We start from the raw sequence: 41,915 nt of genomic DNA on the forward strand, positions 1-41,915 counted from the left end.
ACGGGCTGCGCGGGCTGTACGAGCGCAAAGAGCATTTTCTCAAAAGCATTCCCTTCGCCCTCGACAACGTACAGGAACTCTTCAGTCAGGGCCGCATAGCGGTGGAACTGCCGGAACTGAAAAAAGCCATCGAACAGGTGGTGGCTTCCGGTCAGTTTGAGCCTTTTGATACCGAGCGGGGCGCGCAGAGCCTGCTCACGGTGCGTATCCACAGCTTTTCCTACAAGAAAGGTGGCATCCCTCCTGACCCTTCCGGCAACGGCGGTGGATTCACTTTCGACTGCCGCTTCCTGCACAATCCCGGGCGCTACGAGCCTTACAAACAGCTCACGGGCCGGGACGAGCCGGTGATCAACTTCCTGCAGCACCATAGTAAGATGGGGGAATTTCTGAACGATGTCTTCCGAATTGTGGACGAAGCTGTGGAGAACTACATAGAGCGCAGTTTCACCAACCTAATGGTCAGCTTTGGGTGCACCGGCGGGCAGCACCGCTCTGTCTACGCAGCCGACGCCCTGGCTAAGCATCTGAAAGAAAAGTACGGTGTGGCGCTGGAATTGGAGCACATTGAGCAGGAGAAGAAAAACTGGATTAATAAGTAGGCGGTTTCCAAGCAGGGTCTTGAAGTGAGGTTGAGGCTAAGGTTGAGGCCAGGTTTGGGCTGCAGGGGGTAGGAATAGCAAGCTATTCCCGCAAGGCAGCCATCGCAAAGCCACCCAACCTCAACCTCAACCTCAGCCTGACTCTCCCCTAGCTCAGCACCCCCTGCATCAGCTCTCCAAACTCAGCAGGGGCTTTGAAGAGGCTATCGTTGTAAGTGGTCGCCCGGAAGCGCAGGTTGTGCACCCGGTCGTTGCGGTGCTCCAGCTCAATCATGATATTGCCAAAGTGCTGTACGAAGCGCCCATCCTCTTCCTGATTGCTGCGGATGCTCAGCCCCGGCTTCAGGTAGTGGCGCTCGATGGTTTCCACCCAGTTGGCGCGCTGATAGCTGCGGCGGTCAGAAATCTGCGTACGGTACTTCAGCGCCAGTACCTGCTCTTTGAGGAAATCAAAAAAGTGCTGCACATCCCGCTGACTGTAGCCCGTCTGACTGAAGTGGACCACAAACCCCTTAGAGGAAGGCGTATTGAGAAAGTCCAGCGCCTCGTCAATATCATCGGGCCGGATGCGGTAGATGGCATACTGTTCGTTGAGCCAGTTGAGCAGGCGGCGCAGCACCAGCGTTTCCTTCCAGAACTGGTAGTCTTCCCGTTCTTCCGCACTGCGCTCAATCATCTCATGGATAAGCGGCTGGGAAGGCGAGCTTTCCTCCGCTTGCTGGAACAGGTTCTTGAAATATGACCACAGCTTATCCATCGTGCTTTTTGGAATGTTCAACAGCGGGGCGGGCAGTTTGTTTTGGGAGGTTTTGCCCGGCGCACTCTCCGTCCGACGTAGTTAAAAACGGAGTCGGCCCTTTCGCCGGGCGTACCAAACATACAGAGCGCACCGGGTGAATCCCCCGGCAACGGCTGGGCGTAGTACACCCGGTGAGGCAGTCTCGCCCGGCGCTCTCTCCGTCTTACGCTGTTTGAGACTCCAATATCTATCCGTATGGACTGGCTCATCCATACGGACAAATTATGGGAAGTCGGTCCCTTCGCTGGGCGTACTGGCCTTGCCTAACAAAGCGCACCGGGTGAATGCCCTGGCAGTGGCTTGGCTTAGTACACCCGGTGAGGCTGCCGCGCCGAGCGCTCTCTCCGTCCGACGTAGTTTGGAAACGAGGTCGGTCCTCTCGCCCGGCGCACTCCCTTCGCTGGGCGTACTGGCCTTGCCTAACAAAGCGCACCGGGTGAATCCCCCGGCAATGGCTTGGCTTAGTGCACCCGGTGAGGCTGCCTCGCCGGGCGCTCTCCTTTCGCCCGGCGTGCTGATCCCTGGTAAAGCAAAAAACACCGGGTGAATGCCCCGGCAGTGGCTCGGCTTAGTACACCCGGTGAGGCGCGCGCAAAACCTGACTTTAATCACCCGCGCCCAATGACCCCCATCACCCAAAAGTAGGTGAGCCTGCCCTAAGTTTGCCCCATTGAATTGACCTCACAAACAAGACACACATGACCGCGCAGCAATTGCTCGACAAGTACAACGTCGCCGTTCCCCGCTACACGTCTTACCCTACTGTACCTTACTGGGATGCTTCCTGCCCCTCCACCGGGGACTGGAAAGGCAGTGTACTGCAGGCTTTTGGCGAAAGCCGCGAAATCAGCCTTTACCTTCACCTGCCATTTTGCGAAGCACTTTGCACCTACTGTGGCTGCAATAAACGCATCACCAAAAACCACGCTGTGGAGTCGCCTTACATCGAGGCAGTGCTTAAAGAGTGGGCCCTGTACCGCGACTTGCTGCCGGGCCGCCCTATCCTCCGGGAACTGCACCTGGGCGGGGGCACACCGACGTTCTTTGCGCCGGATAACCTGCACTACCTGCTTTCCAATATCCTGAAGGATGTGGACCTGGCGGAGGACTATGAGTTTGGCTTCGAAGCCCATCCGGGCACGACCTCTGCCGAACACTTGTCCACCCTGCGCGACCTCGGCTTCACCCGCCTGAGCATCGGCATTCAGGACTTTGCACCGGAGATTCTGGAAATCATCAACCGCAAGCAGACCTTTGAGGATGTCCGTTTCGTGACCGAAAAGGCACGGGAACTGGGCTATGAATCCATCAACTACGACCTCATCTTCGGGCTGCCCCTGCAAACCCCAGCCCACATCACGGAGACCATCCGTAAGACCAAAGCCCTGGCACCGGAGCGCATTGCCTTCTACAGCTACGCCCATGTGCCCTGGATCAGCCCTGCCCAAAGAGCCTACTCCGAGGATGATTTGCCGAAAGGCAAAGACAAACGGGCACTCTACGAGCTGGGGCGGGAACTGCTGGAAGAAGCGGGCTATGTGGAAATCGGCATGGACCACTTCGCACTGCCCAAAGACAGCCTCTATCAGGCTATGCAGGAGGGCTCCCTGCACCGGAGCTTTATGGGCTACACCCCATTCACCACCCACCTCAACCTGGCACTGGGCGCTTCCTCCATTAGCGACAGCTGGGGCGCTTTTGTGCAGAATGAGAAAAAGATCGAGCGCTATCAGGAGCTGGTCAATGCCGGGGAGCTGCCTATAGTAAAGGGGCACCTGCTGACGGAAGAAGACCGCACCCTGCGGCAACACATCCTCAATATCATGTGCCGCTACCGGACGAAATGGGCGGATGCCGGGCTGCAATGCGAGGCGCTCTACGCCGGGCTGGACCGCATGGACGAGCTGGAAGCCGACGGGCTTATCATCCGGCGCCCCTTTGAACTCGAAGTGACCGATATCGGCAAGCCATTCATCCGCAATATTTGCATGGCGCTTGATGCCCGCTACTGGCGTAAAAAACCCGAGGGGCAGCTCTTTAGTCAGGCGGTTTAGGCCTTACCAAAGTCAAGCTTTGCAAATGAATCCCCTTTTCCCCATCAAGATTGGAGATTAAGTTGTTACTTTTGATGAACTTTTAACCACAACCCGGTTGATTATGCATTGGAAAGTTGGATTGTACCTCATTGTACTGGCGGCCATCACCTGGTCCTGCCAACCGACAAACCCCAATTATCAGGAGGACATCAATGACGCGGCTTACTTCCATGAGTCTATGAAGAAGCTGAGCGACGTGATTGTGTACGATATTTTTTCGCCCCCGGTCGCGAGCCGCATCTATGCTTACGCGAGCATTGCGGGCTACGAGGCCCTGCAGCCGGACTATCCGGAACAGAACACACTGTCCGGGCAGATCAGTGGGCTGGAGCCCCTGCCGCAGCCGGAGGAAGGGCAGGTCTACTGCCACCCACTGGCTTCTCTGCACGCCTTTCTGAAAGTGGGAAAAGCCCTCACCTTTTCCGAAGATAAAATGGATGCCTACCAGGAAGAACTGTATCAGCGCCTCGACAGCATACACGTGCCAGAGGATGTTTGGGACCGCTCCCTGCTATACGGAGAAGCCGTGGCCGACCACATCCTGGCCTGGGCAGACAAGGATATGTACAAGCAAACGCGGACATATCCCAAGTTTTCCATCAACGATGACCCCGCCCGCTGGCAGCCCACGCCTCCTGACTACATGGACGGCATTGAGCCCCACTGGCGGGAAATCCGGACGCTGGTGCTGGAATCTCCACAGCAATTCACCCCACCACCGCCCACCGAGTTCAGCACGGAGAAAGACAGCAAGTTCATGCAGGAGACTATGGAGGTCTACAATGCCCTGGCCGTAGCGGATACTGCGGAGCAAAAAGAGCGCAAAAACGTCGCCAAATTCTGGGACTGCAATCCTTACGTGTCCCACCATACGGGCCATGTGATGTTTGCTACTAAAAAGATCACCCCCGGTGGCCACTGGATTGGCATCACCGAGATTGTCTGTAAGCAGGACGATGCCAGCCTGGTCAAGAGTGTGGAAGCTTATACGCTCACGTCTATTGCCCTATTCGATGCCTTCATCAGCTGCTGGGACGAAAAGTACCGGAGCAACCTCATCCGCCCCGAAACGGTCATCAATAAGTATATTGACGAAGACTGGGTACCGGCATTGCAAACCCCACCTTTCCCGGAGCACACGAGCGGGCATAGCGTCATTTCCCGCGCCGCCGCTGTCGCGCTGACGTCTATTTTTGGCGATAATTTTGCCTTTAATGACACCACCGAAGAAGAATATGGCCTGCCCGCCCGGCAGTTCAGGTCTTTTTACCATGCCTCCGATGAAGCAGCCGTGAGCCGCCTGTACGGTGGGATACACTACCGGCCGGCTATTGAGTACGGCGTGGCACAGGGCGAAAAAGTGGGCAAATATATCGTGGAAGAACTACAGCTCAAGCAGCAGCTGAGCTCGAAGTAAGAGCGTGCTGGGGCTGAGCATGTCGGCTTACCGCTTTTTCCGCCACAAATAGCCTGGCAAACTGGGCTACCGCGCCCGAAATCCCTATTTTAGTGGTAAATACGATTGACATGAATGCCATCAACACAGCAACCACCCTAAAGGAAAAAGTACAGCAACTCGCTAAAGATATCCACGCCGATGTCATTGCAGTGCGCCGGCACCTGCACGAAAACCCGGAACTCTCCTACAAGGAAGAAGAAACCGGTCGCTACATTGCCGATCAACTAGAAGCAATGGGCATCCCCTATGAACATGGCATTGCCGATAATGGCGTGGTAGGGCTCATCCGCGGGCGCGATGGTGGTGGCAAAGTAATAGCTTTACGGGCTGATATCGACGCCCTGCCTATCACCGAGGCCAACGAAGTGCCTTACAAATCAAAAAACGAAGGGATCATGCATGCCTGCGGGCACGATGTGCACACCGCTTCCCTGTTGGGCGCTGCACGCATCCTCAATACCCTGAAGGACGAGTTCGGGGGCACCATCAAGCTCATTTTCCAGCCTGCTGAGGAACAGCTGCCCGGCGGAGCGTCTATCATGATCAAAGAGGGCGTGCTGGAAAATCCCAAGCCGGAGAATATCATCGGGCAGCATGTCCACCCACCGTTGGAGGTAGGTAAAATTGGTATGAAAGCCGGTCAGTACATGGCTTCTGCTGATGAGCTCTACGTCACCGTCAAAGGCAAAGGCGGTCACGGTGCCCTGCCAATGGACTGCATCGATCCGGTGGTCATCACCGCGCACATCATCACTGCCCTGCAGCAAATTGTGAGCCGCAATGCTAACCCCGGCACTCCCTGCGTGCTGACCTTCGGCCACATTGCTTCCACCGGCGGCGCCACGAATGTCATCCCTAATGAAGTAAAACTCAAGGGTACGTTCCGGACCATGGACGAAACCTGGCGCTTCGATGCCCATCAGCGCATGAAAAAGATGGCTGAGAGTATAGCCGAGGGCATGGGCGGCAGTTGTGATTTTGATATCCAAGTCGGCTATCCGGTGCTGTACAATCATGAGGAGCTGACGCAGAAGGTCCGGTCCCGCGCCGAAGCTTATCTGGGCAAAGAGAATGTCGTTGAACTGCCTATCCGTATGACTGCCGAGGACTTTGCGTACTATTCACAGGAGATGCCGGCCTGCTTTTACCGTCTGGGGACCGGCAACCCGGCTAAAGGCATCATCTCCCCTATTCATACCAACCGCTTTGATGTGGATGAGGACTGCCTGGCGCTGAGTACCGGGCTCATGGCCTGGCTGGCTTTACAGGAACTGGAGGAAGCCTAAAATGGCCCGCCACAACGATATCGGCCATGCCGGGGAAGCCATTGCCAGGCGCTACCTGGAGGAGCGCGGCTACCGCACCCTCGAAACCAACTGGCGCTACCGCCGCGCAGAAGTTGACCTCATTGTGATGGACGGCCGTACTCTGGTTTTTGTGGAAGTCAAAACCCGCAATACCACCGCCTTCGGGGAAATCGAAGACTTCGTGACCCGCAAAAAAGAGGCCATGCTGATCGCTGCTGCCCATGCTTACATGGAACATATTGACCACGACTGGGAAGTGCGGTTTGATATCATTGCCATCCTGTATCTTGATGAAAAATCTTACAGCGTTAAACACATCGAAGACGCCTTCTTCCCCGGACTGGAATAATTTTTACAGCACGCTGTCCCAGAATTGGTACAGCTCGTGCCCCATGCCACTGGGCAGCAAAGCTGAAAGTTCAGCCAGCAAGACGGCTTTCCGTGGAGCAAGCTGCTGCTGCCGTTCCTCCAAAAAGAAGTCCGTCGCGGCCCGCCGGCCTTCTGCCGTCAAACTCCGGTCTTCAGTAATGCTTTCCCGCAGGAAATCGATGCCTTTAGCCCAAGTTTTCAAACCGGTCAGTTGCACCAGTACGAGATAGGTTTCCATTTCGGTACTTATCCCGGCAGCAGGCTCTAATTGCTGCAGGCGGTTGAGGGCGCCCTCCAAATTTGCAGCTGCCCCGTCAGCATTATTAAATACCTGCTCCTGATACTGTTGCTTAGCTGCTTCGAAGTTGACGGCACCCTGATGAAAAGCAAACAGGTCGCTGCGTACCTGATCCAGCACCAGGATATCAGGCAGGGCTTTCATCAGGGTTTCGTCCCGGGACATGCGGACGCCCGCTTCGTTTTCCATAATTTTGAGGGCCTGCAACGCGCTTCGGGCAGAACCCTTTGAGGCTTCGTAATCGTTCAGTTTCCACTCACAGAGCGCCTTGAGGGCCAAAGCACTGCCCAGTAGGTTGTTTTTTTGAAGCTTACTCCGCTTTTTCGCAGCTTTGCTGATGTGTCGGTAGGCGGTGGCATAAGACAAAGTTGGCGAAACAAACACGTCAGTCTGAGGCGAAAAACGCTGCTGGTTTTCCGTAGCAGCGCCCTCATTAAAAGCTTTCTGTGCTAAGTCAAGGTGCCGCATGGCGCAGGCAGGCAACAGCAAGGCGGCGGTAATCCATAATAAAATCAAACGGGCCATAGGTCGCATAGGTATTGGTTTTTTGAGTTTCTAGGGTTGTGCGTCTCCGTTAATATCCCCGATTTTTATAGCAATCATATCCGGTAACGGTACGGGCTGTGCAGGCAGGTTGTCGATAGACAGATTGTCAGGAATAGGCGTTGCCCAGGGATCTTCCGGATTGGAAAAATCATGATCTGCGGGCACCAACCGCCAACTGTCCTGATTGGGCAGCTCATCATCAAGGCTGAGGATGAGCTTTTGCAGCTGAATCAGGTCCAGGGTGGTGATGGATTGTGAGTTGTTGGCATCCGCAGCGATGCGCAGGTAGGGGCTGTCTAAGGGGTTGATGCCCAAAATATGCTGGCTAATCAGAATGAGGTCAAAGTTAGATACGCCATTGGTATCATCTCCGTCTTTAGCAAAGTTGAGGGTCACGCTTTGCCCAAACGGCAGGCCGATGATGCTGTATGCGCCGTTTTGGGCTTCGATAACCGTACCGGTCTCCTCAATGGTGACGGTGGCATTCGCAGGCTCGTCAAAAGCCGTCCGGACAGCGCCGGTAATAGCACCGCCCACTTGTGGCAAGTCTTCCAGGTTGATGCTGTACATGGACCGGCCATAAGTACCGGCGTAGAGGGTTTGTGTAGGCAGGTGCAGGCTCAGGTCACCAATCACAACCGGAGGCAAACCGAAGCCCAGCGGCTGCCAGGTGAGCCCTTCGTTGTAACTGATATAAACGCCCACATCATTGCCCAGGTACAGGCGCTCAGGGTGGTCGGGGTCAATAATAATCTCATTGACCGGTACTTCGGGCAGGCCCGATGAGATATCCTGCCAGGTCTGCCCGCCGTCCTCTGTTCTGAATACATGCGGCAGGTATTCATCAAACCGGTAACCGGAAAAGGTCACGTATGCAACCTGGCTGTCTACAGGGCTCGTGGCTACGCGCGTCACCCATCGGTTAGGCAGGTTGGTGGAGACCTCCTCGAAGGTAATGCCGCCATCGGTGCTCTTTTGCACAAAGCCATTGTCGGTACCCACGTAAATAATATTGGTGTCCACAGGAGAAATGGAGATGTCCGTTAGTGTGCCGTAGACCAGGTTGCCGGGCTCTTCCGGCCCTGTCAGGTTTTCGCTCAGGATATTCCAGAATATGGCCCGGTTGGTGGATTTGTAGAGGCGGTAGGTGCCATAATAAAGGCTGTTGGGATTGACCGGGTTCAGGGCCACTGGCGTGCTCCAGTTGCGCCGGTCACCACTCATGATGCCATTCAGCGCAGCAAAGGAAGGCATGCCCCCGGCAATGGAGCGCCGCAATCGCCCACGCTGGGACTCCAGGTAGACAAAGTTGCTGTTGGTGGGGTCGACCAGGCAGCGGAAGCCGTCGCCACTCCAGATCAAGCCCCAGTCGTCCAACCCGGCGGTAGTGGTTCGGATGGTACCATTGTCTTGGGTGCCCCCAAATCGCCGGTTGGGGTTCAGGTTGTCGATATCGCAGGTGTAAAACTGGGTGATCGGCAGGCTGGGCTTATGCGACCAGGTTGCTCCATCGTCTTCTGAAATGTACAGCCCGCCATCGTTGCCCAAGACCATGTAATCCGGGTTATTGGGGTCAATGTAAAGATCGTGCTGGTCTACATGTACCAGATTGCCCGTAATATTGGACCAGCTGTGCCCACCGTTATCGGTCCGGTAGAGCCTGAGGCTGGGCAGGAAAACGGTCTCCGGCAGATTCGGGTGGGGAAATAAACGTCCAAACCACCACATGAAGTCGGGCCCGTTCACGCCGCTTGTGCCGGCATCGTACCAGCTATCCCCCCCATCGTCACTCCGGTACACCGCTTGCAGGAACCCGATGGTATCAATCAGCTGAGCGTAGATGATTTGCGGGTTCGCCGGGGACAGGGCCAGCCCAATGCGCCCGGTCGCCCCACCCGGCAACCCGTTGGTGAGGTGCTCCCAGGTATCGCCACCATCGTAAGAGCGGTAGATGCCCGAACTCAGGCCACCGTAGCGGTAATAGCCAGGCGTGCGCACCCGTTCCCAGGTAGCCGCATAGATCGTATCCGGATGCTGAGGGTGCAAAACCAGGTCGATGGCTCCGGTGGAGTCATTCACGTACAATACCTGCTCCCAAGTCGCACCGCCATCTCCGGTACGGTATACGCCCCGCTCGGGGTTATCACCATACAACCGGCCCATTGCTGCTACATAGACCCGGTCCGGATCGTTCGGATGGACCTCCAGGCGGCCGATACTACCGCTTTCCTCCAACCCAATGGGCTCAAAGGTAGCGCCGCCATCAGTACTTTTGTACATCCCCACGCCATCGTAGGCTATGGAGCCGCCACCGGCATTGGCCTCGCCCGTGCCTACATAAATCGTGGAGGGGTCAGAAGGGGCAATGTCCAAATCGCCAACCGAGAGGCTAATCTGGTCATCAAATACGGGCTCGAAGGTGTCGCCCCGGTCGTAGGAGCGGAAGACGCCTCCGGAGGCAGCGCCCACCCAGATGGTATCAGGGAAATCCGGGTGTACATCAAGGGCTGTAATCCGGCCGCCGATATTCATGGGGCCTTCAAAGTTCCAGCTTGCGTTTTGTGGGCTGCGGGACAGCTGCTGAGCGACGGCTTTTTGGTGCTGCTGTGCGCCGCGCTTGTACACGGCGTGGTTGATGCCATCGGGGTAAGCTCGTTGCCGGAACAGCCAGTCACTGGGCTCTTCTTCCTCGTAGGCTTCTTCGTGCGCTACGGGTGACGACTGGGGTTGGCAAGCCTGCCCAAGCAGGATGAATAAGGGCAGAACGAGGAGTGGGTTTAAATTTCTCATAGGGATTACAATTATGATACCAACGAGGGCATAATAGCTATACCAAGGGCTCTGTCGTAAAATAGTGTGAGGCTATCAGGAGTACTCAGTTAGTCCATGATCTCCGAATCAACTTAACGACTCCTGCCACAAGATAAGAAATGACTTTTTATGAGGTGCTGGAATATAGGAAGAACTTGAGAGGGAGGGGCACGCGGAGGGGCTTTCGCCACGCTTTGCGAGCTTTACGTGAAATTGGGAGACTGCTCCGTAAACGAAGTGGCGGGACTGTTAAAAATGTGTGTGTCAAAAAACCACGAGATTAGCAGCATGAAAAACGCAAAAGAAAAAGAAGATTTCGGGCACTCGCCCTCGACCCCTGGACAGCCAACCTCACCGGACTTTGCGCAGCAGTCTGCAGACTTTGCGTGAAACCCCAAAAAAGTACACTTGCCTGCATAAAAACTCTCCGGCAGGCTTTTCAAACTAAGCCCCCAGTACCTCCAATACTTCTTCGAAAGTACGTCGGAAGTCTTGTTTCCATAAGGCTACCACTTCCTGAACCCGAGCTTTGGCACGGGCGACAGCCTCCAGGTTGCCGCCTTCTTCTGAAACCAGAAGCAGGAAGTAGCCCGTCAGGGCTTCAATGACCGGGCGTTGGGACAAGTGCCAGCGGGTCGCCTTATTGTTTTCCGGATCGTAGAGCAGTATGAACAAGTCTTCCAAAGCAAAGCGCATCAATATGTGGTAATGCCCGAATTCCGTAGCCTGTACTCTAATGAGGAAACGCCAGTCGCTGCGGGCGGCTTCCAGCAAAGATTGCAGAAGCATGCGCAGTAAAAGGTAGGGCAAAGGCTGCCGCACGGGTACAGATTCCAACGCCCGGAAGAAGGCTTCCAGCACCTCGTAAATCAATGGCTCCGGACCCACCCACTGCGGGTGCTCCAGTACGGCTTCGTAGACCACCTCCAGAATATCCAGAATTTGTTCCTGGCTCAGGCGGGGCTTCCACTTACCGGAGCGGGGCGGGGCGGCAATCGTTTTGAGGGTTTGCTCCAAAGCAACCACCAGTATGCTAACCGGCTCTTCTTCGTCGATATCCAGTACCAGGTGCAGGTTGTGAGCGGTACGCTCAATCGTTAAGCGCAGCAGCTCGGGTAACAGCTCGGGCTTTCCCAAACCACTATCGCGGAGTGCTCCTGCAACATCTGAAACCAACAACTGCAGTACCCGGTCACGGGCCACCAGTTCCGGGTACTGATCCAGCGCCATCAGGGCAGATTCTATCAGTTGGTCCGCCTGTGCCTCATCAAAACCTTCACTGAAATCCAAACCGTTTTGGCCAAACAGCACCAGGTCGATCAGAATGAGGCCGCGCTCGTTGGGGTAGCGCAGGAGAAGACCATCCAGGATATAGGCCAGGAGTTCTTCCAACAGGTGCAAACGGTAGGTAGGCGTACTATTGACCCCGGTGGGAAACACGAAGCTGAAGACCATCCGCAGGGCATGCTCCAGAATACTGCGTTCCAGTGTGTTTGTGGCGAAGGTCACTTTTGCCAGTACTTTAGGGCTCCGGACTGCGGCGTACAAGCTGCTCTGAACGATCAGCTCCAAAGTCCCGGCAGACAGGCGGCTGCCTGTAGGTATAGTCTCCAGCACATCAAAGACCGTATCCAGGACCGTCCGGAGTACCGTTTGCTGCCCTACCCTGCCCGTTACCCAATCAGGATAACGCACCACTTCTTCCAGCAGCAATTCGAGCAAATAAATCCCCTGCTCCGGGCTGAGCCCCGGCCGCCAGCGCCCTTCCCGGTCCTCCCGTTGGGTCAGTGCCGCCAGTATTTCCCGGGTAGCAATAACCAGCAGGTGGCGGGGCGTACCCGTCTCGGCATCAATGAGCACATGTGCATGCTCGCCCGTCTTTTCCAATACGAGCCGTAATAAAAATGGCAGCAATCCAGCTTGCCGCAGGCTTGCCGAATCTACGGCACGAGCCAGGCTGCGCACCAGGTACTGCATGCCTTCGTTCTGCGTGACCAGCTCCGGATAGTTGGCGAAAGCCAGCAGGGCTGCATCGATCAGGTCATCTGCGAGTTCAGCATCAAAGCCCTGCTCGTAGACCATGCCACTTTCAAACAAGACCAGCTCGGTGAGTACCAGACCGGCGCGATTGGGGTGCTCGGCAATAATGGTTTCCAGTACGTATTCCAGCAGCTCCTCCAACAGCTCCAGGCGGCTGAGCTTGGGTGTTTTTTTATCGTAAATGACGATGAAGACCAACTGCAAGGCCTGCTCCAAGATAATCGTCTCCCGTTCATCGGTGCTCCAGGGCAGGGTGTCTAGCACCGCCTCACTTGTCAGGGCGGTCCGCAGGCTGATCCGGATCATAAAATGCAGCACTTCCGGCGAGAGGCGCTCGCCTTCCGGCAAATGCCGCAGGGCACGGAAAACCACATCCACCACTTCAGCCAGTACCGGACGGCCCCGTACCTCTTCTTCAATCCAGCCCGGGTTGGCCACCACTTCCGCAAGCAGGAACTCCAGGAGGTCGCGCCAATCCTCTTTGGTCAGTACGGTATTCCAGCCCTGCGCTTCAGCATTATTGGCGACGACCGTCAGTATTTGCCGCAGCGCATTGACCAGCAGGTGTTCTGCCGTCCCTGCGGTGGTGGGCCAAAGGACCATCAATTGCCCGGCGGACTGTTGCAGAATAATCCGCAGAATGTCCGGCAACACCTCAGGCTGTTGTAAATCAGCGGATTGCAGAGCTTTGGCAGTCTGTGTGATGAGGTCTTCCAGGCGTTGTGCTCCGGTAATCAGACGGGGATGACGGGCAACCACCTCCAACGTTACCTGCACGAGTTCGTCTAACGTCTGCACACTCAGGGTTTCTCTGAGGCTGACCTGATCGCCCGGGCTGTCGAGGATGGCCCGGAGTAGTACGCCGGTGCTCCGCTCTATGATTCGGCTCGTTGGGTAGTTAGTATCAAACAGCAGTTCGGGATTGGCAGCAACGAATTCGCCAGCATGCCGGATGCTGCTGCGCAGCAGCAACTGCCCCCAGTTGATGATCGTCTCCTGCTCCTGAAAGCTCAGCTGTACCGAGCGTTCGTAAAGATCTTCTGCAATATGCCGGGTGGTCGTGCGAATAAACAACTGTACCTTCTCGTCTTCACTCACTTCCGGTGTCAGCTCGCCCACGGTTTCCGCAGCAGCGGCAAACAAGCGGGGCAGCATGATGGCATTGAATTGCTCATAAAGCGGTGCCCCTTCCGCAAACTGCACCTCATCAAAGGCGCTAAGGAAGTGGCGGAGTATACGCCCCCGGGAAGAATGTTGGTTCAATGCGCCGGGCACATCCAGGAAGTAGTCGATACCGACTTCGACCAGGCTGCCCATCACCAGTTTCAAGGCACTATCGCGCTCCAGATAACCCTCCTGCCACTGCCGGACTCTGAAGAGGTTCCACAAATCGGGAGCTTGCAGCTCCAGGACTTTCCCTTCGGCTACCTGCTTAAAGCCCAGGTAGTACTGCCGGTAGCGCTGTAGTTCTTCAGCCGGCAACTGCAGGTCTTGCATCGCCCGCCCGTGCAGCTTCCGCAGGTCATCAAAACCTTCCAAAAGCTCCGGTGACCATTCGAAGAAGGCGATCATAGTCGACAGATCGATGTTGGTATCAAAATCCGGTAAGGGGAGTACCAGAATACGGCCTTGCAGGCTCTGCGCATACGCACGCTGAATATTCCGGCTGAGCTTGATAGCGGAATGGATTGCAAACAGGACGGCTTCCGCAGCCAGAGTTGGAGTGGACAGAGGCATTTGAGGTTGAGTTTATATCCCTAAATATTCAGACCGGGTGAGCCCAAAAAGCATCGTATCAATCAGCTCGCCGCTAAGCTTCCGGAAGTCGCCCCGCAGGTCGCCCTCCCGCCGGAACCCACACTTGCGCGCCAGGCGCTGACTGGCCACGTTTTCCATGGCCGTACGGAGGATCAGCTTTTCCAGTGCCAGTTGTTTGAACGCAAACTGCTGCACAACACGCAGAGCTTCGGTCATCAGCCCCCGCCCCATGTATTCCCGGTCGATAAAGTAGCCGACCTCTCCTTTGGGCGTTTCCCAGTCGATGTGAAAGAGGCGTGCCATACCGATGAGTTGGGTGGTTTCGTTGTGCCAAATCCCAAAGCAATAGCCGTTCTGTAAATACCAGTCGGCCAAGCTGCGGCGTACAAAGAACTCGGCATGCTCCACATCACTGATTTCCCGCAATGTTCTTGGGAAAGCATCGTAAAGGAAGCTGTAATTGTCCTCCACCAATTCGTATAGCGCAGCACCTTCCCCTTCGCGGAAGCGTCGGATGAGGACATGTTGGCTCAAAAGGGCCGTATCAATTTGTAGCAATCGCGCCTGCATAGTGCCATTTTGCCGTAAGGTAAGGCTTTTCAGGCAATGCGCCGGCGGGTAGCTGACCAAAATTCGCAGGAATAGCCCCCCGGCATTTATTAAATTAGCGGACTGATTTTGAACACTAAAAAGAAAGACTTGTATGAAAAAACTACTATTTGCTTTAGCTTTCCTGATAGGCACTCTGGGGCTATCAGCCCAGGAGCCGGTCAATGAAGAACTGGTGGAAGCAATCCGTAAGCACGGACTAGACCAAAGCCAGGCCATGACAACCGCTCAGCTCATGATGGATGTCTACGGACCGCGCCTCACCGGTTCCCCTATGCTGGAAAAGGCAACCGGATGGGCGGTATCCCAACTCAAGGAATGGGGCATGGATAATGTTCACACGGAAGAATGGGGCCCATTTGGGCGGAGTTGGGAGTTGCAGCACTTTGAGATGCACGCGCATACGCCTGCCTACTGGTCTATCATCGGGGTGCCTAAAGCATGGTCGCCTTCCGTCAGTGCCAAAGAGGCTGAGGTCATTTACCTGGAAGCCAATACCAAAGAAGAACTCGATGCCTATAAGGGCAAACTCAAAGGCAAGATTGTGCTGGTGGATACCCTGCGCTCGGTAGACGAGTGGTTTGATGCCCCGGCCCGCCGGTACGACAGTGACGAGCTGCTCGATATGGCCAATGCCGATCTGCCGACACCACGGCCCCGCCGCAACTACAATACCACCGGAGGGTTCTCCTTCAACAAATACCTGTGGGAGACCCTGGCTGAAGAAGCGCCCATTGCGGTGCTCGACCGCAGTTATAAGGGCGACCTCGGCACGGTCTTCGTATCCGGCGCACGCACGGGCGAGTGGGGCAGCTACCGCGATGACGATGCCAAAGTGGTCCCTCAAATCACCCTTGCCGTTGAGCATTACAACCGCATCTTCCGCTTGTTGCAGCAGGGCATCCCCGTGAAGCTAAGCCTGGACCTGAAGGCCCGGTACTACAATCCGGATGAAGGGATGGAGCGCAATATCATTGCTGAAATCCCGGGCACCGACCTCAAAGATGAAGTGGTTATCTTCGGTGCGCACTTTGACAGCTGGCACGCCGCTACCGGAGCCACGGATAACGGTGCCGGCTCCACGGTCATGATGGAAGCCGCCCGCATCCTGCAGGAGGTTATCAAAGAAACGGGCATTCAGCCCCGCCGTACCCTGCGCCTGGCGCTTTGGACCGGCGAAGAGCAAGGGCTGTATGGCAGCCGGGGCTACGTGGGCAATCACTACGCGGAGTTTCCGGAAGGCACTTACAATCCGCAGTCCATCAAGCCGGCACAGGCTAAAGTATCGGCGTACTATAACTTGGACAACGGTACCGGTAAAATCCGTGGAGTTCACCTACAAGGCAATCATGCGGTGAGCCCTATCTTCCGGGCCTGGCTGGAGCCTTTCAAGGACCTGGAAGCCGGTACACTTACCTTGTCCAATACCGGGGGCACCGACCACCTGGCTTTTGACGCGGTAGGCATCCCGGGCTTTCAGTTCATACAGGACCCGATGGCGTACTTCACCCGTACCCACCATTCCAATATGGATAACCTGGACCACCTGGTGGAGGACGACCTGAAGCAAGCCGCAACCATCATCGCCTCTTTTGTCATGCACACGGCGATGCGCGATGAGCTGCTGCCCCGAAAGCCCCTCGATCTGGAGGAGGAGGCGAAAAGCGAGGAATAGCCTCCTGCTTTTTCGCATGTGCTCCTGATACCCAACTGAGAGCATGTTTGGAGCTCTGAGTTAATGGGTATTTAAAGGCAGAAATAGTGACTTTTCCCGTTTGAGCTTTATCTTTAGGGAGAGGTCACTATTTTTTTGTGAACAACATTACTGAAGCCACACCAGGTTACCACTAACTTGCCCGCCCGGTAATACCCCTACTGAAAGCCTATTTCATTCACCAATACTATTGACATGTTACAACGAAAATTCGACAAGATCGTCAAGGGGCACTTTCCCAATGCGATTGATGCCAAAGACACTTCCATCAGGTATATGGGCAAAATGCAATCTGAGTACGGGCTCGATGTGTCTAAAGTACTCATGGCAACCTCTTTGTGCTCCGATGACATCAACGTGCCGTCTACTACTTTTTTCAGTGTGCTTTTCGGCCCATTCATTATGGGAGGGTTGGGTGGTATACCCTTTGCCGGACAAACCGGTATGACGGCCTTTGCACACCATATCCCCGATGACGGCTCTGCTTTTATCTTCTACGGCCCGCATATTGGCGTGACCCTGGAAGGAGAAGCCGGGAAGATGTACCGGCCCCGGCAAGACCACCCTGGCAACTCCTGTGGCGCGCTGATGCTGGCACTCGACCGCTTCCGCAAAGATAGCAGCTACACTCCTCAGGTAAACGATGATGACTATCAGCAGATGACGCTGGAAAAAAGCCTTCTACCCTACCGGGACGAAATCATGGCTGCTGATAATCAGGAAGTGGCTATTACAGAGGCGACCTACAAGGTGATTGACCAAAAGATCCATCAGTATATCAACGATACAAAGTCGGAGTTCCAAGGGAATCATGTAACACTACTGGGGGGTATTGTCATCAATACTGACTATGGGCTGGATGATTACTTTGCCGTCCGGAATTTTGAAGTGATAAACCTGAAGGAGTTGTAGGCAAAATCCTCACCCGTGTTGTTATTGGTTTGAGCGATACCCAAAACCAACAGCACTATGGCGAATAGTTTACGCGACATCTTTCACAAAAAACTCATCCCGGTCACCTTTGAGCGCACCCAGGGCTTGTTTGGAGCGACCACCATTGGCGTAGGCGCGCTTATGGGCGCAGGCGTGTACGTCCTCATCGGGCTGGCAGCGGGCGTAGCGGGCCCTTCGGTCTGGATTGCTTATATCCTGTGCGGAGGGCTTGCTTTTTTGACCACCCTCCTGTTTGCAGAGATGGCCCGGCTGGTCCCCATTTCCGGTGGAGGCTACGCCTATGCCTATCAATCATTGGGCAGCCTGGGCGGTTTTGTGACAGGCTGGTTTCTGGCACTGGGCAGTGTTTTCGCCTGTGGGCTTTATGCCATTGGCTTCGCAGAGTATTTTACTGCGATTTTTGGCTACACGGTGCCCGCTTTCGGGGTAAAAGCAACCGCCGGGGCACTAGTGTTGCTTTCGTCCTACCTGAATGCCAAAGGTACGGAAGGGGCCGACCGCATCCAGAATCTGCTGACGTGGGGCAACCTTGCCATTCTCACAATCCTACTGATCGGTGCAGCCTTCTTCCTGCGCCCCGAACTCGCCACCCCCACTTTTCAGACAGGCTACGCTGGCACATTCAATGCCATTGGTATCATCTACATTTCCTTCTTCGGTTACCAGTTGATTGCCAATAATGCCGATGAAATCCGTGACCCTAAAGTGACCATCCCCAAAGCGATGAAGTTGTCTATGGGCATTGCATTCACCTTTTATTTGTTGGTAGCAGTGGTAAGCATTATGGTGGTGCCCTGGCAGGAGCTGGCAAAAAGCAGTGCCCCCCTCGCCGATGTTGCTACTGCTGTTTTTGGCGGTGCGGGCTGGTTCCTGATCTCCCTGGGCGGCATTCTGGCGGCGGCCGGCGCACTCAACAGCACCCTTCTATCGCAGGGGCGGCAAATCTACGCGATGGGCCGGGACCGGTTTATGCCAGACCTGCTGGGCAGGGTACACGAGGGGGACAAAACCCCGCGGGCAGCCATCCTGACCGGAGGAGGGTTGATCCTGGTTTTCCTGTTGCTTTTTGACCTGGCCTTTATTGCCAAAGCCGCCAACTTCTGCCTCTTGGTTTCCCTACTGCCCGTCTCCTTAGCCTTACGGCACATTTACCGCAACCGCCCGGAGCACCGCCCCAAAGCGCTGTGGAAGAAGATCCTGCCCGAACTCACGCTGATTTGCAACCTTGGCCTGCTCTTTACCCTCGATTGGCTGTCGCTATTATTTGGCCTGCAGCTGACGCTCATCGGTGGGGCGGTCTACTTTTTTTACGCCCGCAAGCGCGTCTTCCGGCAAGAAACCGGACTGCAACTAACGCTGGCAGACGAACGGCCACGGCTTCATTTGAGGAGCACGGAACGCATCCTCATGCCCGTAGCCAATCCCAACACGCAGCAGAGCATTTTCGAATTGTGCCACGCCCTGCTGGCGGCAAAAGGTGGAGAAATCATCGCGCTCCACGTCGTGAATACCCCCGAACAGGTCGACTTCAGAACCGCCCTCTCGGAATCCGATCAGTCTCTGGAGTTGCTGGAGCGCACTGCGCTATGGCCTACGGTAAATAGTGTGACCGTCAAGCCCGTCATCCGGGCTTCACACAAACTCGGCATGGGCATTGTCCACGCTGCGGAAGAGGAGAGCTGCGACATCACGGTGATGGGGTATGCGGGCAAATCTGCCAAACCCGCTACTTTAAACCTGCTGGAGCAAATACTCAACAAAGCACCTACTGATTTTATTTTCTTCCGCCTTCAGCGCTCGGGAGAAACCTTTCAGCCCCGCCGTATTGCGGTATCCCTGGGCAGCCGCCTCAACCTCAACCTGATGGTGCGCCTGGCGGGTGCATTGGCTACACAGTTTGGCGGGAACATCACCTTTCTCAATATTCTGCCCGGAGACTTCACGGCCGCCCAGCAGGCGGAGTCCGGCAAAATTTTCATTGAAGCCATTCAGCGGCACTCCGCCCGGGCTCTCTATAATACGCAGGTGCTGGCATCCGATAACCCTATCGACACCCTCGTTGAGCAATCCAAGGCGTTTGACTTGCTGATTGTCGGAACGACCAAGGTGGCCTTTCTGGAACGGATGGTGGTTGGCAATTTTACCACCCAGCTAACTGAGCGGGCGCATTGCAGTGTAGCTATTGTGCGCGTGAAGCCGATTGCCCGAAGGGTATTATAAAAGTGGGAAATGGTCCACTTTCTCATGCGGGCCAGTATTGGCCGACCGGAAGTGGAAACAAAAACGCTAGAAAATGATGCCTAAGATCAAAATTTGCTGCATCAGCAGTATTGCAGAAGCACAGCTCGCCATACGGTACGGAGCAGATGCAATTGGCCTTGTCGGGCCTATGCCCAGCGGGCCAGGGACACTGACCAATGATGCCATTGCCAAAATTGCACCCTCAGTGCCACCACCCATTGCTACGTTCTTACTGACCTGCGAGACAAAAGCGGCAGACATCATCGCACATCAGCAAAAAGTCCACACCAATACCCTACAGTTGGTGGATGCCCTGTCGGCAGGTACTTATGCGGATATCCGGGCAGCACTACCGGCCGTCAGGATTGTACAAGTGGTTCATGTGATCGATGAAGGCTCCGTAGAGGAAGCCATCCGCTTGTCTGTCAACGTGGATGCACTGCTGCTCGACAGCGGCAACCCCCATCTTAAAATCAAGGAACTGGGCGGTACCGGGCGTACCCACGACTGGTCGCTAAGTCGGCGTATTGCCAGGCAGGCACAGGCACCCGTCTTTCTCGCAGGAGGACTGAACGCTCAAAACGTCCGGCAGGCCATTGAGGAGGTGCAGCCCTACGGTATTGACCTATGCAGCGGGGTGCGCACCGATGGAAAGCTGGACGAGGCAAAGCTGGCTGAATTTGTAAAAGCGGTTCGAAGAGCCTGAACAGCCCTTACTTCTTCCCAAAAGTCAACTCCTCGCCCTCCACATCCACAAAGATCATATCCCCGGCGGCAAAAGTGCCGGAGAGGACGTGTTTGGACAGCTCATTGACCACTTCCTTTTGCAGGACGCGCTTCATAGGGCGTGCCCCAAACTGAGGGTCGTACCCCATTTCCGCCAGTAAGTCTTCAGCAGCAGGTGTAAGCTCAATGGACATGCCCTGATCGCTCAGCATTTTTTTCACTTTGCGCAACAGCAGGTGCAAAATCTGCTTGATTTCGTCCCGGGTAAGGGGCAGGAACATAATGCGCTCGTCAATGCGGTTGAGGAACTCCGGGCGCAGTTCATCTTCCAGCAGGTCGAATACTTCCTCTTTGGTCGCCTGCAGGACTTCCGGTTGTTTGTCTTCCGGAAGCTCAATAAGGTCTTCGAAGTTTTCCAGGATGACCTCTGCGCCCATATTGGACGTCATGATGATGAGGGTATTCCGGAAATTCGCCACCCGCCCTTTATTATCGGTCAGGCGGCCATCATCGAGCACTTGCAGGAGGACATTGAAGGTATCAGGGTGGGCTTTCTCGATTTCATCCAGCAGGACGATGGAGTAAGGGCGGCGGCGTACCGCTTCGGTCAGCTGCCCGCCTTCGTCATAGCCTACGTAGCCCGGAGGCGCGCCCACCAGGCGGGAAACCGCATGCCGCTCCTGATACTCGCTCATATCAATACGGGTGATGGCCTTTTCGTCATTGAACAAGACTTCCGCCAGGGCTTTTGCCAGTTCTGTTTTACCCACTCCCGTTGGGCCCAGGAAAATAAAAGAGCCGATGGGGCGGTCTACATCCTGTAACCCGGCCCTGCTCCGCCGCACGGCATCCGCCACGGCACGTACGGCTTCATCCTGCCCAATGAGGCGTTTGTGGAGCTCGTCTTCCAGGCGCAGAAGTTTATCCTTCTCGCTCTGCATCATCTTGGTGACCGGAATGCCGGTCCAGCGGGATACGATCTCGGCGATGTCATCCCCGGAGACCTCATCGTTGGTAAACCGCTTTTCCTCAGACAGCTCATCCAGCTTTTCTTCGGCGGCTTTGAGCATGGCTTCCTCCTCCTGCATCTGCCCGTAGCGGATTTTGGCTACGAGCTCGAAGTCACTGTTGCGCTCTGCCTTAGCTGCTTCGGTCTCCAGCCCTTCCATGCGTTTTTTGATACCCTGAATGGTATCAACAATTTCTTTTTCGTTCTGCCAGGTGGCCCGGATACCATCTCGTTTTTGACGGGCGTTAGCAATCCGCTCGTTAATGGCTTCCACTTTACGGTCGTTGCCTTCCCGCTTGAGGGCCTCCCGCTCGATCTCCAACTGACGTACGCGCCGGTCCCATTCGTCCACTTCTTCAGGTACGGAGTCGAGCTCCAGGCGAAGCTTGGCAGCCGCCTCATCGATCAGGTCAATAGCCTTATCCGGCAGGTGGCGGTCAGCGATGTAGCGGTGGGACAGTTCGGCAGCAGCGATCAGGGCGCTGTCCAGAATTTCTATTTTATGGTACACTTCGTACCGTTCCTGCAAACCACGGAGAATGGAGATCGTGTCCTCGACACTCGGCTCTTCAATCAGGACCGTTTGGAATCGGCGCACCAGGGCTTTGTCTTTTTCGAAGTACTTTTGGTACTCGTCCAGGGTCGTGGCGCCAATGGTCCGCAGCTCGCCCCGGGCCAATGCCGGCTTCAGGATATTGGCGGCATCCATGGCTCCGTTGCCGCCGCCGGCACCGATGAGGGTGTGGATCTCATCCACAAACAGGATCACCTCTCCATTAGAATCGGCCACTTCTTTGATGACGGCTTTCAGGCGTTCCTCAAATTCACCTTTGTATTTGGCGCCGGCAATCAGGGCAGCGATATCGAGGGTGAGGATTTTCTTTTCGCGGAGATTTTCGGGCACATCGCCCTGCACGATCCGCCAGGCAATGCCTTCAACGATCGCCGTTTTGCCCACGCCTGCCTCACCGATAAGGATGGGGTTGTTTTTCTTGCGGCGGCTGAGAATGTGGAGCACACGCCGGATTTCCTCATCGCGCCCGATGATGGGGTCGAGCTTACCGGACTCCGCCCGCTCATTGAGGTTGATGGCGAATTTTGTCAAAGAATTGTAACCGCTCTCGGCACTTTGATCGGTGACTTTCCGCCCTTTGCGCAACTCCAGAATAGCCTCGCGCATTTTTTCTTCCGTAGCGCCCTCCTCCTGCAACAGTTTCCCCGTTTCATCATCGCCCAGCGCAATGCCCATTAGCATTAGCTCAATCGAGATGTACTCGTCCCCGAAATCAGACAGCAGTTTCTTAGCCCGGCTGAGCGATTTATTAGCAGGCTTGGTTAAATATTGCTTTTCGGTACCTTTTACTTTGGGCGTCGCCTTGATGGCTTTATCTATACCTGCTTGCAATGCCGTCATCGTCACGCCGCACTTACTAAACAGGAAAGTGGCAACGTCTTCTTCAACTTCCAGAATCCCCCGGATGAGATGGGCCGTCCCTACTTGCTGTTGGTCTGAATTGCCGGCAATCTGCTGGGCTTTCTGAATCGCTTCCTGGGATTTGGTGGTGAAATTGTCGTAGGTCATTGAGGCCTGTTTGGTTTAAAGGTAAAAGAAGTCAGAAGTCCAAAGATGGACAATTTTGATCGACTAGCTTCCGAAGAATTCAGATTATTCGGGCCGATAAGTAACCGAACCGCAGGTTTCCCCGGTGGCAGGCTCGAAAGTCCACTGTCTGAGGCTCTTGGCCATTTGGGCCGTCCATGCGCCATCATTGCCCCGGTTTTTCATGGGCTTTACGTCCACCACTTCCCCGGAGGCTGCCACACAAACTTCAAAGATAGCTGTGGCCTGCGGACGGGGCGGCAGCGGGGCCGTGCGCCTTGGCCTTCGGTCAGACAAGTTGCCTGACCACTGCAAATCCGCCGGTTCGTCTACTGCCGGCTCCACCACTCTACCCGGCTGTTCTTCATTTGGAGTGGCTTGCTCCGTAGTATTCATACTGCCCGAAGACATCCAGTATAGCCCACCAAAACCAACAATCAAAATGAGGCTTGCGGCTATGGATAAGCGACGGGACAGACTTCGCCTTTTGGGCAGGGCCGTCACGGGTGCCGGACTAGGAGGCTGACCGGGTTCTTGAGGCACCACATCGTGCCAATCCTTGGAGGGTTCTTTTTTGGCACTACGGGATGGTGAAGGTGCACCTGCCTTGCCCCCTCCGGTCAGCGTCCGGGGGCTTAGCGGAGCGGTATCCGCTGTGGTTAGGGCGATCCCGGATACCGTAAACGTTGCGGGGGCCGTTGCCCCAGCCTCGGTTACGATTTGCACCTGCTCTTCCCAGGTAATATTACGGTGCTCCCGGGCACCCATCACTTCTTCAATCACTGTCAGCTTGAGCAGCAGGCGAAAAGTGCCCTCCCGTATGGGCTCCACATAAAACTTCCACTCTGTGTAGGTATCATCCTCCAGGAACTGCCGCTCATCGTGGTAGGTACGGATGTGGAAAGCGGGTTCGCTGTTGGCATCGATCAGCTCGGCCTCCATGACTTCTGACACCTTCACTTCTTTGACCTCCACTGCATCCGTGAGTTCAAGGTTATCCGCAATGACGGCGCGGTCGTAAGCCAGGCGGATGACACAGATTTCTTCCCTGCCCACTTCCATCTGACGGGGGATTTTGTGCAACAGTACACCTTGCCCCTTAGGTTTCATGCCAGCAGAAGGGGGGCTAAAATCAGCAACTTCCAGCCCATCAATCCATTCCAGTAAATTCAGGCGGATACGATTATAATCCAATTGCAGGTCTTCGCTGGATTTGACACCCATGACTTTAGCCCGGTTGGCTTCGTTAAGCTGTGCTTTTAGCAAAAGGAGTTCATTCGCTTTAGGGCACTCTGCCGGCAAGCGGTCCTCAATACTATCGAATGCCCTACCCATGCTCTCGGTGATGAGCGTGCGCCAGGTGCGCTTCCAGTCCGACAGTTGTGCTTCCGTTGTCATCTTCCAAATATACGTTTTTGGTAGCTCAAAAGTACGGGAATCAGCTACGAAAAGAGGGCAGCAACCGCTAGGCCCTGCCCTTCCATTACACTTAAACAATAGACTTGATGCGCCGGGTCAGCGTAGTGGGAAAAACGAGCTGTTTTCAACCACGCAAAGGCTTTCTTTAGAAGCTTAGCCCTAGCTAAGTGACTAAAAAAAGGCATCGCGTGGGAAGGAAAGAGCCATTTTAACCCTGCAATGATCCCCGACGCATCAAGTCTAATAAGTTCTAAAACATATTTCTGCTATGGCATACGGACCAACCGGCCCTGATGCTGAAGGGTTGTTGACGACAACCGGAAGAAATAGGTACCGGGTGTTTGTAACTGATGCACTGGCAGCGCCCATTCGTTCGTGCCTTTGAAGGCCGGACGGGACCGCTGCAGCACCATCTGCCCATTCGTATTCCAAATCTGTAGCTCTACCACCTCTGTTGCAGGCAGGTTATAACGCAACAGCAATTGTTCCCGGAAGGGATTGGGCAGGACCTCTACCCTCGGGGCAAAGGAAGATGTGCCAAAGTCCAGCGCTACGGCATGTTCCTGATGCCCCTGTACAGTACGGCTATCGCCTGATAGTGCAAGGGAGGCGCTTAGCAAACCGGATACTCCAGACTTAACCCGCAGCACAAATACAGGCTCATGCGGCGTTGGAGAGCCGATCCAGCTCAACGTGGTTGAGCTGCCCGTAGTGGCGTTGGAGAAAACTGCCCCAACGGCACCTTTTTCCACTGCTACCACTTCCATTCCCGGATGCGTCAAGTGCAGCAGCCCCCCGCTGAACGCCTCCGCTGCGGAAGGGCCATATACCGGAATACGGTAAGTTTTCCCGGACTGCAGATACTGATCTTGTACCGGCATGCGGGCCACCAAATGACTACGGTTTTCCAGCGTACTGAATGTGGCGGAGGTGTCCTCTATTGCGCTGCCATTCACATCGCCCAGTTTGATGCCTACGAAGTGCCCGTTCATGAAATCCGCTCCCAGAGTATCAATCAGAATAGACTCCGGGTACCCCATCGTCATGAGGCTGTCATCCGGAAAAGCAAAAGACTCAGGGACAAACCGCCAGCCCAGGTCGTCTGCCAAACCGGGCTGCACGCCGAGCAATATAAAATGCAGCATCATAATATCGTCTGAATCCAGCGTACCCGACTGATTTACATCGGCAGCCGCCAATTGGTAGGGGTTCTCTATGGTATCCACTCCCATCAGGTGGCGAGCGATAGCCAGCAGGTCGCCTGTCGTGATCCCATCGCGCGGATCATCTGCTTTTTGAGCGGTAATTTCATAACTGCCCCCCATTGGCATTTCACTAAACAGGTAGTCGCCGAGGGTGTCGGTCATTGCCATATCCAGCCCATTCAGGCGCACCTCCGTACCCGGGATTTTATCGCCCTGGAAGTCATAGATATGACCAGCGATGGCAGCCATGGGGTCAGCAGCGGTGGTGTCCGGGCTGCAAACCCCTGCATTGTCTTGCACGACCGCACTTGTCAGGCAGTAGCCCCAGTTACCAGCCTTGTCACCTACCCATAGCGCAATGACATTCATGCCCAGGTTGTCGCAGGTGAAAGGGAGCACATCGCTTGATGGGGGGGTAGTCTGCCCCGGAGCAGGCTCGAAGCCTAGGCGGAGTTCCAGGTGTTCGTAGTCCGTACAGTTATCGTAGCTGCTCCCAATTTCTATATCTGATGCCCAAAGCTCGTTCATGCCGCCCTGCATGAGCGCTATGGCCACGCCCTCCAGGCAAACGGGAGTGGGCGCGGTGGCATCCTCTACGGTGACGGTAATTTCACAGCTGCTGGTATTGTTGCAGCCATCTTCCAGTACATATTTCATTTCGTAAGTCCCTACAGGTACGCCGGAAAACTGCATCCCTGTGCCCAAATCGCCAAATGCGCTAACGGCTACACCAGGCAGGCAGTCTTGTATATCCGTAGGTTGAGGCAAGGTAAAGCTGGCTTCACAACTGGTGAAGGAGGTGGGTACGATCAGGTCATCCGGGCAGGTAAAAACCGGTGGCAGGGTATCCTGAATTTTCAGAATTTGGGTTGCGCTCCAAATCCCGGTATTTCCACCGTATTCATAAGTACACCAGTCGATCACACGCCACTCCCGGAGGATTTTCACGCAGGATTCCGAAGCGGCCGTGAAGACCCAGTCTTCATAATTGGTAGCAATCAGCTCGCAGTCTTCGTACCACACTTCCGGGCGGTCGAAAGGTGCGGGCAGGTTTTCCGGTGACAGATCATCTATCGTTGTGCAAGCATAGGTGGTATAATCCGGAGGAAAGTGCACCTCTACCGGGGTATTGTCATACAGGTAGATGGTCTGCGTACAGGAGCTGGTATTGCCATAATTGTCGGTTGCGGTCCAGGTGCGGACAATTTGCCCGGACCCGCAGTTATTCGTATTCTCCTGGTCATTAAATACCAGGTTGGCAACCCCGCAGTTATCAAAAGCGGAAGGAGCGCCTGCGTAGTCCCAATCGGTGGACTGATCGCAAGCCACGGATTGGGTAGGCGGGCAGTGCAAGCTTGGCGCCAGTTTATCCTCTACCGTTACTGAAGACCAGCAACTATTGGTATTCCCGGAACAGTCAATGGCCAATAATTCCACCATGACGGTTTGCCCGATGTCGTTGCAATCAAAAATAACGAAAGGGCCATAGGCGGCATAACTCTGCCCCATGCGGCGGACTTTTACGCCGGAGAAGCAGGCGTTGTCGTTACTTCCTTCGTCAAAAGTCCCGGCAAAAACGAGCGCTTCGCCATTCGTGGTTAAGGAGACGGTGACTTCATCGTCACAGATAGCGGTGGGTGCAATAGGGTCAGAAAGCGGGCCGCTTTCAGCGTAGGTCAGGGTGCGTGGCCCGCCGAAGAGCAGGGCACAAACTAGAATCAGGGTTTGGTTTTGAAGTTTCATATGGGTTTATGATTGTGAACAGGCAAAATCAAGTAGTATATATACTTACCTCGCGCGACCGAGGGGAGTATAACCAAAAGGCGTCAACCCGGGGGGGGGGGATGTGCAGGCATGACGGCGACCGACATGAGTGAAGTTGCAGCCCGGAGGCAAGCTCTAATCTGCTTACTCCGATTTCCGCACTTCACCGACCGCTGATACGGCTCACGAATATTCTTAGTCTATTAGATAGCGTTTATTAACGCAAAGGGAAGGCAATAATGCCTGGGTAGATATGCCTCATGGGTACGCCGGGTACAGCGCTTGCAAAAATTGAGGCGATTTTCTCTGGTATGATGTGGTAAAAATAGGAAGACGACAGCGAGCTGCCATCTTCCTTGTTTTTGGCTGGGTTAAGTTGTAACCTAGCCTTTCAAAGCTCGTGGAGAAATTGAATACCGTGGGGGGAACTGTATTCATCGTTTCTCCTAATAAACAGAAAATACGGGGGGATGAATTTTCGATCACAAGATACGAATTAAAGCTAAGTCTTGCAAAAAAAATTCGCCCCCGCTGGGAAAACGGAGGCGAATGGTAAACATTTTGTCGTCAATAGTCAAACGAAGCTGGCCTGGCTACCCGTTTGTGCACCCGTCTGTCCAGTTGGGAAGGCTAGCGCTCAGCGGTTGCACAAAGGGTGCCTTACCGGGATTTATCAATTCATCAGGATCATTTTCTTGGTGGCGGCATAGTCCGCAGTTTGCAATTGGTAGTACAGCAGGCCGGAAGCAGACAAGTCGTCCCCTTTGATGATGAGCTCGTGGGAGCCCGCATCGTAGTAGCCTTCCTGATGGAAGAGGACTTTACCAGCCATATCGTACACCGTCACCTTCGCTTCCCCTGCAATCGGCAGCTTGAAGCCAATCACAGTTTTGGTACTAAAGGGGTTGGGCCGGTTCTGGTACAATTCGTACCCTTCTACCCGTACACTCCCTGAGGAGGAAATGGCTTCGCCGAAGTTGAGCCCGACATCCATGATATTGCCCTCCATGTCGTAGGCCTCTTTAGTAGTTGGCACGCTGGTGAAGCTCAGCAGTTCTTCCAGGGACGCTATTGGCTGACGGGCGCGGAAGGTGATGGCAAAGAGCTCAGACTGCCCTTCACCCGGCGTTGTACCCGACTGATTCCAGCTCGTTGTGATCCAGCCGTCGTGGGTTTGCTGCAGGTTGAAGTTGGTGCCAGACATGCCCGGCACGGGGCCGGCGGCAAGTTCCATGTACTCCAGTATTTCCGTGTTGTACCGGAGGGTAAACTGGTAGCCCAGCACCGCATTCAGCCCTGTGGTGGAAAATGGGATGGTGAACTCCTGCCCTTCATTGACGCTTACATCGGGTACATTAATCATCATACTGCCTTCTGGGTCCCGCTCATCAATATCTGAGAAATCATTGGGCGAAGCAGAGACGTCTACATCCCCCACTTTGATGGCAACGAAATTGGCGTCCGTATGGTCCTGGTCAAACCCATTGATATTGACCACTTCGGGGAAAGATGTGGCAAAAGGGTTGTTGGGGTTCAGGAAGATGTGGTTGGCATCTACAAAGCGCCAGGAGGTATTGCCGTTAGGCAGCTCAACTTCCAGCCCAAGGATCATTTTCCGCAGGGCGATGATATCCAGGGTCGAGATCGAACCAGAGCGATTGACATCCGCTGCGATCATTTTGTAGGGTGTATTGAGGGGCTGTACGCCAAGGATGTGGCGACTGATCAACAACAGGTCCAGCGTAGACACCCCGTTCAGAGGATCGGTATTGCGCTCAGGATGCAAGGTGTAACTCCCGCCAAAGGGCACGCCCAGCAGTTCGAAGAAGCCGTTGTTGCTCGTGTAAGCCATCATAGGGTCGTTGGTCATTACTTCCACCATGACCCCCTCCACATACTGTCCGGACTCGGTGGTCACTTCACCGGCAATCATACCGCCAGCTGCCTGCGGGCAAACCCCGTTGTTGTCTTGCACGGCAATGACCGTTAAACAATGCCCACTGTTTCCAGAGGCGTCTTCTGCCCAAAACTCAATCATCTGGTTGCCGACATCCTCGCAGGTGAAAGTCAGTTGTGGTGTTGTGGGCTGCCCGGTGCCGGCCCGGCGGATCGACAGCTTGATCTCATCAGCAGGGGTGCAATTATCCGTTGTGCTGCCATTGAAGGCACCGGCGCTGATCATCGCCATAGGTTCTCCGTTCATCGGAGCAAGGTTGACAGACAAGCCAACGATACAAACCGGCTGCGGGGAAGTCTGATCTTCGACCGTCACTTCCACCTGGCAGGTAGAGACATTCCCGCAGCGGTCGTTTGCAAAAAAGGTAACAACCGTGGCACCCTCAGGGTATACGCCACTGCCGTTTGCCCCACCTACACCTGCATAAGGCGAGTTGTTGGTGATCAGGATATTGGTGCTGCAATCGTCCGCAGTGACATCTGGCAGCGCCACCGGCCCCTGCCCGCACATAGAGCCCATATTCACCGTTACATCATCCGGGCAGGATATGACCGGAGGGTCAAGGTCTTCAACCTTGATGACCTGCACATCTGAGAACCGCCCGCCCGCTGAGGGGTTTTCCGGATCGTACTGACACCAGTCGAGCACCACCCACTCCCTCAATATTTTATAGCAAGCCGGGAAGGCGACATCGTAAAACTCATCGGTATGGTTTACACCAATCATGGAGCAGCCCGGGTCCGTAATCACCGGCTCGTCGAAGCCGTCGGGGAGATCATCCGGATCAGTTGGCGCACCACAAATAGTAAGGGTATAATCATCAGGGAAGTCGATATGGCTTGGGCTGAGCGGGTTCTGATTCACCACTTGTATAGTCTGAATACAACCGCCCATATTCCCGGAGGGGTCTACGGCTGAAAAAGTCCGGGTGATTGTTCCTTCACCGCAGCCATCCACATCTACGGTTTCTTCCAGGGACACCACTGCTGAGCAGTTGTCCATCACGCTTGCGTTTCCAAAGATGCTCAGGTCACTGTAATCATCGGTGCAGTCTATGGTTTGATTTTGCGGACAAACCACTATGGGGGCGAGCTTATCCTGGACTTCCACATTGACCATACATTCGGCAAAGTGGCCGAAGAGGTCGCCGCCCGGGAGCTGCCGGGTAGGGTCAATGGGGCCACTCCCCGGATTGATTTCGTATACCCGCATGATCACCCGGATATTCGTGGAATCGATTTCCTCACAGCAGAAGCTGACGTTGTCATCAAACCATTCCTGGTAGCCGGGAATGTTGGAGTCATCCCCGTTAAGGCCCGCACAGCTGCCAGTGGTCATTCGGCGGGCTTTGAAGAAGAGCTGTTGTGCACAGTTGTCGTTACTGCCACCATTGAAGGAGCCTGCGAAGACGGTACCTTGCCCGTTATTGGATAAACTAACGATTGTGGTCTCTTCACAAACCGCAGTGGGCACTTCCTGGTCTACTACATTGAGCGTGGTGGTGCAGCTCCGGGTATTGCCACAGAAGTCTACGGAGGAATACTGAATGGTGTGCGTCCCTACCGGTACGAAGGAGTGAGGCCCTACACCGACGGCACCAAATGAGGTACTGACAAAGAAGGTTGCATTCGGGTCACAATCGTCTAAAACGGTAGGTGCAGGCAAGGTCACTGTAGCCCAGCAGGCCCCGGTATTCGTAGAAACCGTAATCGGCCCCGGGCAGGTAATCTCTGGTGCCACCGTATCTACTACTGTGATGAGCTGCAGGTCGGTAGCCATTGTGCCGGAGCAAGACTCAGTCACCGTCCAGGTACGTTGGATCTGGTACTCAATATTGCCGCAAAGGTTGAGGGTGTCATCATTGAAAGTCACGTTGAGGTCGCACGTATTCGTATTCTCGATGATGATGCCAAACAGTTCCGGCTGCCCGGTCATATTGAGGCTTGGTGGCCCTACTTCACAACTGAGCAGCGTATCTAACGGAAAGTCAAGATCGGTATTCAGATCAGGCCGCTGCAGTAAGATAAACTGGGAGCAGGAAGAGGTATTGCCCTGCTCATCCGCAGCATTCCACACGCGCTCCAGTATCGCTTTGTTGTCATTGGCGCAGGTGAAGTTGGTGAAATTATCAAAGTAGTTTACGGTAATATCACTAGAACAGTTATCCGTCACATCCGGAACGCCTAATACAACGGCGGAGGTATCCGAGATACAACTGATGGTGTCATTTACGCAGCTGATCACCGGGGGGCTGATGTCTACTGCCCGGATGAAGCTGTTGCAAAAGATGCCGGTGAGGACATCCGTTACGGTTACCGACAAGACTTGCCCCGCGTAGGGAGCGGGGTCAAACAGAACCAGGCTGGTATCGGAAACGATGATGTTATTCATGGTATCCCGTATGGTAAGTATTTTATCGCCGGGGCAGATGATCGGCACTTCCAGCACATCCAGGGGGGTCAGTTCCACGTTGCAGTCTCCATTGACGGGAATGTTCAGCGGGGAGTTGGGGCTACCGCCATTACAGGCCAGGTCGCACTGAGCGGACAGGGGCTGACTGGCCAGTATGGCAAATAACACAACGCTGAGGGTTTGCACCAACCGGGCGTGCAGCGCTCGCGGCCAGCCCGATGTTTTTTTCTTTTTTGATAAGTGTTTCATTTTTGATGTAGTTTATGAGTGATTCTGAAATACCTTGATGATGGGCATAGTACTGCCAGGCTACCTTGTGGCAGCTTCTGCAGATTATGCCGTTCTCGTTATTCGTGCCGGATGAAGCGCTCCGCCCCGATTGGAAAGCCATTAGCTGAGTCCAGTATCGGTTGAGCGTCCTTCCGGCTAATTGCCCAGATAATTATCTGGGCCATGTAAGAGTGCCCTGCCGTGTCCCGGTCAGTGCGTCTTTATCCGGGCCTGCTGACCAAGCGTAGTGCGTCAGAAAAAGCCCTGGGGGGATCGTGCAATACGTTGCACAGCGCGACCGGCTCCTATGCGTTGTTTCAAAAAAGCTGGCCGAGCAGTGCCTATGACTCCGGCTTTAGCCAAAGCCAGTATCTACGCCTCGTATATTTGCAAGTCCTCATTTCTTTTGTCGTTCGTTATAAAATGTCATGCGCCCGGCATCTTCCTGCTCCCTTAGACTCGGAATAGCCCATGGATTATTCCGGAAACAACAGGCGCAGAAGCTTGGGAAACCAAAGGTTCCAAGCGTGAAATACGCCGCATTATTTCGCCCTAGCAGCCGCCTATTCAACCGCTCTGTAAAGTGGCCACGAAGGCCAACGATACTTCTGCACATGATCCAATCGTTTTTCACACATTGACTGTCGATTTTTCTAATACGCCTCTGTGTTTTGTCCGGCATGCACCAACGGGGCATCCATAGTATATTTTTTCCCGGTCTCAATGGACCTGGTAAAGTTTATGTTTAGAGCGGGTTGCAAACCATACGGTCGGGCATAGCCTGCTGATGAACCAAAGCTCATCAGACCAAGCGCATTCTGCCTCCCTGTGTTTGCCTGCCGAAGTGCCTCTAAACGCCAGTAAGTTATTGCGTCGGCCCGTTGGGGTGGCCTACCAATCCATCGCCGGTATAAGTATGCCGCAGATTCAGCACTGCCCAAGTGCTTTTTCAAATATGAAGCAACGGGTAATCTGTGGCATCTTACTCCGCTTTTCAAAGATGAGCAGAAGGAGTATTTCCCCTCGGCTGGATATAACGTTCGGCTTCTCCGAAGTCTTCCAGCATATGCGGTCTTTCCTACCTGTCATTCCATACCTGACAAAGCACTAGCATGACCCTTCCGGCAAAGGCAGGTTTGCCCTGCTCGCCAAACGAAGAGAAGCAACACTAAAGCCCCTTTCTAAAGCCAGGCTCCATGCGCCTAAGCAGACCAGTAGCCATTGCTTAACATTGAGCTGCATCATACATCATACTGTTTTTGTTTTGCGGTTAAAGTGGCCGGCCCCATGCAGAGCCGGCATCACCAATAACCGTATTGATTGATCGTTTTGCTATTCGTGACGGACCACAGCACATCGAACAGACGCACCGGTCCGCTATCTGTCTACCCGATACACGATGATCAGGCATCTCTTTCAGGCACCTGGGGGGAGTGGTGCGCTGAATGCTTTTCTGATTTCCGGCCCCGGTTATGCGTGACCAACCCTATAAATCGGCTGACCGTGCCTAACCGCAGTGCCGGGTTTGCCCTTTGAACAGATTGGAGGTCGCCAATCCTCACGAGCGCTTCAGACCAGGGCCTGATTCACCAGGACAGGGCTACGCCCCAGCCAGGCTGAAGACAGCTGTAATACTGCACTTCCTTTCCTGCTTTGCCGACCTACTGTTTTCGTCCTACTGCCGGCTCCAACGTTGAGGGCGGCAGGCGGAGGTATACCCCACCCTACCCTATCAAACAATGTTCTAAGGTTTTGCATATTTACCTTTGTTGATGTACAGTAGAGCCTTCGTATAACCCGGTGCCACCTACGGAGCTGCAGCGAAGCAACTACGCGATCATGCACAGGCGTTGGCAAAACAAGTAGGCCCAAACGAGCGAAGCCCGAGCACTGCGCCTACACAGTATCCGGGCAAAACAACTGAATGAAAATACAGTCAGCCTTTACCCAGACAGGAGCGCACCCGCTGACGCAGGGTACTGGATATTCCAATGCCTTGCATCTGCTTGCTTCCGAACTTATGCGATTTGGCTATTGCCTTATCGCATAGTTGCGGGAAGGGGTACAGCTGAAGATACTGCAATCAATGTCTAAGAGCGTGTTGGGACTTTAGTAATCGGCCTGCAAACTACACTTTTTTGCTTATACTTCGTTCCGAAAATCCTCATTTAGCTAAGGCTAAACTCCGGTTTTCATGCCTCGCCTAACCAAAAAATTGTTAGTTTTCGACTAGAAGACAAAAGTTCCAACACGCTCTAAGCCTGCACAGGGCCGCCGACTGTTTCATAACAGCCTGATACGGCATATGCCTGCTTATTCACTCTGCTAACCCGCATAGGGTAGCGAACAGTAAATTTGCTGTACACGGGCACACACAGCGGTGCACCGGCGCTTTTTTTTGTTTTGCCTGTTTGAAGGCTACTGACTCAACTCTATACCTGCTAAAAGCGTGCCAAAAATTGAAATCGGTAGAAAAAGGTGGGGAATCAGCAAATTCATGCGGCTGATACGCTTGACCTGATGGGGTTTTCAGGCTTAGAGCCCTTGCTGGTGCAGAGCCCAAAAGTAAAAAAGCCCCCCTTCTAATGAAAGAAGAGAGGCCATCCCAAAAACCGATTTAAGTATAAACTTGAAAAACGGTTCTTGCGAATCACATACAATCCAATCGCCTAAATCTTTGCAGCCAATATATGCGCTGCGTGTGTATGTTTACGGAATCAAATTTGAAAAGTTTCAATTTGTTTCAGGAAAAGTTTCCCGGTATTCCAAAAACCTACTTCCTCCCCCGGCCCGGATTCCACGGAAGCCTCCAGGCGGGGGAGGATGCGGAAAAAGCTAAAGGCTTCAGCCGCACGCAGGCGAATAAATAACTACATCAAAATTCGTTTTAGGCCATCATTTTGCCTGACAGTATTCCTTTAAACACTGCCTGTTTTTTGAAGTGTTTCATCCATTCACCAAATGAGCGCTATTTAAAAATCACCCCGGGCTATCGCTCCTCAGGCAAAATCTAAACAGGTCCCAGAAGGCAATTGAGCACACAAACGGACCTTTCCGCAGCGCTTGCTCATTCAGTAAGAAAGAAGCAAAGACCTTGCCAAATTCTTCAACCCTTAACGGAAATCGTTTTAGTACCGGCGGCGTTTTTTATCTTTCCGGTCGAAGCCCAGAATCAGGCTGATCTCGTGTGAGCCATTGTTGTAGCTCTGGAACTCCTGGAAAAAGACATCATAGCTGTAGTAAATCTGAACGTTGCTCGTTTCACTCATCGCCAGCTGCGTCCCCAACAGGATGCCCAGCGCGCCGAGTGAACGGTAAGACAGCCCTGTGGTGAGCTGATTGTCCATGAAGCGCGCCATCAGATTGATATCAATCTGGGAAGGTACATCCCTGACATTACGCAACATGATAGAAGGCTCGAAGGAAAAGTCCAGGTCTTCCACATCCAATCTATGGCTGGCAAAGAAAGTATAGTATTCCAGGATAGACTCCTGATCGTTTTGAGAGATCCTTGAGCGGACCAGGTTGTTAAAGGTAAGGCCTACGCGGGTATTTTCGCCAAAAGAACTATAGAAGCCTAATGCAGCATCAAACTCTCCCTTGCCGTTCATAAAGTCCTGCACCAACTCATCGCTAAAGTCGACGAAGTTATTGGTCATAACGCTATTATCGAGGGTCAGTTGCTGGTATTCAGCCTGAAAGCCCGCAGCGAGTTTCACATTATCACCAATATCAAAACGGAAAGCATAGTTCAGGTGGGCACGCAGCCGCTGCAACTGTGCTGCAGACTCTGTCAACACGCCTACACCCACGCCAAAGTTATCACCCAATGGGCCATTGTACTGTGCAGCGTAAGTCGTGGGAGCATCCGAAAACCCCGACCACTGCGCCCGTGCATTGAGCTGCAGCTGATAGGAATTATCAAACCCCACTGCGCTTGGGTTAATGAGTACCGGCGTGAGATTATAATGGCCAAAGATGGCTTCGTCCTGAGCCGTTGCCAACTGCCAGGTGCCCAGGCAGCAAAAAAGGAGGAGTAGAAATTTATTTTTCATCGTCAAATCGGTTGAGGGTTGAAGAATGGAGCAGGGGCGGAAAACCACCTGCTCCTCATATCTTAATTAATCTTCACGAAGAATGGTCAATGAGCCCCGCTGCTGACGAGGGTTCCCTTCCGGGTCGGTGTAATCGAGTACATAGTAGTATGGGCCTTCCGGCAATGGCGATCCATCTTGGGTCACACCATTCCAGGTATTATTGTAATTGTCGGCTTCAAATACCAATTGTCCCCAGCGGTTAAAGATTTGCAGGTGGTTATCCGGGAACTCGTTCACACACAGAATAATAAACTCTTCATTCGCCCCATCGTTATCGGGTGTAAGAATGATGCGGTCGGAGAAACAAGGGAAGCGACGGTCCTCTACGCCTACGGAAGTGAGTTCAGAAAGGCAGCCGTTGCGGTCCCGTACCTGCAGGAAGTACTCCCCGTAGCAAAGGTCAAACAGTTCCGGGCCCTCACTGTCAGATTGTTCCCAGTTGTAAGTATAAGGCGCTGAGCCTCCATCCACAATCGCAGTGACCGCACCGTTACAGCCTTCCGTTGCAGGCTCTGTTTCGAAGGTCAACGTCACGGGTTCCGGATTTTCCACCTCAAAAATAGCAGTCTGCTGGCAGTTGTTGCCATCGAGCACTGTCACCGAATAGGCAGCAGGCTCCAACTGTGTGATGCGGTTACCGAAGCCGCCGTTGCTCCAGAAGTAGTCGAGGGGCTCGATAGCGCCATCAACGTTGGCCGTAATGGCTCCATTGCGGCCATCGTTGCAAAGCACATCCTGAATGAAGGCTTCCACTGTAATGCTGTCCGGAGCCACAAGCTCAATCTGATTGGTAGCCGTACAGCCTACTTCGTCCTGTACCATCAGTTGGTATGTACCTGCAGGCAGATCAACAATCTCCTCGCCAGTGCCCACCAACATGCTCGTTGCAACGTTGGTCCATTCGTACAGGTAGCCACTACTTCCCGTTGCTATCGCGCTCAGGGCGCCATCCGTAGCATCAGCACAGCTCACATCAAATCCATTGTAATTTTCTTCCGAAGTCACCGCAACCGCCAGACTAGACTCCGTCTCAATCACGACCTGACGGGTCAACATATTACCAGAGGCTTCCGTGATGATCAGGGTGTAAGTACCTGCCATCAGCCCTGTGGGGTCTTCCACATTTGACACCTGATTGCCATTGGCGTTATTCCAGACAAAGGTATAAGAAGGGTCACCACCTGTTACGGTAATATCAATGGCACCATTGGTGTCGTCCGGGCAGCTTGTAAATTCCACAGCGCCCACCTGCACATCAAAGTTATTGATGAATACAGAGTCGACTTCTATCGTGCAGCCATTCGCATCCGTTACAGTAGGAACGTACCACTGATCCGGGCAAAGCCCACCGATACTAGGCCCGATACTGCCATTATTCCAGGTAACGGTGTACTGTGGGGTGCCACCCGAGATACTTACCGAGACCTGTCCGTTACAGTTGCCCTCTGTGGCGTGGCTGTAGTCCGGAGCGGCTGCTTGCAGCGGTGCCGGGCTCGGAATCGAAATCGTAGTAGAAACTTCTGCGCCCAGTGCATCCGTAATGACGATCATCGTGGAGCCGGGAGGCAGATCTTCTACCGTATAGCTGTTGTCCGTAGCCATGTGAGCAATGACCTGGCCTTCTGCGTCTGTCACTTCAATTGTGTAATTGGGGACCCCGCCGTTGATCTGAATCTCCAGCGAACCGTCTTCGGTGTAGGAGCAACTTGTTCCTACCGCTGTTACGGCCGGAGCACTCATTGGATCGGCAAAGAAAACATTGAAGCACGTATCCTTACTACAGTTGTTGTTGAAGTTATTGTCCGTTATCGTTACGCAGTATTCACCCGTTCCCAGGTTTGAAATACTGGGGTCGTTGGCTGAAAACGCATTGGGCCCGCTCCACTCGTAGGTCAACGGGCTGGTACCGCCGGTTGCATTCAGGGTGATCGACCCATTGGTATTCGTAGAAGCGCCGGTAACAGGTATCAGAGTCGGGTTGAAATTGATTTCGGGTGAAGCCCCAACGATGAAGGACATGCTCGCCATTTCATTATTGCTGTCCGTAACGGTGACAGAGTAGTTGCCGGCAGCAAGGCCGGTAGCGACTGCCCCCGTGGCCGTGGTACCGGTCCAGGCGTAAGTATATGTCGGTACACCGCCGTCTACGTTCAATTCGATAGCGCCGTTGGCTTCCCCAAAGCAGGCATCCGTGATATTGCTGTTGATACGCAGCACTTGCTCTACGGTAACGCAGGCGGTCGTCGTACAGTTATTAGCGTCTGTAACCGTAACGCAATACTCCCCCTGCTCATTCAGGTTGACCAGGCTGGAAACAGAAGAACTAAAGTTACCAGGGCCCGACCAGTTGTAGGTGTAGGGCGTCGTTCCGCCGCCCACCTGCAGGTTAACTCCGCCATCTACTCCCTGATCAATAGGGGTAGCGTCTATATTTTGGACAGCAAGCGCTGCATCCGGCTCATCCACCATAAAGAGGTCAGAAGCAGTACAGTCATTAGCATCCGTTACGACTACTGAATATTGCCCGGCTACGAGGTTACTGATCAGGCTCGTGTTGCCAGAGAAGTTATTGGGCCCGGACCAGTTATAGCTGAAGCCACCATTACCACCTGACACTGCCAGGTTGATGATACCGGTTGCTTCACCGGCACAGCTCACATCAGTAATGCCTTCAAACAGATTGATAGCGCTCGCTTCTTCCACATTAAAGGTTTCTGTGCTCTGACAGCTCGCATCATCAATAACAGTGACGGAATAAGTACCGGGAGAAAGGTTATTTAGTGTAGACGAACCAGGCACTCCGGGAGCCGTGCTCCAGAAGTAGTTGGCAGTACCCACAGCACCAGAAACAGACAGCGTGATAGAGCCGTCGTTTTCTCCAGCGCAGCTTTCGTCCTGTACGGTTTCATTGATAGCAGCTCCCTGGCCGGTACCGTTAGGCACGTTGTAGCAGTTTTCTGCTGTACACCCATTTTCATCCGTTACCGTTACACAGTAAGTGCCCCCGGGCAGATTGCTGGGGTTGGTCTGCCCGGATTGGATCCCGTTATCCCAGGCAATGGTGTAGCCCGGGTTGCCACCGGTAACATTAAGGTTAATAGACCCATTGGTGCCATTCAGGCAGGTTGGTGCCGTCACCCCACCGGTAATAGCAACCGCACTGGGTGGCGCATCGACGGTATAGGTAGCCGTGGTCATCAGCCCACCGTTGCCCATATCCGTTACCGTTACCGTGTAGTTGCCGGCGGTAAGGCTGTTAATAGTTGCCGTTGTAGCGTTGTTGTTCCACGCATAGCTGTAAGGACCGCCAGTGCCGCCGTTTACCGTCAGCGCGATGGTACCGGTCGCCTCGCCGAAGCAGTCCACATCTGTGATGTTAGCCTGAGCAATATTAGGTGGTTGAACAGCAGATACCGTAATGGTGCCCGGCTCACTGTTGAATGGAATGATATCGCCGTTGCTATCCGAAATCTCAATAGGCGTCACATCACTCGAGAAGGTGATGTCAGATACATCGCCATCGTCTCCAAGTACCGTGAAGCAGATTTCAAAAAGTATGGCGCCGTTTGGCAAATCTACCGGCGCAATGGACTGGCTAAACCAGTTCACTGAGATGTTACCGGTCCCGATCTGACTAGGTACACCAAAGTTGCCTGCCAGGGAGAAGTCAGGGATCGAAGGGTTAAGGTTATTGATATTCTGGAAGCTCAGCTGCGTTTCGTCATAATTGATGGTAAAGGCAAAACCAACCACATCCAGGAAATTCAGTACGTTGACCGGTACACAAACCTGCTCACCGGGCTGTACCGTCTGATCGGGGATGGATAGGCGGAACCCGTCAAAAGCGGAGTTGATGCAAATCGTCCCCTCTTCGCTACCAAAGCTCAAACTGCCTAGAGTGCTGCTGATAAAGTTGATCGGCTCATCGGAACCCGTGACCACCACATCCGAGCAAGTGTCTTCTGTACCAATGGCCGTAAAGCAGAGGTCAAAGAGTACCGTGCCATTAGCCAGGGTAGCCGCGCCACCACTCCAAGATACAGAAATAATACCCGGAGTCGAGGTATTGATATTGGCCCCTGAAAAGTTAGGGAGCATGGAAGTGATTGCATCCAGGTTGTCAAACTGAAGTTGATTTGCGTTGTACTCCAGCGTAAACCCAAAGTCTGTGATGTCTGTAAAGGCATCCACCGAGACCGGGACACAGACCGAGGCGTCCAGGTCGACCGAAGCGTCACCCACTTCCACCTGCACCTGCCCGGGCACGTTGTCCTCAATACAAACGGTGCCGTCTTCAAAGAAAGCAGGGATGATATTTTCGTCGGCATCAGAAAACTCGATGGCGGCAATATCGGAGGTAAACTCCAGGTCCGAGCAGGAGCCATCTACACCAAGTGCGGTGAAGCAAACTTCAAACAGCACTTCATTGTTTGGCAGTGATGTTGGGGTGAGGCTGTTTTCAAACCAGTTCACTGTGATGAAGCCAGCACTGGGATTACCAATGTTGGCGGCTACAGTAAAGCCCGTCAGGTTCGTCGTCAAGTTGGTTACTTGATCGAAGGACAGGTGGGTGGCGTCGTAATTGAGGGTGAACGACATGCCCACGATATCTTCGAAGTTCTGAACCGTAACAGGTACGCAGAAAGACTCAGCAGGCCCCACGTCCAGGCTACCTACGGTAAGCGTAAGGTCGGTGGTTACCCCCGTGAAGGTGATCGTCCCCGGGTCACTGTCAAACGGAATGATGTCTTCGTTCGCATCAGAAAACTCAATGGCAGCAACATCAGAAGTGAATTCAATATCAGAAGTCACTCCGCTGCCCATCGCCGTAAAGCAAATATCAAACAGTACTTCGCCGTCCGGCAGGGTAGTTGGAGTGAGGCTGTTTTCAAACCAGTTGACTGTGATAAAGCCAGCGCTTGGCGTACCGATATTGGCCGCTTCGCTAAAGCCGGGAAGGTTGGAAGTCAGGCCGGTTATATCGTCTAGTGTCAGTACGGCAGGATTGTAACTGATGGTAAAGGACATGCCAACGACTCCTTCGAAGTTGAAGGCCTTTACAGAAGTACAGAATTGATCACCCGGGTCTACGGTCTGATCATCAATCGTCAGAAACAGCCCATCCGGTGTTGGATCTCCGGAGATGGTGATCGTACCATTATTAATAACCGGAGGTACTACGTTTTCGTCTGCATCCGAGAATTCGATGGCGGCAACCTCAGAGGTGATGTCAACGGCTGCTGATCCACCGCCCAGGGCTTCGAAGCAAACCTCAAAGAGCACCGTGCCGTTGGGCAGGGTCGTTGGGTTAAGGCTATTCTCAAACCAGTTGACGGTTACCTGGCCGGGACCAGGGTTGCCAATATTACCGGCTTCGCTAAAGCCCGGAAGGCTGCCTGTCAGGTTCTGAACGTTGGTGAAAGTCAGCAGGGACGCATCGTAGCTCACCGTAAATGACATGCCAACAAGATCCGTAAAGTTATCTACTGTGATCGGCACACAAACCGTCTCTCCCTGATTGGCGGACGAACTGCCTGCGGTTACCGTCAGGTCGTCGGTGGGCGGTGGGCCGCCATTGATGTTCACCGTGCCGTCGTTGGACGTCAGGGGGATGATGTTTTCGTCGATGTCCGAGAATTCGATGGCCGCCACATCAGAGGTGATCTCCACTCCTGTCGTGCCAGAGCCAATCGCATCGAAGCAGACCTCCAGGATCACACTGCCGTCCGGCAAAGTAATCGGGGTGAGGCTGTTCTCAAACCAGTTGATGGTGACAAAGCCGGGGCTTGGGTTCGCGATGTTACCCGCTACGCTAAAGCCCGGAAGGCTGCCGTTCAGGTTGGTCACCCCAGT

At 54.0% G+C, this 41,915-nt stretch carries 21 protein-coding genes (1 of these 21 only partly in view); 10 read left to right on the forward strand and 11 right to left on the reverse strand.

Translation table 11 applies throughout. The features are described 5' to 3' along the window. Nucleotides 1–602: the 3' end of a RapZ C-terminal domain-containing protein gene (locus tag RIC19_RS17020; RefSeq protein WP_350179548.1), read on the forward strand. The gene continues 856 nt to the left of window position 1, outside the view; only the last 602 of its 1,458 coding nucleotides appear in the window; its start codon lies beyond the left edge, outside the window; it ends in the stop codon at nucleotides 600–602. A gap of 148 nt (nucleotides 603–750) precedes the next feature. On the opposite strand, the gene RIC19_RS17025 is transcribed toward RIC19_RS17020, so the two are convergent. After that, entirely contained in the window at nucleotides 751–1,359 is a 609-nt protein-coding gene (locus tag RIC19_RS17025) for a hypothetical protein (protein ID WP_044217813.1), read from the reverse strand. 214 nt (nucleotides 1,360–1,573) lie between these two features. Here RIC19_RS17025 and RIC19_RS17030 point away from each other — a divergent pair, with 214 nt between their 5' ends. The 5 genes from RIC19_RS17030 (at nucleotide 1,574) to RIC19_RS17050 (ending at nucleotide 6,612) form a co-directional block, all read left to right on the forward strand. Then, entirely contained in the window at nucleotides 1,574–1,948 is a 375-nt protein-coding gene (locus RIC19_RS17030) for a hypothetical protein (protein WP_350179549.1), read from the forward strand. Between the two features lie 151 nt (nucleotides 1,949–2,099). Next, the gene (gene hemN, locus RIC19_RS17035) at nucleotides 2,100–3,455 is read left to right on the forward strand and encodes an oxygen-independent coproporphyrinogen III oxidase (protein WP_350179550.1); all 1,356 of its coding nucleotides are present in this window, start codon (nucleotides 2,100–2,102) and stop codon (nucleotides 3,453–3,455) included. A 103-nt stretch (nucleotides 3,456–3,558) separates the two neighbouring features. Continuing rightward, nucleotides 3,559–4,914, forward strand: a complete 1,356-nt coding sequence (locus RIC19_RS17040) for a vanadium-dependent haloperoxidase (RefSeq protein ID WP_350179551.1) — start codon at nucleotides 3,559–3,561, stop codon at nucleotides 4,912–4,914. 110 nt (nucleotides 4,915–5,024) lie between these two features. After that, on the forward strand, nucleotides 5,025–6,242 hold the full coding sequence (locus tag RIC19_RS17045) for a M20 metallopeptidase family protein (protein WP_350179552.1): 1,218 nt from the start codon (nucleotides 5,025–5,027) through the stop codon (nucleotides 6,240–6,242). Between the two features lies 1 nt (nucleotide 6,243). Further along, entirely contained in the window at nucleotides 6,244–6,612 is a 369-nt protein-coding gene (locus RIC19_RS17050) for a YraN family protein (protein ID WP_350179553.1), read from the forward strand. Nucleotides 6,613–6,615: 3 nt separating this feature from the next. Here the strand turns inward: RIC19_RS17050 and RIC19_RS17055 are convergent, their stop codons facing one another. The 4 genes from RIC19_RS17055 to RIC19_RS17070 form a co-directional block, all read right to left on the reverse strand. After that, nucleotides 6,616–7,464: a hypothetical protein gene (locus RIC19_RS17055; protein WP_350179554.1), complete on the reverse strand. Its 849-nt coding sequence runs from the start codon at nucleotides 7,462–7,464 to the stop codon at nucleotides 6,616–6,618. 21 nt (nucleotides 7,465–7,485) lie between these two features. Then, nucleotides 7,486–10,266 carry a VPS10 domain-containing protein gene (locus RIC19_RS17060; RefSeq protein WP_350179555.1) on the reverse strand — a complete coding sequence of 927 codons (2,781 nt, stop codon included), beginning with the start codon at nucleotides 10,264–10,266 and terminating at the stop codon, nucleotides 7,486–7,488. Nucleotides 10,267–10,731: 465 nt separating this feature from the next. Continuing rightward, nucleotides 10,732–14,064 (reverse strand): hypothetical protein, encoded by a 3,333-nt coding sequence (locus tag RIC19_RS17065; protein WP_350179556.1) that lies wholly within the window; start codon nucleotides 14,062–14,064, stop codon nucleotides 10,732–10,734. A gap of 12 nt (nucleotides 14,065–14,076) precedes the next feature. Next, a complete protein-coding gene (locus RIC19_RS17070) occupies nucleotides 14,077–14,655 on the reverse strand; it encodes a GNAT family N-acetyltransferase (protein ID WP_350179557.1) in 579 nt (192 codons plus the stop codon). A 133-nt stretch (nucleotides 14,656–14,788) separates the two neighbouring features. Between RIC19_RS17070 and RIC19_RS17075 the strand changes: the two genes are divergently transcribed. The 4 genes from RIC19_RS17075 to RIC19_RS17090 all read left to right on the forward strand — a co-directional run bounded on the left by RIC19_RS17075 (nucleotide 14,789) and on the right by RIC19_RS17090 (nucleotide 20,309). Continuing rightward, nucleotides 14,789–16,369, forward strand: coding sequence for a M28 family peptidase (locus RIC19_RS17075; protein WP_350179558.1), 1,581 nt, complete (start codon nucleotides 14,789–14,791; stop codon nucleotides 16,367–16,369). Between the two features lie 234 nt (nucleotides 16,370–16,603). Beyond that, nucleotides 16,604–17,320: an LCIB family protein gene (locus RIC19_RS17080; RefSeq protein ID WP_350179559.1), complete on the forward strand. Its 717-nt coding sequence runs from the start codon at nucleotides 16,604–16,606 to the stop codon at nucleotides 17,318–17,320. A 57-nt stretch (nucleotides 17,321–17,377) separates the two neighbouring features. Beyond that, the gene (locus tag RIC19_RS17085) at nucleotides 17,378–19,582 is read left to right on the forward strand and encodes an amino acid permease (RefSeq protein WP_350179560.1); all 2,205 of its coding nucleotides are present in this window, start codon (nucleotides 17,378–17,380) and stop codon (nucleotides 19,580–19,582) included. A 73-nt stretch (nucleotides 19,583–19,655) separates the two neighbouring features. Continuing rightward, nucleotides 19,656–20,309 carry a phosphoribosylanthranilate isomerase gene (locus RIC19_RS17090; protein ID WP_350179561.1) on the forward strand — a complete coding sequence of 218 codons (654 nt, stop codon included), beginning with the start codon at nucleotides 19,656–19,658 and terminating at the stop codon, nucleotides 20,307–20,309. A gap of 7 nt (nucleotides 20,310–20,316) precedes the next feature. Here RIC19_RS17090 and clpB read toward each other — a convergent pair whose 3' ends face one another. The 6 genes from clpB to RIC19_RS17120 form a co-directional block, all read right to left on the reverse strand. Beyond that, complete coding sequence (clpB, locus tag RIC19_RS17095; RefSeq protein ID WP_350179562.1) at nucleotides 20,317–22,920, reverse strand: ATP-dependent chaperone ClpB; 2,604 nt, start codon at nucleotides 22,918–22,920, stop codon at nucleotides 20,317–20,319. Between the two features lie 84 nt (nucleotides 22,921–23,004). Next, nucleotides 23,005–24,336, reverse strand: coding sequence for a hypothetical protein (locus RIC19_RS17100; protein ID WP_350179563.1), 1,332 nt, complete (start codon nucleotides 24,334–24,336; stop codon nucleotides 23,005–23,007). 287 nt (nucleotides 24,337–24,623) lie between these two features. After that, a complete protein-coding gene (locus RIC19_RS17105; RefSeq protein WP_350179564.1) occupies nucleotides 24,624–27,305 on the reverse strand; it encodes an HYR domain-containing protein in 2,682 nt (893 codons plus the stop codon). Nucleotides 27,306–27,999: 694 nt separating this feature from the next. Continuing rightward, nucleotides 28,000–31,944 (reverse strand): HYR domain-containing protein, encoded by a 3,945-nt coding sequence (locus RIC19_RS17110; protein WP_350179565.1) that lies wholly within the window; start codon nucleotides 31,942–31,944, stop codon nucleotides 28,000–28,002. A 3,149-nt stretch (nucleotides 31,945–35,093) separates the two neighbouring features. Then, nucleotides 35,094–36,020, reverse strand: coding sequence for a PorP/SprF family type IX secretion system membrane protein (locus RIC19_RS17115; RefSeq protein WP_350179566.1), 927 nt, complete (start codon nucleotides 36,018–36,020; stop codon nucleotides 35,094–35,096). 66 nt (nucleotides 36,021–36,086) lie between these two features. Next, nucleotides 36,087–41,915, reverse strand: a 5,829-nt coding sequence (locus tag RIC19_RS17120) for a cohesin domain-containing protein (RefSeq protein WP_350179567.1), incomplete at its 5' end; no start/stop codon positions are given.

Source organism: Phaeodactylibacter sp., assembly GCF_040219495.1.
In the GTDB taxonomy this organism is placed as follows: Bacteria; Bacteroidota; Bacteroidia; order Chitinophagales; family Saprospiraceae; genus Phaeodactylibacter.

Coding starts and splice junctions, on each gene's coding strand:
- RIC19_RS17025 (WP_044217813.1), bottom strand. CDS start 1,359: ATGGATAAGCTGTGGTCATATTTCAAGAACCTGTTCCAGCAAGCGGAG.
- hemN (WP_350179550.1), top strand. CDS start 2,100: ATGACCGCGCAGCAATTGCTCGACAAGTACAACGTCGCCGTTCCCCGC.
- RIC19_RS17040 (WP_350179551.1), top strand. CDS start 3,559: ATGCATTGGAAAGTTGGATTGTACCTCATTGTACTGGCGGCCATCACC.
- RIC19_RS17045 (WP_350179552.1), top strand. CDS start 5,025: ATGAATGCCATCAACACAGCAACCACCCTAAAGGAAAAAGTACAGCAA.
- RIC19_RS17050 (WP_350179553.1), top strand. CDS start 6,244: ATGGCCCGCCACAACGATATCGGCCATGCCGGGGAAGCCATTGCCAGG.
- RIC19_RS17055 (WP_350179554.1), bottom strand. CDS start 7,464: ATGCGACCTATGGCCCGTTTGATTTTATTATGGATTACCGCCGCCTTG.
- RIC19_RS17060 (WP_350179555.1), bottom strand. CDS start 10,266: ATGAGAAATTTAAACCCACTCCTCGTTCTGCCCTTATTCATCCTGCTT.
- RIC19_RS17065 (WP_350179556.1), bottom strand. CDS start 14,064: ATGCCTCTGTCCACTCCAACTCTGGCTGCGGAAGCCGTCCTGTTTGCA.
- RIC19_RS17070 (WP_350179557.1), bottom strand. CDS start 14,655: ATGCAGGCGCGATTGCTACAAATTGATACGGCCCTTTTGAGCCAACAT.
- RIC19_RS17075 (WP_350179558.1), top strand. CDS start 14,789: ATGAAAAAACTACTATTTGCTTTAGCTTTCCTGATAGGCACTCTGGGG.
- RIC19_RS17080 (WP_350179559.1), top strand. CDS start 16,604: ATGTTACAACGAAAATTCGACAAGATCGTCAAGGGGCACTTTCCCAAT.
- RIC19_RS17085 (WP_350179560.1), top strand. CDS start 17,378: ATGGCGAATAGTTTACGCGACATCTTTCACAAAAAACTCATCCCGGTC.
- RIC19_RS17090 (WP_350179561.1), top strand. CDS start 19,656: ATGATGCCTAAGATCAAAATTTGCTGCATCAGCAGTATTGCAGAAGCA.
- clpB (WP_350179562.1), bottom strand. CDS start 22,920: ATGACCTACGACAATTTCACCACCAAATCCCAGGAAGCGATTCAGAAA.
- RIC19_RS17100 (WP_350179563.1), bottom strand. CDS start 24,336: ATGACAACGGAAGCACAACTGTCGGACTGGAAGCGCACCTGGCGCACG.
- RIC19_RS17105 (WP_350179564.1), bottom strand. CDS start 27,305: ATGAAACTTCAAAACCAAACCCTGATTCTAGTTTGTGCCCTGCTCTTC.
- RIC19_RS17110 (WP_350179565.1), bottom strand. CDS start 31,944: ATGAAACACTTATCAAAAAAGAAAAAAACATCGGGCTGGCCGCGAGCG.
- RIC19_RS17115 (WP_350179566.1), bottom strand. CDS start 36,020: ATGAAAAATAAATTTCTACTCCTCCTTTTTTGCTGCCTGGGCACCTGG.